At 35.7% G+C, this 57,671-nt stretch carries 49 protein-coding genes and 2 tRNA genes (1 of these 51 only partly in view); 25 read left to right on the forward strand and 26 right to left on the reverse strand.

The genetic code is table 11. The annotated features are described in order from the left end of the window. On the forward strand, positions 1–1,878 hold the 3' portion of the coding sequence (locus G9C87_RS09345; RefSeq protein WP_228456992.1) for an aminopeptidase. 942 nt of this gene lie to the left of the window's left edge; only the last 1,878 of its 2,820 coding nucleotides appear in the window; its start codon lies off the left edge, out of view; the stop codon is at positions 1,876–1,878. Between the two features lie 72 nt (positions 1,879–1,950). Here the strand turns inward: G9C87_RS09345 and G9C87_RS09350 are convergent, their stop codons facing one another. Then, positions 1,951–2,721, reverse strand: a complete 771-nt coding sequence (locus tag G9C87_RS09350; RefSeq protein ID WP_172280392.1) for a carbohydrate binding domain-containing protein — start codon at positions 2,719–2,721, stop codon at positions 1,951–1,953. Positions 2,722–2,895: 174 nt separating this feature from the next. Beyond that, entirely contained in the window at positions 2,896–3,735 is an 840-nt protein-coding gene (locus tag G9C87_RS09355) for a T9SS type A sorting domain-containing protein (RefSeq protein ID WP_172280393.1), read from the reverse strand. Positions 3,736–3,914: 179 nt separating this feature from the next. Here G9C87_RS09355 and G9C87_RS09360 point away from each other — a divergent pair, with 179 nt between their 5' ends. Both G9C87_RS09360 and dusB read left to right on the forward strand, forming a co-directional pair. Beyond that, the gene (locus tag G9C87_RS09360; RefSeq protein ID WP_172280395.1) at positions 3,915–7,112 is read left to right on the forward strand and encodes a hypothetical protein; all 3,198 of its coding nucleotides are present in this window, start codon (positions 3,915–3,917) and stop codon (positions 7,110–7,112) included. A gap of 140 nt (positions 7,113–7,252) precedes the next feature. Further along, positions 7,253–8,248, forward strand: coding sequence for a tRNA dihydrouridine synthase DusB (gene dusB, locus G9C87_RS09365; protein ID WP_172280397.1), 996 nt, complete (start codon positions 7,253–7,255; stop codon positions 8,246–8,248). A gap of 54 nt (positions 8,249–8,302) precedes the next feature. Here dusB and deoC read toward each other — a convergent pair whose 3' ends face one another. From deoC to G9C87_RS09390, 5 genes are all read right to left on the reverse strand, one after another. Beyond that, positions 8,303–9,046 carry a deoxyribose-phosphate aldolase gene (gene deoC / locus G9C87_RS09370; protein WP_172280399.1) on the reverse strand — a complete coding sequence of 248 codons (744 nt, stop codon included), beginning with the start codon at positions 9,044–9,046 and terminating at the stop codon, positions 8,303–8,305. Positions 9,047–9,052: 6 nt separating this feature from the next. Next, positions 9,053–9,523, reverse strand: coding sequence for an Lrp/AsnC ligand binding domain-containing protein (locus G9C87_RS09375; RefSeq protein ID WP_172280401.1), 471 nt, complete (start codon positions 9,521–9,523; stop codon positions 9,053–9,055). A 29-nt stretch (positions 9,524–9,552) separates the two neighbouring features. Continuing rightward, on the reverse strand, positions 9,553–10,491 hold the full coding sequence (locus G9C87_RS09380) for an endonuclease/exonuclease/phosphatase family protein (RefSeq protein WP_172280403.1): 939 nt from the start codon (positions 10,489–10,491) through the stop codon (positions 9,553–9,555). Positions 10,492–10,838: 347 nt separating this feature from the next. Further along, entirely contained in the window at positions 10,839–11,510 is a 672-nt protein-coding gene (trmD, locus tag G9C87_RS09385; RefSeq protein WP_172280404.1) for a tRNA (guanosine(37)-N1)-methyltransferase TrmD, read from the reverse strand. Then, positions 11,507–12,769, reverse strand: a complete 1,263-nt coding sequence (locus tag G9C87_RS09390; RefSeq protein ID WP_172280406.1) for an NAD(P)/FAD-dependent oxidoreductase — start codon at positions 12,767–12,769, stop codon at positions 11,507–11,509. The genes trmD and G9C87_RS09390 overlap by 4 nt, the downstream gene beginning before the upstream one ends. A gap of 65 nt (positions 12,770–12,834) precedes the next feature. Here G9C87_RS09390 and G9C87_RS09395 point away from each other — a divergent pair, with 65 nt between their 5' ends. Further along, on the forward strand, positions 12,835–13,698 hold the full coding sequence (locus tag G9C87_RS09395) for a glycoside hydrolase family 25 protein (RefSeq protein WP_172280408.1): 864 nt from the start codon (positions 12,835–12,837) through the stop codon (positions 13,696–13,698). Here G9C87_RS09395 and G9C87_RS09400 read toward each other — a convergent pair whose 3' ends face one another. Next, positions 13,699–15,339: an alpha/beta fold hydrolase gene (locus G9C87_RS09400; protein WP_172280410.1), complete on the reverse strand. Its 1,641-nt coding sequence runs from the start codon at positions 15,337–15,339 to the stop codon at positions 13,699–13,701. Positions 15,340–15,488: 149 nt separating this feature from the next. Here G9C87_RS09400 and G9C87_RS09405 point away from each other — a divergent pair, with 149 nt between their 5' ends. From G9C87_RS09405 to G9C87_RS09415, 3 genes are all read left to right on the forward strand, one after another. Continuing rightward, positions 15,489–16,355, forward strand: coding sequence for a helix-turn-helix domain-containing protein (locus tag G9C87_RS09405; protein ID WP_172280411.1), 867 nt, complete (start codon positions 15,489–15,491; stop codon positions 16,353–16,355). Between the two features lie 89 nt (positions 16,356–16,444). Further along, positions 16,445–17,167: an SIP domain-containing protein gene (locus G9C87_RS09410; RefSeq protein WP_172280413.1), complete on the forward strand. Its 723-nt coding sequence runs from the start codon at positions 16,445–16,447 to the stop codon at positions 17,165–17,167. 113 nt (positions 17,168–17,280) lie between these two features. Further along, complete coding sequence (locus tag G9C87_RS09415; protein WP_172280415.1) at positions 17,281–19,173, forward strand: ABC-F family ATP-binding cassette domain-containing protein; 1,893 nt, start codon at positions 17,281–17,283, stop codon at positions 19,171–19,173. 105 nt (positions 19,174–19,278) lie between these two features. On the opposite strand, the gene G9C87_RS09420 is transcribed toward G9C87_RS09415, so the two are convergent. Further along, positions 19,279–20,334, reverse strand: coding sequence for a Gfo/Idh/MocA family oxidoreductase (locus G9C87_RS09420; RefSeq protein WP_172280417.1), 1,056 nt, complete (start codon positions 20,332–20,334; stop codon positions 19,279–19,281). Positions 20,335–20,515: 181 nt separating this feature from the next. Here G9C87_RS09420 and G9C87_RS09425 point away from each other — a divergent pair, with 181 nt between their 5' ends. From G9C87_RS09425 to G9C87_RS09435, 3 genes are all read left to right on the forward strand, one after another. Further along, positions 20,516–22,708 carry a TonB-dependent siderophore receptor gene (locus G9C87_RS09425; protein WP_172280419.1) on the forward strand — a complete coding sequence of 731 codons (2,193 nt, stop codon included), beginning with the start codon at positions 20,516–20,518 and terminating at the stop codon, positions 22,706–22,708. A 97-nt stretch (positions 22,709–22,805) separates the two neighbouring features. After that, positions 22,806–23,321, forward strand: a complete 516-nt coding sequence (locus G9C87_RS09430) for a hypothetical protein (protein ID WP_172280420.1) — start codon at positions 22,806–22,808, stop codon at positions 23,319–23,321. A 161-nt stretch (positions 23,322–23,482) separates the two neighbouring features. Beyond that, positions 23,483–24,076 carry a hypothetical protein gene (locus G9C87_RS09435; RefSeq protein WP_172280422.1) on the forward strand — a complete coding sequence of 198 codons (594 nt, stop codon included), beginning with the start codon at positions 23,483–23,485 and terminating at the stop codon, positions 24,074–24,076. 102 nt (positions 24,077–24,178) lie between these two features. On the opposite strand, the gene G9C87_RS09440 is transcribed toward G9C87_RS09435, so the two are convergent. Then, entirely contained in the window at positions 24,179–24,814 is a 636-nt protein-coding gene (locus G9C87_RS09440) for a peroxiredoxin (RefSeq protein WP_172280423.1), read from the reverse strand. 97 nt (positions 24,815–24,911) lie between these two features. On the opposite strand from G9C87_RS09440, the gene G9C87_RS09445 reads away from it, so the two are divergent. Then, a complete protein-coding gene (locus G9C87_RS09445; protein ID WP_172280425.1) occupies positions 24,912–25,805 on the forward strand; it encodes a mechanosensitive ion channel family protein in 894 nt (297 codons plus the stop codon). Positions 25,806–25,860: 55 nt separating this feature from the next. On the opposite strand, the gene sucC is transcribed toward G9C87_RS09445, so the two are convergent. The 4 genes from sucC to G9C87_RS09465 all read right to left on the reverse strand — a co-directional run bounded on the left by sucC (position 25,861) and on the right by G9C87_RS09465 (position 30,376). Further along, the gene (gene sucC, locus G9C87_RS09450) at positions 25,861–27,051 is read right to left on the reverse strand and encodes an ADP-forming succinate--CoA ligase subunit beta (protein ID WP_076390839.1); all 1,191 of its coding nucleotides are present in this window, start codon (positions 27,049–27,051) and stop codon (positions 25,861–25,863) included. Positions 27,052–27,181: 130 nt separating this feature from the next. Further along, positions 27,182–28,459, reverse strand: a complete 1,278-nt coding sequence (locus tag G9C87_RS09455; RefSeq protein ID WP_172280427.1) for a chloride channel protein — start codon at positions 28,457–28,459, stop codon at positions 27,182–27,184. Between the two features lie 5 nt (positions 28,460–28,464). Then, entirely contained in the window at positions 28,465–28,851 is a 387-nt protein-coding gene (locus G9C87_RS09460; RefSeq protein WP_172280429.1) for a DUF423 domain-containing protein, read from the reverse strand. 196 nt (positions 28,852–29,047) lie between these two features. Next, a complete protein-coding gene (locus G9C87_RS09465; RefSeq protein ID WP_172280431.1) occupies positions 29,048–30,376 on the reverse strand; it encodes a hydroxymethylglutaryl-CoA reductase, degradative in 1,329 nt (442 codons plus the stop codon). 146 nt (positions 30,377–30,522) lie between these two features. Here G9C87_RS09465 and G9C87_RS09470 point away from each other — a divergent pair, with 146 nt between their 5' ends. The 8 genes from G9C87_RS09470 (at position 30,523) to recA (ending at position 39,275) form a co-directional block, all read left to right on the forward strand. Next, positions 30,523–31,782 carry a putative DNA modification/repair radical SAM protein gene (locus tag G9C87_RS09470; protein ID WP_172280433.1) on the forward strand — a complete coding sequence of 420 codons (1,260 nt, stop codon included), beginning with the start codon at positions 30,523–30,525 and terminating at the stop codon, positions 31,780–31,782. 103 nt (positions 31,783–31,885) lie between these two features. Further along, the gene (locus G9C87_RS09475) at positions 31,886–32,644 is read left to right on the forward strand and encodes a TIGR03915 family putative DNA repair protein (RefSeq protein ID WP_172280435.1); all 759 of its coding nucleotides are present in this window, start codon (positions 31,886–31,888) and stop codon (positions 32,642–32,644) included. A gap of 22 nt (positions 32,645–32,666) precedes the next feature. Beyond that, positions 32,667–33,530, forward strand: a complete 864-nt coding sequence (locus tag G9C87_RS09480) for a DUF4846 domain-containing protein (protein WP_172280437.1) — start codon at positions 32,667–32,669, stop codon at positions 33,528–33,530. Positions 33,531–33,613: 83 nt separating this feature from the next. Further along, a complete protein-coding gene (pfkA, locus tag G9C87_RS09485; protein ID WP_172280439.1) occupies positions 33,614–34,600 on the forward strand; it encodes a 6-phosphofructokinase in 987 nt (328 codons plus the stop codon). A 28-nt stretch (positions 34,601–34,628) separates the two neighbouring features. Then, positions 34,629–35,633 carry a type I glyceraldehyde-3-phosphate dehydrogenase gene (gene gap / locus G9C87_RS09490; RefSeq protein ID WP_172280441.1) on the forward strand — a complete coding sequence of 335 codons (1,005 nt, stop codon included), beginning with the start codon at positions 34,629–34,631 and terminating at the stop codon, positions 35,631–35,633. Between the two features lie 395 nt (positions 35,634–36,028). Then, the gene (locus tag G9C87_RS09495; protein ID WP_172280443.1) at positions 36,029–36,808 is read left to right on the forward strand and encodes a response regulator transcription factor; all 780 of its coding nucleotides are present in this window, start codon (positions 36,029–36,031) and stop codon (positions 36,806–36,808) included. A gap of 96 nt (positions 36,809–36,904) precedes the next feature. Next, positions 36,905–38,101: an oxygenase MpaB family protein gene (locus tag G9C87_RS09500; RefSeq protein WP_172280445.1), complete on the forward strand. Its 1,197-nt coding sequence runs from the start codon at positions 36,905–36,907 to the stop codon at positions 38,099–38,101. Between the two features lie 166 nt (positions 38,102–38,267). Next, positions 38,268–39,275 carry a recombinase RecA gene (recA, locus tag G9C87_RS09505; protein WP_172280446.1) on the forward strand — a complete coding sequence of 336 codons (1,008 nt, stop codon included), beginning with the start codon at positions 38,268–38,270 and terminating at the stop codon, positions 39,273–39,275. A gap of 192 nt (positions 39,276–39,467) precedes the next feature. Here the strand turns inward: recA and G9C87_RS09510 are convergent, their stop codons facing one another. Then, positions 39,468–42,365: an alpha/beta hydrolase family protein gene (locus tag G9C87_RS09510; protein WP_172280448.1), complete on the reverse strand. Its 2,898-nt coding sequence runs from the start codon at positions 42,363–42,365 to the stop codon at positions 39,468–39,470. A 156-nt stretch (positions 42,366–42,521) separates the two neighbouring features. Between G9C87_RS09510 and htpG the strand changes: the two genes are divergently transcribed. Further along, on the forward strand, positions 42,522–44,414 hold the full coding sequence (htpG, locus tag G9C87_RS09515) for a molecular chaperone HtpG (RefSeq protein ID WP_172280450.1): 1,893 nt from the start codon (positions 42,522–42,524) through the stop codon (positions 44,412–44,414). A 459-nt stretch (positions 44,415–44,873) separates the two neighbouring features. Here htpG and G9C87_RS09520 read toward each other — a convergent pair whose 3' ends face one another. Further along, complete coding sequence (locus G9C87_RS09520) at positions 44,874–45,569, reverse strand: hypothetical protein (protein ID WP_172280452.1); 696 nt, start codon at positions 45,567–45,569, stop codon at positions 44,874–44,876. 149 nt (positions 45,570–45,718) lie between these two features. Here G9C87_RS09520 and G9C87_RS09525 point away from each other — a divergent pair, with 149 nt between their 5' ends. After that, positions 45,719–46,099, forward strand: coding sequence for a helix-turn-helix transcriptional regulator (locus tag G9C87_RS09525; RefSeq protein WP_172280454.1), 381 nt, complete (start codon positions 45,719–45,721; stop codon positions 46,097–46,099). A gap of 3 nt (positions 46,100–46,102) precedes the next feature. On the opposite strand, the gene G9C87_RS09530 is transcribed toward G9C87_RS09525, so the two are convergent. After that, a complete protein-coding gene (locus tag G9C87_RS09530) occupies positions 46,103–46,399 on the reverse strand; it encodes an MGMT family protein (protein ID WP_172280456.1) in 297 nt (98 codons plus the stop codon). Positions 46,400–46,486: 87 nt separating this feature from the next. On the opposite strand from G9C87_RS09530, the gene G9C87_RS09535 reads away from it, so the two are divergent. Next, the gene (locus G9C87_RS09535; protein WP_172280458.1) at positions 46,487–46,633 is read left to right on the forward strand and encodes a hypothetical protein; all 147 of its coding nucleotides are present in this window, start codon (positions 46,487–46,489) and stop codon (positions 46,631–46,633) included. A 196-nt stretch (positions 46,634–46,829) separates the two neighbouring features. Here the strand turns inward: G9C87_RS09535 and G9C87_RS09540 are convergent, their stop codons facing one another. The 4 genes from G9C87_RS09540 to G9C87_RS09555 are packed head-to-tail and all read right to left on the reverse strand — an operon-like array spanning position 46,830 to position 49,958. Then, a complete protein-coding gene (locus G9C87_RS09540) occupies positions 46,830–47,804 on the reverse strand; it encodes a deoxyhypusine synthase family protein (RefSeq protein WP_172280460.1) in 975 nt (324 codons plus the stop codon). Between the two features lie 27 nt (positions 47,805–47,831). Beyond that, positions 47,832–48,479 carry a hypothetical protein gene (locus G9C87_RS09545; protein WP_172280462.1) on the reverse strand — a complete coding sequence of 216 codons (648 nt, stop codon included), beginning with the start codon at positions 48,477–48,479 and terminating at the stop codon, positions 47,832–47,834. A gap of 47 nt (positions 48,480–48,526) precedes the next feature. Continuing rightward, entirely contained in the window at positions 48,527–48,919 is a 393-nt protein-coding gene (arfB, locus tag G9C87_RS09550) for an alternative ribosome rescue aminoacyl-tRNA hydrolase ArfB (protein WP_172280464.1), read from the reverse strand. Between the two features lie 31 nt (positions 48,920–48,950). Further along, the gene (locus G9C87_RS09555; protein ID WP_172280466.1) at positions 48,951–49,958 is read right to left on the reverse strand and encodes an AMP-binding protein; all 1,008 of its coding nucleotides are present in this window, start codon (positions 49,956–49,958) and stop codon (positions 48,951–48,953) included. Between the two features lie 100 nt (positions 49,959–50,058). Between G9C87_RS09555 and G9C87_RS09560 the strand changes: the two genes are divergently transcribed. Together G9C87_RS09560 and G9C87_RS09565 are read left to right on the forward strand one after the other, a co-directional pair. Beyond that, positions 50,059–50,129, forward strand: a tRNA-Gln gene (locus G9C87_RS09560). 171 nt (positions 50,130–50,300) lie between these two features. Beyond that, a tRNA-Gln gene (locus G9C87_RS09565) sits at positions 50,301–50,371 on the forward strand. Positions 50,372–50,574: 203 nt separating this feature from the next. Here G9C87_RS09565 and G9C87_RS09570 read toward each other — a convergent pair. From G9C87_RS09570 to G9C87_RS09590, 5 genes are all read right to left on the reverse strand, one after another. Beyond that, on the reverse strand, positions 50,575–51,630 hold the full coding sequence (locus G9C87_RS09570; protein WP_228456993.1) for an agmatine/peptidylarginine deiminase: 1,056 nt from the start codon (positions 51,628–51,630) through the stop codon (positions 50,575–50,577). A gap of 55 nt (positions 51,631–51,685) precedes the next feature. Next, positions 51,686–52,300, reverse strand: coding sequence for a hypothetical protein (locus G9C87_RS09575; protein WP_172280470.1), 615 nt, complete (start codon positions 52,298–52,300; stop codon positions 51,686–51,688). 103 nt (positions 52,301–52,403) lie between these two features. Further along, on the reverse strand, positions 52,404–53,207 hold the full coding sequence (locus tag G9C87_RS09580) for a GyrI-like domain-containing protein (protein ID WP_172280472.1): 804 nt from the start codon (positions 53,205–53,207) through the stop codon (positions 52,404–52,406). A 151-nt stretch (positions 53,208–53,358) separates the two neighbouring features. Beyond that, entirely contained in the window at positions 53,359–54,786 is a 1,428-nt protein-coding gene (locus G9C87_RS09585; RefSeq protein ID WP_172280474.1) for an amino acid permease, read from the reverse strand. A gap of 114 nt (positions 54,787–54,900) precedes the next feature. Then, the gene (locus tag G9C87_RS09590; RefSeq protein ID WP_172280476.1) at positions 54,901–55,194 is read right to left on the reverse strand and encodes a helix-turn-helix domain-containing protein; all 294 of its coding nucleotides are present in this window, start codon (positions 55,192–55,194) and stop codon (positions 54,901–54,903) included. Positions 55,195–55,386: 192 nt separating this feature from the next. Here G9C87_RS09590 and ccoN point away from each other — a divergent pair, with 192 nt between their 5' ends. Continuing rightward, positions 55,387–57,666, forward strand: a complete 2,280-nt coding sequence (gene ccoN / locus G9C87_RS09595; RefSeq protein WP_172280477.1) for a cytochrome-c oxidase, cbb3-type subunit I — start codon at positions 55,387–55,389, stop codon at positions 57,664–57,666. The last annotated feature ends 5 nt before the right edge of the window (positions 57,667–57,671 follow it).

Below are 57,671 nucleotides of genomic sequence, written 5' to 3' on the forward strand. Positions count from 1 at the left end.
GAAAAGGCAGATCTCGATTATCTGGGAATTATCGCCAAAAAAGTCCTTGACGAAAGTATTATTACAGATAAACAGGATAATCACTGGTTTAAGAATGGATTGAAATCCTATATAGAAATTCAATACATCAAAAAATTCTATGGCGAAACAAAGCTGCTGGGAAAACTACCTGAATCGAAAATATTTGGAATCAGACCATTAAAATTATTTCATGCTTCTAATTTGAAATTAATTGATCGCTACGGTCTTACCTACCAATATATTATGTCTCAGAATCTGGATCAGAAAATTGGAGAAAAGTTTACTGTACTGAGCAATTTCAATGTAATGGCTATAAGTAGCTTTGAAACAGGAAGCTTATTCAACTATTCTGCTGATAAAATGGGATATGAAAACTTTAATACCCTGTTGCAGAACTACATAGCTAAAAATACAGACAAGCAAATTGATCCTAAAGATTTCCTCAGAGAACTTGCAGAAAAAGATAACAGGACCGCTTATTTAACCGATTTTTTAAAACAAAAAAACAGGGTTAACTTTAAGCTTCAGAAATTGAAGAAACAAGACGATTCACTGCATATTAAAATCAATAAAAATACCTCTGCTCCTATTCCTGTTAAATTAGAAACAAAAACGAGAGAGAATGAAAAAAAAGAATACTGGGTAGAGACCGACGGTGAGGAAATGACAAAAACGGTTTCCATTCCCGCATTAGATATATACAAGATCACTTTAAATAATGATTATATCTTTCCGGAGTCGAATTACAGAGACAACTTCCTTTACTCCAAAGGCTTATTCTCAAATGCAAAAAAAATAAAACTTAAACTTATAAAGGATATTCCCAATCCTGAGTTTAATGAAATCTACATCAGTCCAAGAATCCGTTTCAATAATACTTATGATAAATTTCTTTTAGGATTTAATTTCAAAAACCAATCTTTTTTTGATCAGAAATTCCTTTATTCTATTACGCCTACGTACAGTACAGGAACCGGAAAATTAACGGGTTCAGGTGCCGTTTCATATTCTTTTCTTCCTGCAGAAAGTATTATCCGCAGTTTAACCTTCGGAGTATCCGGGGCATATTACCATTATGATTATAATCTTGCTTACAGGAAAGGCTCTGTTTTTTCCAATATCAGTTTTAGAAAGAATCCGAGAAGTACGGTAAGCAGAGGAATAAGCATGTCATATAATTATTTCGAGAGAGACCTGAGCCCTCTTATGATAGCTAATAATGACTATGACAAGTATAATCTGTGGAGTATCGGATATGGATATACGGATAACCAGATGATCCATGAAAAAAGTCTGAGCATCAGCACCCAGGGAATGGAAGACTTTAATAAAATAACTGCCGAAGGCTTTTACAGATGGGAATTTGCACCTAAACAAAAGCTCAGCCTAAGATTATTTGCAGGATATTTCGTAAGAAATGATACGAGAAATAATACTTTTAATTATGGGATTTCCAGGGTTTCCAATTACTCTTTTTCATATAATCTTTTAGGGGAAAGTGCCAACAGTGGTTTTCTTTCACAGCAGTTTATTCTTGCTGATGGAGGATTTAAATCTTTTATTCCCGGAAGTGTAAATCAATGGATTACTTCTTTAAATGTTGATACCAGCGTATGGAAGATATTCCATTTGTATGCTGATGCAGGAATTTATAAGAACAGGTACAACCCTACCCAATTTATCTGGGATAGCGGAATTAAATTAAAAATAGTTCCTGATTTTCTAGAAATTTATTTCCCAATCCAATCCTCTCTGGGATTTGAACCCGCATTTAAAGATTACGGAAGGCGAATCAGATATACTTTAGTTCTCAATCTCGGATCCATTATCAATGCCGCAAGAAGAGGATGGTATTAAAAAAAATCTAAAATTTTATAAAAACAACACGGCCGCTTTAAAAGCGGCCGTGTTTATATCTGAAAAGTAGAATTAATCTTTTAAAATTTTCTGAGAAACAGGCTCATTGTTCACAATTCCCGTTACGATATAATTTCCTTTTTGTAATTCTGAAACATGTAAAACCTCATTTTCTTTTACAGAAGCTGTTTTTACAACCTGTCCGTACATATTATAAATTTTCACATCACGAGACTGAGCTCCAAACGTTATACCATCATTCTGAATGAAAGTATTTTTAACAAGCCTGTGTTTAGATACAGAAACCTCGCCGGTTGCCAATGTTCCGGTTGTCAATGAAAAGTCATCAAAGCTAACGGTTGAATTGCTGTATGCACGAAGATGTAGCTGTAATCTATTAACATTGGCCGGTGCCGTAAATGTGATTACTTTTTGTTGCCAGGCTGTACTTTTAGGTAAATATTGATTGTTATTTCTCAATGGATCATTAGCAGCGTCCGTTACGAGATTAACCGGATTATCACCAGCATCTAAAAAATTACTCCAGATTCTTCCTCCATTACCTGAGCCGCTTATTTTATACCAAAAGCTAAGTGTATATTGCGTTCCGGCTGTAATATTAACATTTTGAAAAAAACCAGTCGTAGCTGTTGGTACATAATTAGCTCCAAAAGAGCCGGTGTGTGCATCTGCTGTAATATTAGGTGCTGTATATGCCGTATTCCAGCCAGCAGCCCAAGGTGCTAAAGTTCCTGTTTCAAAACCAGGATTTTGTACGAGATTTTGCGCATTCGCAAAAATCAATGATGTAGCAATGCTTAAAATTGTAAAGATTTTTCTCATAATTTTTCTTTTTTATGTTTGTTTTTTTTAATCTCTACAACAAAATTACACCTAAATTAAAGCGACTAAATTAAGGATGGATTAAGTTTCTATTAAGAATATTAAATCAATATGCTATTATTATAAAAAAACCACCGCTTTTTAAGCGGTGGTTTTTCCATTCAAAAATCAAAATTAATCTTTCAGAATTTTCTGTGATACCGGTTGATTATTGACGATACCTGTAACAATATAATTTCCTTTTTGTAGCTCAGAAATATCCAAAGTCTGATTTTTACTGACCTTAGCTGTTTTTATAACCTGTCCATACATATTAAATATCTTGATATCCTTCACTTTTGTTCCGAAAACAATACCTTCATTTTTGATGAATGTATTTTTTATAAAACTAAATTTCTCACTACCGGCATCAAGAACAGATAAAGTAGTGGATGCTGTTCCGGATATGGTTACATTATCCACCCTGGCGGCTCCACTTGTACTATAATTTGATGAGGCACCCACCGCAGTATAAGTACTGCTGTTCGCAGGATCAAACACGGATACAATCCTTACCGCAAATTGTGTTTTATTATTAGCTCCAGCCGGAATAGAATTATTCATGCTGACCCAATTAGAGGATGATGTAGGTCCGATTTCAATTACATTCCCTACATCAAACCATTCTGTACCATTGGTTGTGTATTGCATTTGAAAATATTTTGAGCTCGTATTGGAGCCCGCAATATTAAGAGATACGGAGATTGCCGAATATCCTGAAGTATCTACTTCAAATTTAAAACCCGCGGTACCCGATGCAGACCCTTGTCCAGGAAACCCATTCACACTCCATGCTCTGCCCGGAGACCCTGAGGCAAATGTTGGATTATTACTTACTCCGAAAACACTTGCTGTTCCCGAACCTGTGGTGGCAGCATTTGTATTTCCATCAAAATTCCATTGAGTAATAACAGATTGTGCGGACATAACTGTTGTGGTTGCCAAAGCAACAAATAGAGAATAAATCTTTTTCATCTTTGTATTTTTTATAATTTTCTATTTTAAAAATAAGAGTATTCTCTGACGAAAAACAATAAATATGGCGATTTTTTGTTAATAAAGCTAAACTGGCTACCTTTAACATTTTTTAAGTATTTTTACCAATTATTTTGGAAAATTTGCGGAATTTTATTCTTGTATTCTTGTTTCTTTTCATGGGCACATTGGTAACAAATGCTCAGATTTTCTCATGGAAGAACCCCAATATTCCCGAAGACACCATAAAAAAGGATAGTATTTTAGCAGCAAGGCTTGAACAGGATATTTTTTCAAAGGACACACTGGATTTCGTAAGGACAAGAAACAGAATAATTGTAGATGAGGCCGTACTTGCCAAAAATGACAAAAAAAGGTTCTTAGGCGAGCTCAACTCAAAAGGTTCCATCATCCGGGGAATTACCTTCGGAAACAATCAGGGACAATCTGTACAAAGTTCAATGGACCTTCAGATATCGGGAAGACTTTCTAAAGACGTTACCATCCTTGCGAGTATTTCTGATCACAACCTTCCCATCCAGGCCGATGGCTATACTCAAACACTCGAAGAGTTCGATAAAATTTACATGCAGCTGAACATTAAGGATAAGTCCATCCTTAGAGCGGGACATCTGGATTTGGTGGAAGCTAAGAATTATTTTGCAAAATACCAGCGACGTAGCATGGGACTTGAGTTCCAGACGGAATTTGGGAATGAAAACAAAACATTTGTAGATGTTTCAATGGGTGTGGCCCGAAGTGAGTTTCACAGGGTACGTTTTCAAGGGGTTGAAGGTAACCAGGGCCCTTATCGTTTAACGGGAAAAAATGGAGAGCAGTTCATTACTCTGATTTCAGGATCTGAACAGGTATTTATTGACGGAATATTAATGAAGCGTGGTGAAAACCAGGACTACATCATAAATTACAACACCGGTGAAGTTACTTTCACCAGTTTCCGACCAATTTTCCAACAGAACTTTATTACTATTTCTTACAATTACACCAACAGAAACTATTCCAGATATCTTTTCACAGGAAAAGTGGAACACCGTAGAGAGAAAATGAAGGTAGGCTTAAGCTGGTTCATGGAAAACGATAATAAAAATGCACCGCTTGCGCTGAATTTATCTAAAGAGGATGAGCAAATTCTGGCCAATGCCGGAAATGATCCTAATCTGATGTATGCCCCGTCAGGAGTCATTACAGAATATGATGTTAATAAGATCCTGTATCGATTGGTTCAGAATTCAGGAGTCAGCCATTATGAATTTTCCACTAATTCTGCCGAAACACTTTACCAGGTATCATTTACTTATTTTGGCCCTAATCTGGGAGATTATAAATTATCCCAGACCACAAATAACGGTCGTGTTTTTGAATATACAGGACCAAATTCAGGAGATTACAGAGCAGTAAGAAAACTTCCTTCACCCCAGAAATCACAGGTGTTTTCTGTTAATTCAGAGTTTTTACTTAAAGAGGGTAAAATTGGCGCTGATATATCTTTGAGCAACTACGATGTCAATTTATTTTCTTCGAAGGATTCAGATCAGAATATAGGCTATGCAGGCCGGATTTACGGGAATAAAACTTTCACTAAAAATAACTGGAAAGGAACACCAAGTTTTGAGTATCAATATATAGATAAGCAATTTCACATTCTTGATAGAATTAATGATGTAGAATTCTCCAGAGATTTCAACTTAGCTCAGGAATTCAGCCAGAAAACGCAGAACCGATTCATATTCAGCTTCCTTAACAAGTGGAATAACAAATCAACTTTAAATTATCGCCTTAACTATCTGGATGAACAAAACTCATACAAAGGTTTTAAAAATGATCTTGATTTTGGCTGGATTAAAGGAAAGTTTTTCACAAAGGGAAATCTGTCTTACTTAAGTACCAATGCTATTCTCCAGGACACGAAGTTCATACGAGGGGGAGCTTCTACAGAATATACCGGAAAAAAAGGAAGCTGGGCCTTTGGTGGAAGTATGGAACATAACGAAAAAAAATACAATGATTCTCAGCTGATGGATGTCACCAGTTTCAGCTGGAAAGAGCTTTTTCTTCAAAAGAAGATTGGTGACAGTACAAGAACAAAATTGCTTGCGAAAGTATATATGAGGGATAATGATTCAGTTCGTGACAACAGGCTGCAGAATATGAATAATATCCTGGGAATCATGGCGGAAAGTCAACTGATCAAAAATGAAAAAACAACCTTGAATGTGCTAGTACATTACAGGAAGTTTTTCTATCAGATTCAGGATATGCAAACAAGTCGAAACAATGATTTTGTTGTTGGGAACATTCTTTATAATCAGCAGCTTTTCAGAAATGGTATGCGTTTACAGGCATTCTATGAACTCGGAAACGGACAGGAAGCACAAAGAGAGTTCCAATATATCAAAGTAACCGATGGACAAGGAGTTTACAAATGGACGGATTACAATGGGGATGGCATCCAGCAGCTCGATGAATTTGAGATTGCCGAATATTCCGATCTAGCCAAGTACATCCGGGTATACACCAATTCTGTCCGGTATATCCCATCCAACAAGAATAAATTACAGCTGGCGTTGTTTGTTAACCCGGCCATTGTCCTTAATTCTGAAAATGCATTTTTAAAACGGTGGAATTTTAATATTTCCTTGAATTCTCAAAACTCTTTTTATAAAAAAGATAAGGTCCTGGTCATCAACCCGTTCGAGAAAAATAGCGACCAGATTCTAAAAAATCAAAATATCCTGGCTTCCGTACAGTTTAACCCTACGGAAAAATCGGGTTGGAATGGAAATTACCGGTTCATCTCGAATGATAATCTCATCAATGCCAATTTCAGTAATGAAGAACGGGAGCAGACCTCCCACTTCCTGAATTTAGGATATTGGTTCAATAAAGAATTCAGGGTCGATTGGGAAAATTCCGTTCATGATATTAAAAATTCTTCACAATTATTTGCGACCAGGGATTACAGACTGAATAACTTTGAAACCAAGCCAAAAGCTACCTATAAATTTACAGATGCCATACAGGCAGAGCTTTCCTCCGCCTTCCGCCAGAAACAGAGAATAGACGGAGAGGAGTTACTAAAAGCTTTTGACGTTACAGGAACCATACAATGGGAGCGAAAAAAAACCTCTATCAGAGGAAATTTCTCATTCATCAACAACAACTTTACCGGAAACAACTTCAGTATTGTAGGAAATCAGATGCTGGACGGCCTTAAGCCTGGAAAAAATCAGGTTTGGAGTGTCTTTATTCAGCAGGCAATCAACTCATTCTTACAGCTGAACCTGAATTATGAAGGACGTAATTCCGGAGACCGTACCATACATATTGGTAGCATGCAGGTAAAAGCAAGCTTTTAAAAATTTAAGTCTCAGGCTTAATTCTTTTTGTTCCTATCTTAAGACGCTTATTGTATCCAATTGGGGTTCTCAAACTCATCATTCACACCAATAGATAATATCAGTCTTTATGAAAGTTTAGAATTTCGTAAATTTGCACCATGATAAAAATAGGCAACATAGAACTGCCGGAATTTCCGCTTTTACTGGCTCCTATGGAGGACGTGAGTGATCCACCATTCAGACGTTTGTGCAAAATGCATGGAGCTGATATGATGTACTCGGAATTTATTTCTTCCGAGGGCTTAATTCGTGATGCAATAAAGAGCCGTAAAAAACTGGATATTTTCGATTATGAGAGACCAGTCGGAATACAGATTTTTGGAGGAGATGAGGAGGCTATGGCCATGTCAGCAAGAATTGTGGAAACAGTAAATCCTGATTTGGTAGATATCAATTTCGGATGCCCTGTTAAAAAAGTAGTTTGCAAAGGAGCAGGAGCTGGAGTACTAAAAGATATAGACCTGATGGTTCGTCTTACAAAAGCTGTTGTAAGCTCTACGCACCTGCCTGTAACTGTAAAGACCCGTTTAGGATGGGACAGTACTTCTATTAATATTGATGAAGTAGCAGAACGTTTACAGGAAACAGGTATTAAAGCTTTAACTATACACGCAAGAACCAGAGCTCAGATGTATAAAGGGGAAGCTGATTGGGAACATATTTCAAGAATAAAACAAAATCCTAATATTGAAATTCCTATTTTCGGAAACGGTGATATTGACTCTCCGGAAAAAGCATTGGAATACAAACAAAAATACGCTTGTGACGGTGTAATGATTGGCCGTGCCGCTATAGGATATCCATGGATTTTTAATGAAATCAAACATTTCTTTAAAACCGGAGAACATCTTCCTGAACCCACTATTTCAGATAGGCTACTGGCGGTTCGTCAGCATGCGGAATGGAGTGCGGAATGGAAAGGTGAAAGATTAGGCCTGATAGAAATGAGACAGCATTACAGCAACTATTTCCGTGGTGTTCCTCATTTCAAAGAATTCAGAAAAAAATTCCTTGAAGTATTCACTCTTGCTGAGATGGATTCTCTGATCAAAGAAACCCAACATTTTTACGAAGAATATCAGGAAAAAGTATAAAATAAAAAACCATCAGATGCTGATGGTTTTTTTATTGTTACAATTGAATTATTTTTAGTAAGCTTCAGACGCTGATTGATTTTTGATTAAAGATAAAGCTGAAGAAGTTCCTATTCTCTTTACTCCCATCCCGATCATTTTCTCCGCATCTTCAGGAGTTCTTACTCCACCAGCTGCTTTTACCGGAAGTCTGCCGGCATTATCAAGCATTATTCTGATACCTTCGAAGGTTGCGCCATTTGGCTTTCCATCTGTAGTTTCATAAAAACCTGTAGAAGACTTTACAAAAATGGAAGATAAATCCTGTTCAGAAAAGTTTTCTGCTGCCCATTCTGAGATATGTTTAGTAAGGTCTGCAATTTGTTCATTGGTTAAAGCGGCAATTTCAATAATCCATTTGGCTACTTTATGATGTTGTACACACAATGCAGTACATTGTATAAATTCTTTTTTTACTAAATCTACATCTCCATTGAGATAAGCATTATAATTAATCACAAAATCCAGTTCGTCCGCTCCGTCATTAATTGCCTTTGTTGCTTCTGCCATCTTTTCTTCCACAGAATACGTTCCTTCGTGGAAACCAATCACAGTACCTACAACAACATTTGAATTCTTTTCCAGAATATATTTTTTGATCGCGGATACATAATCCGGACGGATCATCACTGCAAAAATACCATTATCAATAGCTTCCTGCGTAAGATCTATATCTTTCTGTAAAGTTTCATTTTCTGATATCCCCGACTGTGCAGGAGTTTTCAGGTATGTTGAATCCAAATATTGGGCAATATTCATAACTTATTATACTTTCAGTTGTCTGCTTATTCCCTGTTCCAGAGATATAAATGTTTCGGTTCTTGTTACACCTTTTAACTTTTGAAGTTTACTAAGGATCTGCATCAAGTGGTCGTTGTCTTTACAAAGAACTTTAAGGAAAATGGTATAATTTCCTGTAGTGTAGTGAGCCTCTACTACTTCATTAACTTCTTTTAAAGACTTTACTACATCCGGATAATGGCTCGGCTGATCCAAAAAGATTCCGATATAAGAAATAACTTTATATCCTATTTTTTTAGGATTTAAAAATGAAATAGAATTCTCAATAACCCCCGCGTGCTCAAGCTTTTTGATTCTTTGATGCACTGCAGTTGTCGAAATCCCTACATGTTTTGAGATATGAGCTAAAGAAGTTTTAGCATTATCCATCAGCATGTAGATAATTTCTTTGTCGATTGAGTCTAAATGATAGCTAGCATTTGTTGAATTTTTCATCTTGTAATTTTTTTTTATTTATGTTTTTTTTATTCTTTAAATTTTACAAAAACCGGAAAATGATCACTATATCCACCTAAATATCGCGTACCTGCATATGTTCTGAAAGGTCGTCCGGAAAACTGTTTATTCCGGCTGCTTATCTTTTCAGATTTAAATATTTGGGCACCTTGAAATGATAATCCTATATTGTCCTGATCATAAAAAAATGACTTCGACAATATAATCTGATCAAACAATAAGCCAGATTTATAATGAAAAGTAGAAAAATTTCCTGTAGAAAACAATTCATTAAACGGATTTTCTAATATTTTATTATGATTATCATCATAAAGGATATTAGTTAAATTTTCATCATCCGGATTTTCATTAAAATCGCCGCACAAAACAACATGCTCATTGCTGCTATTCACAATATTTAAAATTCTGTTACGAATTTCTTCCAATATAAAGTCTCTCTTAGGCTTATTAACATCTTTTTCTCTCTTTGAGGGAAGGTGAGCAATAAAGACATTAATAATCTCTCCTTTATATTTCAATTTTGAATAGAGTACATCTCTAGTTGTATCGTAATATTCTGTGTTTTTATTTTTAATTTCAAAAAAGAATGTAATAGCCTCCGAGTCTATCACTTCTATTTTGCTTTTATCATATAGCATGGCTACATCTACCTTCCTTTCATCCATGGAGTTATAATGCACAATTCCAAATTCTGAATGAAAAGGATCCATCTTTACAAGATCTTCCAATACTTTCCTTCCGGAAACCTCGGACAGACCGATAATGAATGGTAAGACTCCATTTTCTTCTTTGATCAATTGAAATACATTCGCAATCTTGAAAAGCTTATTATTATATTTCCGTTCATCCCAATTCCTCAAACCCGATTTCGTCGGATCTAATTTATGAATTGGTTTTATGTCCGGTAAAAATAAATTTTCTACATTATAAAAAGTAAAAAGCTCCATCAACACATATTTCTATTCAATCAATAGTTTTAATTTTGAAATTACGAATTTATCCCGGGTTAAATTACGAAATATTCGTTTTGATTTTGTCTTAAAAAGAAATTTTTTTCAAACAGTTTAATCAAATCAATATAATATATTAAAACTTTTAACAAATTCGTTTTAAAATCGCACAAAACAAAATCAAAACAGCAAATAATACTTAATATTAATTAAAAACAACTATAAAAAACATAATAGTTGTTATTTTATTATTCTGCTTTCTATAGCAATTATTATTCCATTTTTATATGAAATTGCAAAAAAAGAAAAAAAACAGGACGAAATTTAAAAATATGATCAATAAATTATAGCAAGTCAGGACGTTTCTGTTTTGTTATTCTAACGGCCTCTTCATGTCTCCATTCTTCTATTTGCTTAAAATTCCCGCTTAACAAAACCTTGGGAACCTCCAATCCTTTATAATTTTCCGGTCTTGTATAAATCGGAGGTGAAAGAAGATCATCCTGAAAGCTATCCGTTAAAGCACTCTGCTCATCGTTAAGCACTCCCGGAATCAGCCTGATGATAGAGTCTGCCAAGACACACGCTGCAAGTTCTCCGCCGGTTAGAACATAATCTCCGATTGAAATCTCTTTGGTAACATGCAGATCTCTTACCCTTTGATCGATTCCTTTATAATGTCCGCAAATAAAAATCAGGTTATTTTTTATAGAAAGGGAGTTTGCAATTTTCTGATTAAGGGTAACCCCATCAGGGGTAAGATAGATCACCTCATCATAACTTCTCTCTGACTTAAGTTGGGAGATACATTTATCCAATGGCTCAACCATCATTACCATACCGGCTCCTCCTCCATAAGGCTCATCATCGATTTGCCTGTGTTTGTTTATTGCCCATTCTCTCAGATGGTGAAAATGTACTTCTACTAACCCTTTTTCCATTGCTCTTCTCAAAATAGAAGTCTGAAATGGACTTTCCATCAACTCAGGAAGTACGCTTATAATATCAATTCTCATTGTAATGTTCCATTTTTCTTAGTAGGTGAGATAATGAGCCTCAGGGACGAATCTTTATTAAAATAGCTCCACATCCAATTGAAAAATACCGCCAGCTTATTTCTTACACTTAAAATAAGCATTAAGTGTAAAAACATCCAGAAATACCATGCCAGGAACCCCTGAAATTTAATAAATGGCAAATCTACTACTGCCCGATGTTTTCCAATGGTTGCCAAAGAACCCTTATCTTTATACTCGTATTCTTTCCACTCACTTTCATTGCTTTTCAAAAGATTCCTGCCCAGATTTTTTGCCTGATTTATCGCTACATTCGCAACCTGAGGGTGACCATGCGGATATTTAGGCGTTTCCATATAAGCAATATCTCCGATCGCAAAAATGTTATCGTATCCTTTAACTCTGTTATATCGATCTACTATATATCTGTTTCTGATTAATTTTTCTTCAGGAAATCCTTCTACTACATTTCCTGTAACACCTGCAGCCCAGATCACATTGTTCGAAGGGATTTCTTTTCCACTTTTCATCATTACCTTATCTCCGTTATATTCGGTAACAACTTCTCCACTTAGAAAAGTTACCCCCAGGTCCTTAAGGTATTTTTCAGATTTATTCTGAGCTTCGTCACTCATTACGGCAAGTGGTTTTTCCGTCGAACTGACCAGAATAATTTTAAGCTGGTCAAAATTCATGTAAGGATAATCCCTCGGCAGGATTTCTTTTTTCATTTCGGCAAAGGCTCCAGCCAGTTCTACACCAGTGGGACCACTACCTACAATAACGATGTTCCAGTTTCCATCGTCACTTCTGCTTTTCTCAAGAATTAGTTTCTCAAAAGTCATTAAGACATGATTTCTAATACTAATCGCTTCCTGAGTATTTTTCATTCCAAAAGCTTTACCCTCCAGATCTTTATTCCCAAAGAAATTAGTCTTACAGCCTGTTGCGATAATTAATTTATCATAACGAAACTCTGCTTCATCGGTAATCACTTTATTCTGAGAAGGATCAATCTCTTTAACATCAGTCAAACGAAACTGAATATTTCTGGATCTCTGGAAAATTTTCCTGAACGGAAAGGAAATATTGGAAGGTTCAATCCTTCCACACGCTACCTGATAAAAAAGCGGCTGAAACATATGATGGTTTACCCTGTCGAGAACAATTACTTTTTTATTTTTATTGTTCAGTGTTTTCGCAAGTTGTAGCCCCGCAAAACCTCCTCCGATGATGATGATCTTTTCGCGTGTTTCCATAGTATACAAATTTACAGATTTTATTTAGCATTTTACTTGTTAAAAAGTTAGTTTTGCAAAACTTTATGACGAAAAAAAAGTACACCAAAAAAGCGGCCAAAAACATTCATAATAAAAGACGGAAAAACTATTTATTTCGTCGAAAGATTTTATTGGCTATTCTTATCGTAGCACTTATTGGCACAGGTTTTTACCTTAAACAATCCATCAGTTACTATTATGCTTTGTACTTTAATAAGTTTACCCATAAAAAGCTTCATAATAATGAAAAGGAAACTCTGAGAATTCAAAAAATCCTCACTGATAATCTCGATAAAACATACGGATTCGATATTTCCCATTATCAAAATAAAGAAGATATCAAATGGGATAGTTTAAGCATTGGAAACAAAACCATTCCGTTGGAATTTGTGGTTATGAGGGCTACCATGGGAAATAAAAATGCTGATAAACATTTTGATGAATTCTGGTCCCAGGCCAAAAAGCATGAGCTTATAAGAGGCGCATATCACTTTTACAGAGCAGATGAAGACCCTATTATTCAGGCTAATAACTTTCTTGCCAATGTAAAGCTGGAAACCGGAGACCTCCCTCCTATTCTGGACATTGAAAAAATTCCAAAACGAAAAACCAATAAAAAACTGGTTGAAGACCTTAAGGTATGGTGCAAAATCATAGAAGAGACATATGGTACAAAACCCATTATCTATACTTACTACCATTATTATAAAGATTTTCTGAAAGGTGAATTCGACGGATATCCTCTGTGGCTGGCAAATTATAATGATGTACCCACTCCGTCTCCTGATGACGCATGGGATTTCTGGCAATTTACTGAAAACGGAATCGTCCACGGAATCAATACTAAAGTTGACCTGGATATGTACAATGGTAGTTCCTGGTCTTTGAAAAGAATGACATTGGATTAATTATTTTCCCAGAAACTTCATCATATCTTCATTCAGCTGTTGAGCTTCTTCAAACGGCACAAAATGGGTTGCATTTTTGTACATCCTCAGTTTTGCATTCGGAATTTCTCTGGCGATCAATTCGGTATGGTCTTTTTTTATCACATCATTTTCACCCGCTATAACCAACACGGGATTATGAATTTTATGTAAAGATCCTGTACTGATGTTAGGTTCCTTGAGCATAATCTTTAAAATCCTGGTCTGATTAAACTTTTGAGGGTTATTTTCAATTTCTAAAACCTGAAGTTCTGTTTTCATATGGTCTACAAGACGCTTATCTACACCGTCAGGCTGAATGTTAGCTCCGATAATCACTAATTTGTTCACCCGTTCAGGGTATTTCAGAACAAACTCCAGGGCTGTATTCCCGCCATCACTCCAGCCTGCTATATGTATCTTTTCAAGTCCTAAATAATCAATCACCGCTTTAAGGTCATCGGCAAATCCCGAATAAGTCAAATCTTTTTTCGATGAATCTGTACTTTTTCCCTGACCTCTTGTATCTAAAGCAATAACCTTGTAATGTTTGGAAAGAACAGGAATCTGCTGATAAAAATCTTTAATACTTCCTGAATTTCCATGCAGCAGTACCAGTGGTTCTCCTTCACCATATACCTCATAGTATAAATCTGCATTTTTCACTTTAACTATTTTACCTATGTCCTGATTTTTACCATAACCTGATTGATCTGCCTCACCAAAATATTTGCTAAGGTCGGGAATCAGATCAGCAAGACTCTCATCCTCCAATTGTTCTTCCATGTTTTTTCCTGTTTTATCTACTTTTACATCGATATTTATCGCAGGAGCAGCTAAGGTTACTTTTTGCCATTCCCCGTAAAACTTCCTCAGGAAGCCTGTTCTGAAGAGAGCTGCACTGATATTCACTTTACCGTTAAACTCCTGTAAAAACTGAATTCCTATAAAAAATTTACCCTGTACCCAAATATTACGATCATCAACACTCAATGTATATGTTCCGGATTGTATCATATCTTCTGTAAGCTTTACTGTAATCTCTTCATTGAGGATGTTCTTGTCCGGAAAACCATTCTTTTCACTATAAATACTATAACGCATTAACACAGGCCTGTCGGAAACATAGCTTGCAATATTCAGGTTGATATTCTTTATTTTTGATCTTTTGTTTGCATTAAATTCCAATGCTGTTTCACCCAAAAAGTCTTCCTTTTTAAATTGTGGATTTACAGAGTACATGACACTTTTCGTCTTTGTATTGACACCCCAGTTTTTATCTACTAACTTTTTAGGGGACAATTTCACTTCCCGGATATGCTGTACTTTTTCCTTTAAAAAAATCTTTTGTGTACTGTTTTTTATAAAATCCTGAAAACCTACTGTATAAGTATCATGTCCCGGAACTTCTATCCTTATCTTTCCTGAAGTATTCGCCTTGGAAAGGTCAATAGAAAAATTACCTTTCTCATCGGAAATCACACCTATATTTTCTTTTTCAACTCCTATTTTAACATATGGAATAGGCTGGTTTTCGTCTCTCGAAAGGACAGTTCCTGAAATTATCTGGGCATTAGCAAACACCACACAGAATAGGAACAATAAGGAATTAAGTTTTTTCATGGTAAAGGTTTGACACAAAAATCTTTATTTACAGGATTAAAAGCTCATAACATATTATTAAATTTTATCTTTGTTTAGTTAAATTTTTCAAAAGCAATACGATAAGCTATCGCAGTAAGACCTTATTAGCTTTGATTTTATAATTCAACATGAGACAGACAATTCCCACCTACGATCTCAGTACGATCTCCGATCATGGTTTTATTGTGGAAAGAATCACGGACCGAATCAACAGTTCGGAGGATAATCTTTTAGATAAAGGAATCCACAGGGATAGTCATTATATCTTTACATTTCTCCAAACCGGACATGTAAAAATGATGGTGGATTTTAAAATCATTGAGGCTAAAAACGGACATATTTACTGTGTTTTACCTGGTCAGGTCCATCAGGGCCTTCTTATGAATAATGCTTGTGGATGGTTCATTGCTTTAAACGTTGACCTGGTTCCTGACTTTGTCCGCTCAGCTTTTGAAGAATATCTCGTGGATATTATGCCTTTACCTGTAAGCAATTCCGAGTCTGAAAAATTCAACAAATTGGCTCAGGTTCTTTTTGAATCATGCACAGAAGAGATGATGGCCACAAAAGAAAATTTCTTTATCATAAAATCTTTGCTTAATGCTTATACCGGAATGTTTGCTTCTCACTTTCTGAATGAAAGCTCTCATAAAAAACAAAAAGAAAACAGAACATTAGAGTTGGCCAGACAATTCAGGATCCTGGTAAGAAAAAATTTTATTACACAGAAAAGCGCATCTGGGTATGCAGAAATCATGAACATTTCACCAGGATATTTAACTGAGGTAATCAGCAAGGCAACAGGAAAATCTCCATCATACTGGATTCAACAGGAAGTTTTGATAGAAGCTAAAAGATTATTGTTTTTCACCAATTGCACGGTTAAAGAAATAGCCTATCAGCTGGGATATAATGATCATACTTACTTTTCACGTCTCTTTTCCAGATCGGAAGGAGTCTCTCCATTATCTTTCCGTAATAAAAGCAAAAAGTAATTCGTAAACCACGAATAGTCCAACCAATTCCATAAAATGGCCATTGATATTTTTGTCATTTGCAGCTTCCTTTGCAATAAAATATCATTATGTCTAGTTTACCAAAATGGATCAACGACGCTGTTGAAAATCTATTACCATCAAAATTTAAAGACTGTACCGTTACAAAAGCTACCTATATTTCAGATGATCTTAAACAGATAACTTTTGAAACCGACCTTTCAGATGTTTACTTTGAGCCTGCATATGCGGTAGGCTTCCGTATCAATGACCGGGATTTCAGAAACTATTCCCCTTTTCATTTTGATAAAGAAAAAGGAAATTTTGATATCCTTTTCCATGTACATGACACCCAAGCTGCAGGATGTCACTTCATCAACCAACTGACAGCCGGGGATTCTATTAAAATGATTATACCGCGTGGAAAAAGATTCTTTGATCATGAGGCTAAAATTCATTTTTCAATCGGAGATGAGACTTCCCTGGGAAGTTCAATTGCCATCCGGGAGGCCGCAGAAAAAACTTCTAAATCCTTTGTTTGCCTGCATGAGCTTGAAGATCCTTTAAGCCTCGAAAAACTTGATTTATACGGCTACTATACTTCTAAAAACAACTGGATGGCAATATTAAATCAAATCAATGAATTTCTCCACGAAGAGCGAAAAGCCATTGAAAACCAAGAAGTCACGTTTTATTTGACAGGAAACGGAAAAACGATGTCTTTTTTACGCAGATATCTGAAAGAAAAAGGTGTTCATTCCACCAATGTAAGATCACAGGCTTATTGGATCGAAGGTAAAAAAGGATTATAAATTAGCAAACAAAATCTGTCAGCCCTTTACCTCATTCAAAAAACCAAAGAAAATATTTTATCCGGTAAAACCTTCAATATTTCGTATTTTCGCGCTACGAAATCTTTATAGAAATGAATTACGTTGCTGCTGAAAACCTTACCAAATCTTACGGACTAAAAGTTTTATTCAAAAATATTTCTTTCAATATTAATGAAGGAGACAAAATAGCCATTGTTGCTAAAAACGGAAGTGGAAAATCTACCCTGCTCAAGATCCTTATGGGAAAAGAAATTGCAGATAGTGGAAATGTAATTATCAATAAAGATATACAGGTTGTTTTATTTGACCAGGAAATTGATTATGATCCGAAACTTACCATTGAGGAATTCATGATGACCCTTGATTCAGCTCCTATCACAGCGCTTAAAAATTATCATCAGTCACTCCACTCAACGGACCTTGATTTTATCGAAAAGGCTCTTGCGGATATGGAGGCCCATAAAGCCTGGGATCTGGAAAATGAGATGAAACAAATCCTTTCCCAACTTAAGATCACAAATCTCGAAGCCAGGATGGGAACACTTTCCGGAGGACAGATCAAGCGCGTTGCACTTGCCAAGCTTTTAACGGAAACCAGGGCAGAACATCGTCATACATTACTGATAATGGACGAGCCAACCAACCATTTGGATGTGGAAATGGTAGAGTGGCTTGAAAACTATCTTAATAAAGCCAAGATTACTTTACTGCTCGTAACCCACGACCGTTATTTCCTTGATAGTGTCTGCGGTATTATCTGGGAGATGGAAGACGGAAACCTTTATTTCCATAATGGTTCTTATGCTACCTATCTGGAAAATAAGATGATCAGAGAGGATAATCTTAATGCTACCATTGACAAGGCTAATAATCTTTACAGAAAAGAGCTGGAGTGGATGCGAAGACAGCCTAAAGCAAGAACCACGAAATCTAAAAGCAGAATTGATGCCTTTTACGAAACTGAAAAAGTAGCAAAAACAGACACTTCAAAACAAGGTCTGGAATTGGATTTTGAAATGAAACGCCTTGGGAATAAAATTCTAGAATTAAAGAATATAGATAAAAGTTTTGGTGAGAAGGTTTTACTAAAAGATTTTAGTTATTCTTTCCAACGTGGGGAGAAAGTTGGAATCGTAGGTAAAAACGGAGCGGGAAAATCTACTCTTTTAAATATTATCCAGGGGCTTGAAAAAGCAGATAAAGGAGAAATAGAAACAGGGGAAACCATTTCTTTTGGTTATTTTTCTCAAAAAGGGCTCACTTACAAAGAAGATGAGAGAGTCATTGACTTTATTAAAGAAATTGCCGAGTTCTATCCTTTAGCCAACGGAAAAAGTCTTTCGGCATCCCAGTTTTTAAGGTTGTTTTTATTTGATGATCAAACGCAATATTCTCCTATTTCAAAATTATCCGGTGGGGAAAAAAGAAGATTGCACCTGATGTATATCCTGTATCAGAATCCTAATTTTTTGATTTTTGATGAGCCTACGAATGATCTTGATCTTCCAACATTAACAGTCCTTGAAAACTTCCTTCAACAGTTCCAGGGATCTTTGATTATAGTTTCCCACGACAGATATTTCATGGACAGAATTGTAGATCATGTTTTGGCTTTTGAAGGCAATGGAAAAATCAGAGATTTTGTAGGGACCTTCTCAGAATACAGAGAAGCCAGAAGTCGCGAGGAAGCATTAGAAAAAAATACAGCTGTAAAGACTGAGCCGGTTAAGGAAACTGTTCCTGTAGTGGAAAATACACCACCTTCCAGTACGAAACGAAAATTAAGTTTCAAAGAGCAGAGGGAACTTGACACGATTGAAAAAGAAATGCCTGAACTTGAAGAACAGCGCTCCAAAATTCTGGACAAACTTAACAATGAAGTAGATTATGAGAAAATAGCTAAACTTTCTTCAGAGTTGGAAACGGTTTCAGAAAAACTGGAAAACCATGAAATGAGATGGCTGGAACTTCAGGAGCTCCTTTAAAATAAAAACGATGAGTTATGAATGAGTTCAAAGAGTTAGAGAGTAGGATAATTTTAGTGTTAAAGAATATCAACCATAAACTCTGAACTCATTCACAATTGATCTTTATAGTTTAATTACTTTTTCTTCTTTTGCACTTTCTAAAGAAGCATCAATGATTTTCATATTCTGAATGACTTCTTTTCCAGGAGATGGCAATGCATATCCAAACACGATATGTTCGTAAATCTGCTGATAGTAATTCATATAATCTCCAGCTTCACTTGAGGTAAGCACTCTTTCTGTTTCTGAACGATCATTCAAAAAGTTTAAAATTCCATCCGCTTCTTTCAAAGGCTGTGTCCAGTCTTTTCCGTATGTGGGGGTAGCGCCTGCTACCAATTCATTTTCCTGATTATCGGTTCTCTCCTGCAGGAAAGTTCCCCGGTCTCCATGAATGGTATAGGCATAATGGCCTTCTTTACTGAAAACAGAAGATTTAAGCCTTACTCTCAAAGCGTCTTTATAAAATAACAGAATCTCAAAATAATCGTTGGCAAACGTCGCTCCTTTCATAGAAAATACATCTGCAAAAAGTTTTTCAGGATATCCAAAATATTGTACAGCCTGATCTACCAAATGAGCTCCTAAATCATGAAGTGACCCGGCTCCCAATTGATCGGGACTTTCTTTATGTTGTTTTCCGCTGGGTGTAGTGCGGAACCGGTCAAAACGAATCTCAACCTCTTTAATGTTTCCTAATTTTCCTTCATCCAGAATTTTTTGAACCTGTAAAAAATCCCGGTCGAATCTTCGGTTTTGATATACACTAAGAAACAGTCCTTTTTCCTCAGCCAGTTGTACCAGTTCTTCCGCTTCAGAAACATTTACGGTAAAAGGTTTTTCCACAATAATGTTCTTACCCGCTTCCAATGCTTTTTTGGCATATTCATAATGTGTCTGAACAGGTGTATTGATAATGACCAGCTCTACATCTGCATGCTGAAGCATTTCTTCCACAGAACGGTAAATGGTTGCTTCCGGATATTGATCCTTAGACTCTTCTTTACTTCTTTCAACCACAGCAGCAATAAAAAATCCCGGATGCTCCTTCAAAAAGGGTGCATGGAAAATTTTTCCACTCATTCCAAAGGCACAAAGCCCTGCTTTTACCAATTGCATATTATAATTTTTAACAAATATATTCATAAAAACTTCTCTATCCCCCGATCTAAAGGAACTATAGAAATAATCCATCTCACCAAGTCGGAAAATATGATTAAAATCATAAAACTATTTTTATCTATTCTAAACAAATACTTACATTTGCGGCTTATTTAAAACTGTTCTATATAAAAATAAAATGAAAAGACAATTACTTTCTTTAGGTCTTCTATTTACTGCTGTTTCAGTGAGTTCACAGATGAAAAATGCTGAAGCAGATACCATCAGAATTCAAACCATTGAGGACATCAATCTTCATAAAACAGGAAATCCTAACCAGGCAAGAACATTATCTACAAAATCAAACCTCACAGTAATGGAAAATCCTCAGCCCATAGCTATTGTAACTCATGAAATTATTGAGCAGCAACAGGCAAAGCAGCTAAGTGATGTTATTAAAAATGTGAATGGTATTTATTTGACATCTGCAAGAGGAGGATCTCAGGATAGCTTTGGAGGAAGAGGTTTTATATTTGGAAATGATAATATCTTCAAAAATGGAGCAAGAGTAAACAGTGGAGTTTTTCCTGAAGTAAGTGGACTTGAAAGAGTTGAAGTTTTAAAAGGTGCAAATGCTATGTTATATGGTAATGTAGGGCCAGGTGGAATTGTAAACCTTATAACTAAAAAACCAAGATTTGAATTTGGTGGATCTGTCGGATTAAACGGTGGAAGCTGGAATTCTTATAAACCTGTATTTGACATTTATGGACCTATAAGCCAAAAGGTAGCCTTCAGAGTCAATGGAACTTATGAATATGCCGAAAGTTTCAGAGATATGGTAGAATCTAAAAAGCATTATTTCAACCCGTCTTTTGTTTTTAATTTGAGTGAAAACACACAACTAATTGTAGAGGGTGATTATTTATATCATAATTTCACTCCTGATTTTGGAATTGGAAGTGTTACTGATAAAACCACTGGAATATCCAGGTTAGCTACTGAAGTTGACCGCAGGAGTTTTTTAGGTGCCAACTGGCAATATCAAACCAACCAACAAGCCACTACAGATGTTGTTTTAAACCATCAATTGAACAGTAAATGGAGTCTAAATGCAGTTGCTTCCTACCAGAATTATACAAAAGATTATTTTTCAACAGAAAGAATTCAATGGCAGTATGAATCCGCAAAAGGAAATTTTGACCCATCCTGGAACAGAACTTTGGGAAGAAATTATACTGAACAAAATTACACTTCATTACAAGTTAACCTAAATGGAGAATTTAAAACCGGAAATATTATCCATAAGGTTCTATTTGGAGCAGATGGAGACTATGGTTTAGCTGATACTTATGCTTACAACTTTACTAATCCTACCAGCATTAACTATGGAACATTATATTTAAATAATTCTTCCACATGGTCTAATGAAGGTGTTATGCCTGAAACTTATAGATCATCAAGAAACAGAATAGCAACGAAAAGATTTGGTCTTTATGCACAAGACTTGATCAGCCTTAGCAAAGAGTTTAAAGTATTGGCAGGAATAAGATGGTCTTATTTAAAAAATGAAGATACAGAAGTAAAAGATTTCTTAAAAGGAACAGAAACGCCTACATTAAACAGCGGTTTACAAGCTCATGCCTTATCGCCAAAAGTAGGATTAATCTATAATCCTAATGATAATTTATCTGTTTTTGCAACGTATACTAATTCATTCTCACCTAATTCAGGGTTTGATGTAAACAATCTATCTTTAAAAGCATCAACAATTGATCAATACGAAGTAGGGGTTAAGAAAAATTTATGGAACAATGCTATCGCTGTAAACTTAACAGCTTATCAAATAAATAACAGGGATGCTTACACATCTCCATATCTTGCAGATAATAAGGTGGCATTATATAAAGTATATGCCGGCAATATAAGAAGTAGAGGTGTTGAATTGGATATCACAGGAAACCCAACAAAATACCTGTCTTTAATAGGAGGTATTTCTTACAATAATACTGTGTATACAAAAACTCCAGATAACGGATTTGTTGAAGATCAAAGATTGGTAAGAACTCCTGCCCTTACAGCAAATGCGTCTATTTTTTATACCTTCACAGATTTTGCAAAAGGTCTGAAGCTAGGAGCTACAGCATTCTATACCGGAAAAAGACAAGCAGGCTGGAATGATGTAAAAGGGCAATTACAACAAACAAGACTGATTGATATTAACGGATTCACAACGGTTGATATAAGTGTCGGTTACAGTTGGAATAAGTTCTCTATCCAGGGTAAAGTGGGCAACCTGTTTGATGTCGTAAACTATAATGTTCATGAGAATTATTCAGTGAATCCGATCACACCTAGAAACTATTATTTTACGTTGACTTACAGACTCTAGAATTCTTAATATAAAAATTCTTTCAATAAAAGTGGGAACTGCATTTTTGCAGTTTCCACTTTTGAAATTAAAAAAAATAAAAGCAAAACAATAAAATATGGATAAAATAAAAGATACCAGAAGTTTCATGAGGATCACGCATCGTTACTTAGGATACTTCCTTGCGGGAATTATGGCTGTTTATGCGATAAGCGGTGTATTGCTGGTTTACAGGGATACAGACTTTTTAAAAAAGGAGAAAAATTACGACAAAATTGTAGCTAAAAACCTTTCTGAAAAGGAATTGGGAAAAGAATTAAAAATTAAAAACTTAGAAATCGAAAATAGAATCGGAAACATCGCATATTTCAAACAGGGAGCCTATAACCTGACAACCGGGGAGGCAAAGTACGTAAAAAAAGAGCTGCCATTTGTCCTGGATAAAATGACAAAACTTCATAAATCCCAGTCAAAAGAGACACTATCACCTCTTAACACTTTTTTTGGAATTGCCCTATTCTTCTTTGTGATCTCAAGCTTCTGGATGTTTAATCCAAAAACAAAAGCATTCAAACGCGGAATGCTTTTTACTGCTCTAGGACTGGTTGTTTCCATTATATTACTTCTTGTCTAAAATTATATTTTATTCAATAAAACAAGGAAATTAATTTGATTTTCATTTTTCTTAATTTAACATTATTTTAGTAAAATTAGCTAAAAATGAGTACTATGGCACATTTATTGATTTTCACCACCCATAGAATAAATAAGCATTAATTATTAAAATTATAAATTATGAAAAAACTAATTTTAGCAGGAATAGTAGCGGTAGCAGGATTAACAACAACAGCCAATGCTCAGATTCAAAAAGGTAACTGGATGGTTGGTAGTAGTATTGTAGCTAGTAATTTTGGTCTTAATACGGGAGGAGGATATAACATCTCTTTACAACCGAAAGCGGCTTATTTCATTGAAGATAACGTAGCACTTGGAGGATATGTTGATTTAGGATTTAACAAAGTTGCAAAAGGATCACCTACAAACTTTGTGTACAAAGTAGGGGCTTTAGGTCGTTACTATGTATCACCAGGTGAAAAAGGTATAGATAATCTTTTACATCACGGACGTTGGTTCTTCGAAGGTAACGTTGGTATTGGAGGAACGTCTACCGAAGGAGGAAACTCTACCACTGGGTTAGATTTCGGTGCAGGTCCGGGATACTCTTACTTCATTACACCTAACATCGGTGTTGAAGGACTTGTTAAATACAATGGTGTTGCAGGTTTCGGTAAAAACGGTTTAACTTCTACCCTTACCTTCAACGTAGGATTTAGCATTTTCTTACCTACATCTAAAGGAAAACAAATCATAAACGACGTTAAAAACTAGTCGTTAAGAAAATTATTTTTCTTAAAAAAGATAAAAGCGCCTCGAATAATTTCGAGGCGCTTTTCGTACAAATTAAAACTAAACTATAAAAAATCAAATAAATCATGTATTCGGTTGAGGCGTATATCTTAAATACGGCTTTATTTCTGTAACGCCTTTAGGAAAAATTTCCCGAGCTTCTTCTGTTGATATAGACGGTGGAATAATGACATCTTCTCCATTTTTCCAGTTTACAGGGGTAGCCACTTTATGGGAATCCACCAATTGAAGAGAGTCAAGAACCCTTATAATTTCATTAAAATTCCTTCCCGTAGAAGCAGGATAAGTTATAATCAAACGTACTTTTTTATCCGGATCAATGATAAGCAAAGAGCGTACGGTTGCAGTTGCTGAAGCATTAGGATGGATGAAATCATACAATTCCGAAATTTTCCTGTCTTTATCTGCAATAATAGGAAATTGCACATCCGTATTTTGAGTTTCATTAATGTCCCGGATCCAGTTCTGATGGTCTTCTACTCCATCTACACTCAATGCAATTACTTTGGTTTTCCTTGCTTCAAATTCGGACTTTAGCTTTGATGTAAAGCCAAGCTCCGTAGTGCAAACCGGAGTATAATCTGCAGGGTGCGAGAATAAAATCCCCCAGGAATCTCCCAGATAATTATAAAAGTCAAGATCACCGGCAGTAGTTTCTGCCTGAAAATTGGGTGCGGTATCTCCTAGTTTGATTGACATAACATTATCGTTTATTAGTCTACAAATTTAGTAGACTTTTTGAAACTGGCAAAATTTTTGATGAAAAATTACATATTAAATTAAAAAAAATTAATACATGGAGAAAATTGGTTTAAGCTATGTTGAAGTGGTCTACAGAGTTCTACAAAGCTGGTATTTAAAATTTGCAGAACTGACCCCTAAATTGATTGTGGGCATACTGGTTTTTTCTTTCTTCTTATTTTCAAGTAAATATTTAAGTAAACTTGCCGTAAAGCTCTTTCATAAATTATTTCCTAAAAGTGAAAAAGAAAGTTCATTGGTAACTTTACTGGCCGTATTCCGGTTTATCATTATGCTAATGGGTAGTTTTATTGCATTAGAAATAATGGGTTTCAGCAGTTTTCTATGGAAATTCATCGGAAGTCTGGGAGTTGCGGGGGTTATCGCCGGGGTTGCTTTAAAGGATCTGGTGTCCAGTATATTTTCAGGAATGCTTATCGGAATCGATAAAGCCTTTAAAGTGGGTGATTATGTATCTATCGGGAATAACTCAGGAACAGTACAGGAAATTGGTTTTCTGACAACAAAGATTATAACCGATGACGGTAAAAAGGTTTATATTCCCAATCAGGTCATTTTTAATTCTCCTTTTTCAAATATCACTGCTTCTCCGCAGAGAAGAATAATCCTGAATTTTGAAATTCCGGCTGATGAAGATATCAACAAGGCGCAAATGGGAATTCTGGAAGTAATAAAAGGATTAGAATATGTAGACAAACTGGATACTGCCGAGGTTGTATTTACCGATCTTAAACAAGGGATATTCAATTTACAGGCTAAATTCTGGATGACCATTGGAGCCAACATTACCCGCGTAAAGAGTGATGCATATATGAAGATCAAGCAACGTCTTGATTCGGATAACATCCTGTTAGTAACCCCGACCAGCATCAATATTACAGGAGGAGGAGAAAGCAATAGCAGTCCTACATCAAATCAGGACAAATAGAAAATAAAAAAACCGCTTTTTCAAGCGGTTTTAATTTTTATAATAAGTAGCTAGCTTATGCTAATACTTCTTTTACTTTGTTAGCAGCTTCCTCTAAAGTAATTGCAGAGTGTACCGGAAGACCAGACTCGTCAATTAATTTCTTAGCTTCAACTGCATTGGTTCCCTGTAATCTCACGATCAATGGAACTGGTAAGCTTCCCATCGCTTTGTAAGCATCTACAACACCCTGAGCTACTCTATCACATCTTACGATACCTCCGAAGATATTGATTAAGATTGCTTTTACGTTCGGATCTCTTAAGATAATTCCGAAAGCAGTCTGTACTCTCTGAGCATCAGCAGTTCCTCCAACGTCAAGGAAGTTAGCAGGATTACCACCTGATAATTTAATGATATCCATAGTCGCCATCGCAAGACCCGCACCGTTTACCATACAAGCAACGTTACCATCTAATTTTACGAAGTTAAGACCAGCTTCACCAGCTTCAACATCCATTGGATCTTCTTCTCTGGTATCTCTTAGCTCAGCTAAATCTTTGTGACGGAACAATGAATTGTCATCCAAAGTTACTTTAGCATCTACTGCGATAATTTTATTATCAGAAGTTTTTAAAACAGGGTTGATTTCGAAAAGAGAAGCATCAATTCCTGTATATGCGTTGTAAAGAGAACCGATGAATTTTACAAATTCTTTGAAAGCATTTCCTTCAAGACCTAAGTTGAAAGCAATCTTTCTAGCCTGGAAACCTTGAAGACCTAAAGCAGGATCAATGATTTCTTTGTGAATCAAATGAGGTGTTACTTCAGCAACATGTTCGATATCCATACCACCTTCAGTAGAATATACGATTGTATTTTTACCTTCAGCTCTGTCTAATAAAATAGAAACATAGAATTCTTTAGTTTCTGTTTCACCCGGATAATATACATCCTCTGCAACCAAAACAGAATTTACTTTTTTACCCTCAGCAGAAGTTTGTGGAGTTACCAACTGCATTCCGATGATGTTCTGAGCGTTTTCTTTAAGCTTATCCATGTTTGGAGAGAACTTTACACCACCACCTTTACCACGACCCCCTGCGTGGATCTGAGCTTTTACTACCCACCCTTGAGCGCCAGTTTCAGCAGTTAGTTTTTCAGCAGCAGCTACAGCTTCATCTACGTTGTTTGCAACGAAACCACGTTGGATAGCTACTCCATACTTTGATAAAATCTCTTTTGATTGATACTCGTGAAGATTCATATTATTTTTATTATTTTATTTTAAATTATAAAGGTTGACAAATTTACTAAAAAGACATGGAAGTTCAAGATTCTAAGTCCAAAAATTAAATGGTAAGCACCTTGATTTTTAACAGGTCCTGATATTTTCTTTATTCTTCGGTTATTTTTTCTGATTGAGATCCTATAAAAGGGATTTTCGGAGCCAGGAAATATCCTGTTAAGCTCGCAAAAAGTATCGGAACAAAATAAGTAAATCCTGTTAAAGTCCCGAGAATAATAGTTGTACTCATAGGCGTCCTGGTTACACAAGCGTTAATTGCAGCCATACAGCTTACAATTGCCAGTGTGGTATCTACTGATGGAAAAAGATGATGTATGATCAGCCCCAAAGTAGTTCCCACAAAAAACAAAGGGATAATAAACCCTCCTCTCCAGCCCGAGGTCACTGTGATTGCTATCGCTAATATTTTAAAGACCAGAATTAAAAGTAAAAAATTCAGAGAAAAACCCCCTCCGATCAGCTCATTAACTTCATGGTGCCCGAAGTATCTGGTGATGGGGAAGTAAAACGCAATAATACCCAAAACAATTCCACCTACTAATGTTTTTACATAGATGGGAAAGTTTCTGTACTCGAAGACTTTTTTGAAAAACTTAACTACAAAAATAAACAACCATCCTACAAATGTTGCAATAACAGCAAACATACAGGCATACATAAAATCGTAAACTCCGGAATAGTGATACGCTTTCAGGTTCCATGTAGCACCTATCCCGAGATGAATAATCAATGCGAACATTACATAGCTGAAACAGCTTGCGACCAATGCAGGAATTATTGCTTTATAATATTCAACGGCATGCTTATGATGTAAAATTTCAAGTGAAAAAAGACTTCCACCGAGTGGTGCACCAAATAATGCAGTGAAACCGGATGCCATCCCTGCAATACTTAAAGATCTCAACTCCTCGCCCTTCAATCTGAAAATCTTCCCTAACCAGGTTCCTGTAGATCCCGTTACCTGAACCAAGGGAGCTTCAGGCCCTAAACTACCTCCTGAAGCGACACAAAAAAGCGACGACAAGATCATGGAGGGGTTATTTTTAGGATCGAGCTTTCCTTTATTAAATCTGATATTATTAACAATCAGATGAATTTCACCCGGATCACCGATGAAGTGAATAACCAGACCGGCTAATAATCCGCAAACGGCCATTGTTGGAATTACCATCCAACCTTGATATTGAGCTAAAAAGTCAGTAAAATATTCCAATACAATCCAATACAGTCCGGCAATGACTCCACCTACCAATCCGGTAAAAGCCCACATAAAAAATGTCCGGCTGAATACAAATGGATTAAATCTGATGGGCTGATCTAAGAGATTAAACGTTCTGATTAACCTTCGCCTTCTGTTAATTTTCATTGCGCTTAGATCCTATTTTTAGCAAAATAAAGAATAAGCATTCCCCAGCTAAGGATCATTAAAAGGCCTCCAAGTGGAGTAATCGGTCCCAGGAATTTCAGGTTAGCTCCCAAATAGTCCTGCAAACTCAGGAAGTATATACTGAATGAAAACAACATTGTTCCTGCAATCATCAAAATAGAAACCCACTTTTCTGAAGAGGTTTCAAATTTCAAAATAAATCCAATGATCAACAGAAAGAAAGCAGCATACATTTGATATCTTACTCCTGTTTCAAAACTTTCCAGCCTTTCAACTGACAATATTTTCTTTAAAGCGTGCGCACCGAACGCACCTAAAATAACCGATAACATGCCATAAACGGCACCAAATACTAAAGTAATTGTTTTCATTATATCAATTTATGAGATCAGATCTTCAATTAATCTGTCTTATTTATAGTTTAAAATTTTAAACACCAAAGACAAAGCTCCGATAGCTATTAACATCCAGGCCATATTTTTACTTCTTGCAAAACCGGGGTTCCGGGTTATTTTCAGAAAAATTCCGAAAACTAAAACAAATGCTGATAATATGATTCCAAACATATTATTGGGCTCTCATTCTGTTAAACTCTGTGATAACCTCGTGATGGGTAACTGTTTTGTCTTTGAAATAGGTAACAAAATGCTGCTTCTCCTCTTCCGTTGCTCCCATCTGATTCAGAATATTCAATAAATGCATCTTCATATGCCCTTTCTGAATTCCCGTGGTCACTAACGAACGCAGTGCCCCGAAATTCTGTGCTAATCCTGAAACAGCAAGTATACTCATTAACTCCTGAGCAGATGGCTTACCAAGAAGAGCTAATGAAAACTTGACTAACGGATGGAGGTTAGTCAGTCCGCCAACAACACCTACAGATATAGGAAGATCGATCCAAAATCTGAAAATTCCGTTATCAGTGGTGCAATGAGTCAAAGACCTGTACTGACCGTCTTTTGCAGCGTAAGCGTGTGCACAGGCTTCTGTTGCTCTGAAGTCATTTCCCGTAGCAATCACCACCGCATCCACTCCATTCATAATTCCTTTATTATGAGTGGTTGCACGGAACGGCTCAATTTCAGCAATCGTTACAGCCTGTTTAAATTTTCTGGCAAATTCTTCGTTGGAAATCCCGCTATCATCTTTAAGATCATCAATTTTACAAGAAACTTCAGCACGAACCACACAGTCGGGAGTAAAGTTGGAGAGAATATTCATTACGATCTGTAAAGAATCTTTTTCCTCTTTGGTAAAGTCTTCTTCTTTAGCAACTTCTTCTTTCAATGTTTTCCCAAATTGCTCCAGACAAGAATTTATAAAATTGGCTCCCATTGAATCCACTGTATCAAAACTTGCCTTCAATTGGAAGTAATGAGCCATATCAGCAGTCTTATCCACCAGCTTAATATCCAAAATTCCACCACCACGATTTCTCATGTTAGCGGTTATTGCTTCCGTAGCCTCAAATAGTTTTTTCTTTAATTTAAAATTAAAAAAATGCAATAGTTTATGAGATTCTCCATTAAAAATGAAGTGAGTATGCCCCAATTTTTCTGTATTAATAATGGTCGTTTTAAAACCTCCTTTATCGATCCAGAATTTGGCAGCCTTAGATGCAGCAGCCACCACAGAACTTTCTTCAACAGCCATCGGCAAAGCCACCAATTTCCCATCTATTAAAAAATTAGGTGCTATTCCGTAAGGCATATAAAAATTAGAGATCGTATTTTCCGAAAATTCATCATGAAGCTTCTGAAGTTCTGTATTATCATTCCAGTATTGCTTTAATATTTTTTGATATTCCTGATCGCCGTCAAGATATTCATTGACTAGCCAGTCTATTTTCCCCTGTTTGGTCAATTTGGAAAAACCTTCAATCGGTTGATGATTCATAGTATAACTTTAAAGAACCGTAAATATACTGATTTTGATACTTTATTCTGTTGATAACTTTATGTTAAAAAGGGTGACATTTCTCAATTTTGGAATTACTTTTGAATTAAAATTCACAGAGTTAAATCGTCCTTATATCATAACATATGAACTTTGACCGCCTAAAAGAAAAACTCGAAATCCTTGCTGACGCAGCGAAATATGATGTTTCCTGCTCTTCCAGCGGAGGAACACGAAAAAATAAAAAAGGTGCTTTGGGAGACAGTTCCATAAGCGGGATTTGTCATACCTATACAGAAGACGGACGATGTGTCTCCCTGCTTAAAGTTCTTTTGACCAATCATTGTATTTATGATTGTGCATACTGTGTTTCAAGAAGCTCCAATGATATCAAAAGGGCAGCTTTTACGGTGGAAGAAGTAGTGGATCTTACCATTAACTTTTATCGTAGAAATTATATAGAAGGGCTTTTTTTAAGTTCAGGCATTTTTAAAAATGCTGACACGACCATGGAACGTCTGGTGAGAGTTGCAAAAAAATTACGACTTGAAGAAAATTTCAATGGATATATTCACTTAAAATCCATTCCTGGAGCAAGCGATGAATTAATGCAGGAAGCAGCACTCTATGCGGACCGTCTGTCTGTCAATCTTGAAATTCCAACCGAAAGCGGACTCAAGCTACTCGCTCCTGAAAAAAACAGGGCCGATATGATCAGTCCTATGCGTTATATTCAGAAAGGAATCTCCCAATATAATGATGAAAAAAAGATTTTCCGGAAAGTTCCGAAATTCGCACCAGCCGGTCAGTCGACCCAAATGATCGTAGGAGCTACCAATGAAAATGATCTTCAGATTATAAAAGTCGCGGATCATTTTTATAAAAATTATAACCTTAAAAGAGTCTATTATTCAGGGTATGTACCGGTATTGGAAGACAAAAGATTACCCTCATTAACTACTGAAGTTCCAATGCTTAGAGAAAACAGATTGTATCAATCTGACTGGCTCATGAGATTTTACGGCTTTAAAGCAGAAGAAATTTTAGATCCCAATCTTCCTTTTCTCGATCTTGAAATTGACCCCAAATTAAGCTGGGTATTAAGACATCTTGATCAATTCCCTGTCAATCTCCAGACAGCTGACTATCAAATGATTCTTCGAATTCCGGGAATTGGTGTAAAAACAGCTAAAAAAATAGTACAAGCAAGACGTTTTCAGATTTTAAACATGGATCATCTTAAGAAATTAGGAGCAGCTGTAAACAGAGCAAAATACTTTATTGACTTCAATGCAGGAAATGGTTTTTTGAAATATTTAACGAATCAAAATTTAAAGAAATTATTGATTGGAGGAAGCTCGTCGAAATTTCATAATCAGTTTTCACAGCAACTTACCTTGTTTTAAAGAACAATGATTTTCTCCCTGTTCAAAGGCAAACTGTGATAAAAATCTTTAAAAAGTTTATAAATTTTACATCTCTATATTATTAAACTGCCATATAAAATAAATGACTACCCTACTCTACGACGGAAGCTTTGACGGACTTTTAACTGCAGTGTTTGAAGTATTCGAATACCGCTATAAAGACGTTGAAATTTTCGGCAAAAATCAATATCATCAGGAAAACATTTTTGCAGAAACCCACGAAGTAGTCACTCAGACAGAAAAGGCAGAAAGAGTTTTCAAGAAGCTGGAAGAGAACATAGGGAGATCCGGAATCCATCAATTGCTGAAAGTTTTTCTATCAGAAGATCCGGAATCAGAAAGAATTATCCTTTCAGCCATACAATTATCTGTACAACATCCTCATGAAAATATTCTTCAGAATTATGCGGATAGTGATATTTTAAAAATATCGAAAATATGTAAATCCGTAGACAGAGAAAGGCATCGGATGACAGCATTTGTAAGGTTTGAGAAAATGCAGGATGGCGTTTTCTTTGCAAAAATAGATCCTGATTTCAACGTTATTCCCCTGATCAGAAAACATTTTAAAGATCGATATCAGGATCAAAAGTGGATGATTTATGACCTCAGAAGAAATTATGGAATTTTGTATGATCTTGAAAATTGTGACTTCTTTTATCCTGATGAAAAACTGGATCTTGATCAATATGAGCAGAAATTCCATGATGAAGAGAGCCAATATCAAAAATTATGGCAACGTTACTTTATAAAAATCAATATTACAGAAAGAAAAAATCTAAAGCTCCATATTCAGCATGTCCCAAAAAGGTACTGGAAGTACCTGACAGAAAAGAGGTAATGTAAAATAAAAACACCATAAGATGGCAGGAAAAACTTTATTTACAATTGCGTTAATCAGTATTATCAGCTGTATTCCTGATAAGAAAAGAAATGCAATATCTGAAATAGATAACGGGACAGGATCAGAAATTTTGGTTCATACCGATAAAAATACTATCAAAGAAAGGTTTTCTGCACCTCAGGGATATGAATGGATTGATGAAAAACAGGAATCTTTCGGGTATTTTCTCGAAAATTTCACTTTAAAACCCTATAAAAGCAAGATACTTAGATATGACGGAAATCCAATATCTACCCAGCATCTACATGAAGCAATTTTTGATATCGATACCGGAGATCAGGATCTTCAACAATGTGCAGATGCGGTGATTCGGCTAAGGGCAGAATATTTAGTTAAAAATAAAAGACAAGATGAAATTCAATTTCATTTTACAAATGGTGATCTGCTGAGCTGGAAAGATTATAAAAACGGAACACGGGCCTTTGTCAATGGTAATTCTGTTAATTTCAAAAAGACAGCCCCTTTCGATGACTCGCCTCAAAATTTCAGAAGTTATCTAAATCTAATCTTTAATTATGCAGGAACTATTTCATTAAATAAAGAAACAAAACCGGTTTTAAAAAGTGAGGATTTAAAAAGCGGAGACATTCTTATTACACCAGGAAGTCCTGGACATGTTGTATTGATAAGTGGCGCTTGCAGAAATAAAGAAGGGAAAAAGTTATTTTTACTAAGTGAAGGTTTCACTCCTGCCCAATCTATCCATGTTCTTTCCAATCCTTTTGATAAAAACAGATCTCCGTGGTACAACTTAGACGTAAAAGCTAATGAAACAAAAACTGCGAGATATATTTTTAAACCAACAAACTTTAGAAGTTTTTAACAATTTATATTCAAAAGTATTATCAACTTACTACTATAATCTGAACTTGTTTTTGTAAATTTGTGTTCGAAATTTTTTACTAGATGAAAGAAAGTGCTGTAAAAAAAATTGCAGTTCTTACTTCCGGAGGAGACTCCCCGGGTATGAATGCTGCATTAAGGGCGGTGGTAAGAACGGCAAATTATTATAATATCGAATGTTACGGAATAAGAGAAGGCTACAATGGCCTAATCAACGATGATTTCCTAAAAATGGGTCCTCGTTCCGTAAAAAATATAATCAACCAGGGCGGAACTATCTTAAAGTCCGCAAGATCCCAGGAATTCAGAACTAAAGAAGGACGTCAGAAAGCCTACAATAATTGCGTTAAACATGGTGTTGATGCAATTGTGTGTATTGGTGGAGATGGAACTTTCACAGGTGCGAAGATCTTCAATGAAGAATTTGGTATCAGAGTAATTGGTGTTCCGGGGACTATCGACAATGATATTTTCGGTACCGACAATACTATTGGATATGATACGGCTTTGAATACTGCCATGGAAGCTATTGATAAAATCCGTGATACAGCCACTTCTCACAACAGAGTATTCTTTGTTGAGGTTATGGGTCGGGATGCTGGATTTATTGCATTAAATAGTGGCTTGGCAACAGGAGCTTTGGATATTCTTATTCCTGAGAAAAAGGACAGTGTAGATGAGCTTTTTGCGACTTTCAGAAATGCTGAAAAAACCGGAAAAGCTTCCAGTATCGTAGTTGTTGCCGAGGGAGAGAAACTGGCGAATATTTATGAACTGGCAGAGCAGACAAAACAGGAGTTTCCTGACTATGACATTCGTGTAGCTATTCTGGGACATATCCAGAGAGGAGGATCTCCGAGCTGTGCAGACAGGGTTCTTGCGAGCAGACTGGGATACGGAGCCGTGGTAGGATTAATGGAAGGTAAAACAAATGTAATGGCAGGAATGCGTTCCAACGATATGGTATACACTCCTATTGAAGAAGCCATTAAAAAACATAATGAAATCAATAAAGACCTTTTACTGATTTCAGAAATATTAGCAATCTAATTTTTATAATTGTAAAAATCAAAATATTATGTCAACAATTAAAGTAGGTATCAACGGGTTTGGTAGAATTGGACGTCTTGTTTTCAGAGCAATGACTGAAAGAGATAACATTGAGGTAGTAGGAATCAATGACCTTATCAATGCAGAATACATGGCTTACATGTTAAAATATGATTCTGTACACGGAATCTTTCCAGGAGAAGTATCTGTAGAAGGTAATGATCTTGTAGTAAATGGAAAGAAAATCAGAGTAACTGCTGAGAAAGATCCAAATAACCTGAAGTGGAATGAAATCGGAGCTGATTATATTGTAGAATCTACAGGTCTTTTCTTATCTAAAGATGCTGCTCAGGCTCACATCAATGCAGGTGCAAAAAAAGTAATCCTTTCTGCTCCTTCTAAAGATGATACTCCAATGTTCGTAATGGGTGTAAACCACAAAGAACTTACAGATGATATCAAAATCTTATCTAACGCTTCATGTACAACAAACTGTTTAGCGCCTTTAGCTAAAGTTATCCACGATAATTTTGGAATCGTTGAAGGTTTAATGACAACTGTTCACGCAACAACCGCTACTCAGAAAACTGTAGATGGTCCTTCAATGAAAGACTGGAGAGGAGGTAGAGCTGCATTGAATAATATTATTCCTTCTTCTACCGGTGCTGCTAAAGCTGTAGGAAAAGTAATTCCTTCATTGAACGGAAAACTTACAGGTATGTCTTTCAGAGTACCTACAGTAGACGTTTCTGTAGTTGACCTTACAGTAAGAATTGAAAAGGCTACTTCTTACGAAGAAATCTGCGCTACTATTAAGGCAGCTTCTGAAGGGGAACTAAAAGGAATCTTAGGATACACTGAAGATGCAGTTGTTTCTCAGGATTTCGTAGGTGATAAGAGAACTTCAATCTTCGACAAAGACGCAGGTATTATGCTTTCACCTAATTTCGTAAAGCTTGTTTCTTGGTATGACAACGAAATGGGTTATTCTAATAAATTAGTTGACATGCTTGTTCACGCTGCTTCTTTATAAGAATCAAACATTTAAAATAACACAAACCCCGCTCATGATGTGAGTGGGGTTTTTAGTTTACCATTTCCAAACAACTAATAAAGAAAGTATAAACCATTATTTTCCTGAAAACATTTCCTTTCCGTATTCAAACTTAAAATACAATTATTAAAAACCAAATAAAAACAAAATAATATATTATTTTATGCTTATTTTAGTTAAATAAATTAATGCATTTTACAAATAAAATTAATTACCATAACAGATAATCAAAATAAAATTTCTCAAACAGTTTTGAAAATCAAGTTTTCAGGGTTATTAGTTTATAACAAATTTTGCATTTTTTTCAACACAAAAAAATCCCCCTTTAGGGGTATTTTTAAGAAAATATTAACTATCTAAAAAAGACTATTTTCATGAAAGACGCTGAAAAAAAACATCCCTTGATTGAAGTTTGGGAAAGATATCCCGCTACAAGAAAGGAAAAAAAAGAAATACTGAAGACGCCCCCTATCGAACGTATCATTGGTGAGATGTTTGCAATCGGAGAATTTTATTATTATGTATTAAATCTTACAAACAGTACCCTCTCTCATCATCATGAAAATATTTTAAAATTACATGGTTTAAAAAAAAATCCTGAAAACCTTAAAGAAGTCATAGATCTCACCCACCCTGAAGATATTCCTTTTGTAATAAAAGCGGAACAGGCTGTTGTTTCTAAAATGATTGAAATTGGCCCGGAACATCATCTCTACTTAAAATCGAGTTACTGCTTCAGGATGAAGACTGCAAAAGGAAATTATGAATTGTTCCATCACCAGGCTATTCCTACCCTAGAGGATGAAAATGGGAACCTCGTACAATCCATTAATATACATACCAACATCAATCATATAACAAAGCAAAATCCTTATACCGTCCTGATTTCAGGGATTGGCCCCAGAGCCGATTTTCACCAGATGACAATAGACAACCCCTCCTCATCAACCCATCAGACACTCGAAAATCTCACCAAAAGGGAAGTAGAGATCCTTTCTCTGATTGCAAAAGGATATTCGGGAACAGAAATATCCGAAATGCTTATTTTATCTCAGCATACTGTTCGTTCTCATCGAAAAAACATCCTTACAAAAACCAATTCAAGAAATGGTAAAGAGCTTTTGAAAAAGGCTTTTGAATGGGGCATTATATAACTATTATAAAAAGATATATTTGAAGTAAACATATACTCTCCATGCTGATAAATCTCACAGAGGTATTTCGGCGTAAAACTTGTACTTTTATAATTGATGGAAAGATCAATCGTACATCCCCGTTTTAAAAATTCACCTCATTTCAAAGATTTCTGGCAAAAGGGTAACGGAAAACTGCTTATTGAATTTTCCGGTGCAGAAGTGAGTTTCAGCGAATTTGAGCAATTTTCCCCCTATTATTATCACGTTGACGAAACCGGTGACCAGGTGGTAAAAGATGTCTATTTTACTAAAAAATTTCACGAAGCTACCAGGGAAATCGAGAAATACATCAGAAATGGAGTTTCTGAAAACGATCAGGTTCCGGACAGTGTTAAAAGACTTTTCAAAGAAGTTCAGAAAAAACCTGAATGGCTAAATGAAGAATTGCTGAAAAGTGGCGCTGAGCTTTGTATGCGAAGCGGACTAGATGCCCTCATCTCTCTTAGGGATTATTGCTTGATCGGAGGTTATGATTACGCCTACCTGAATAAACCCCTTATTGTAACAGAAGCATTGAAAAAAGGAGCCGTAAAACGTCTTTCTGAAACATTGGATTTCTGGGTAAATGTAACCCGCTATCATGCACTGGATGTTCATGCCAAAGGCTATGAATTTGCTATAAAAACACGTCTTATTCATTCATATGCAAGACTTTCGATCAAAAAGCATTATGCTGATTGGGATACGAAAAACTGGGGAGAACCTATCAACTCCTGGGATATGATGGCCACCTATATAGGTTTTAGTTTGGTTTTTCTTCACAGCTTAAAAAAACTGTGCAATAGCTTTTCAAATGAAGAGGAGCTTGGTATTTTTCACCTATGGAAATATGTCGGTTATTTGCTGGGCATTCCCGAACACCTCCTTCCTGATCATAAAAAACAGGCTACGGAATATTTTTATCTATGGTCATCCATCCAGCCTCCTTCGGATAAAGACTCTGTACTTCTTGCCCATTCATTACTCGATGAATCCCTGGAGAATCCTATATTAAAGTTCAGCTTTCAAAGAAGAAATCTACGGTATCTTCATATTTGCTGTACCTGGTTTTTACTGGACGATGAGGTTTGTAAGCGATTGAATATTCCTGAGGTTTCGAATAAAAAAATTTTCCCTCAGGTAAAAAAAGCAACTAATATTATATATAATACTTTAGTAGGACGAAAAGCAAGAATTGAAGCGGGTAATAAAAAACACCTTAAAGTTCTGGAAGACTATTTAAGAATAACATCGGGCTCCAACTTCCATTAAATTGATCTGCTTTTTTAGTTTTGCTATTATTTCATTCATAATGAGATAGCCACTATTTCACCAATCAGAATTATTGTTTTTTTAACTTTAAAAAGACGCTTTGAAATTGAAAAATATTAGCTTTTGATTCCAAAATTATGTACTTTTGAGAAATTATTTTTTAGAAATGAGTAACATTGACGATAAGAAAAAAGCACTGGCTCTAGTGCTTGATAAATTAGATAAAACATACGGAAAAGGAACTGTAATGACTTTGGGAGATAATTCTGTTGATAATACAATAGAAGTTATTCCTTCCGGATCCTTAGGATTAGACATTGCATTGGGAGTAGGAGGATATCCAAGAGGAAGAATCATTGAGATTTATGGACCTGAATCTTCCGGTAAAACAACTTTAACACTTCACGCTATTGCAGAAGCTCAAAAAGCAGGTGGAATTGCAGCATTTATTGATGCAGAGCACGCTTTCGACAGAACTTATGCTGCAAAATTAGGAATAGATTTAGAAAACCTTATTATATCTCAACCGGATAATGGTGAACAAGCCCTGGAAATTGCGGACAACCTTATCCGTTCAGGAGCGATTGATATTGTAGTAATCGACTCAGTTGCCGCTCTTACTCCTAAAGCAGAAATTGAAGGAGAAATGGGTGATTCTAAAATGGGTCTGCATGCAAGATTAATGTCTCAGGCATTAAGAAAACTGACTGCAACAATTTCAAAAACAAAATGTACCGTAATTTTCATCAACCAGCTGAGAGAGAAAATTGGTGTAATGTTTGGAAATCCTGAAACGACAACCGGTGGTAATGCCTTGAAATTTTACGCTTCAGTAAGAGTAGATATCAGAAAGGCAAGTGCACCGATCAAAAATGGTGACGAAGCAATCGGAAGTCGTGTAAAAGTAAAGATTGTTAAAAATAAAGTAGCCCCTCCATTCAAACAAGCTGAATTTGACATCATGTATGGAGAAGGAGTTTCTAAAACAGGAGAAATTCTTGATCAGGCTGTAGAGCTAGGAGTGGTAAAGAAAAGCGGTTCATGGTTCAGCTATGATGAAACAAAATTAGGACAAGGCCGTGATGCGGTAAAAGACGTTCTTAAAGACAATCCTGAACTTTCTGAAGAACTGGAGAATAAAATTAAAGAAGAATTGAAAAATAAATCAAAATAATTTTTCAAATCAAAATCAATAACAAAGACAGCCTTCAAGCTGTCTTTTGTTTTTACTCTATTTCCCACCCTCACAAGTGAGAAAATACACTTTGGTCCGCTGGTATTTTTGTAAGATATATTGATGAGATTTACTAAAAAATCTTTTAATAAAAAAATCGGCGGAACATTTCGTCCGCCGATTTTTTCATCGTTAAGGTTTATCATCCGTCAATTCAAAGCCCCAATCTTTTCCTTTTTGGGTTGCAGAAACTCCTTTTGTCATCCATACCGGTGCTTTAGCCCCTTTAAGATAATAATCAAAAAACTGCTGCTCGCGGATTTGTATATCTTTCCTGTTCTGTCGTTTTACAAGATTATGGTCGTCACCATTATAGTTAAGAAGCCAAACGGGTTTTCCCAGACGTCGTAATGCCGTAAACATTTCAATTCCCTGATACCATGGAACTGCTCCATCTTTATCATTACTCATAATGACTACCGGAGTTTTCACCTTATCAATCGTGAAAAGCGGTGAATTTTTAATGTAAAGATCTGGTGCCTCCCAAAGATTTTTCCCTAATCTGCTCTGTGATTTTTCATACTGAAACTGCCTGTTCATTCCTGAGGTCCATCTGATCCCTCCATATGCAGAGGTCATATTGACAACAGGAGCACCACTCCACGCAGCAGCATACATATCTGTGTGAGCAATAAGGTAAGCAACCTGATAACCGCCCCAGCTTTGTCCTTGGATTCCGATTTTAGTACCGTCTACCCATGAATTCTGCTTTAATTTTTCAACTCCGGAATTAATATATTCCATTGCGGATTCCCCCGGAAAACCATCGGTATATGAAATATCCGGTGTAAAAACCAAATATCCGTTGCTCACAAAGTAAGAAATATTTAATCTTGATGGTGTCGGAGCAGGAGCAATATAACGGTTCAGATTGTCCGAAAGCTTCTCATAGAAGTAAACAATCATAGGATATTTCTTGTTGGGATTGAAATCTTCAGGCTTGTACAAAACTCCTGTAGATGAATTGCCTTTTGGTGTTGTCCAGTTGACCAATTCATTCGTCCCCCAATTATAAAGAGCTTGCTGTGGGTTTGTATTGCTTAATTTTTGTTGTTCCAAGAAATCTGATGTTGCGAAAATATCAGGCGATTCTGTATAGGATTCTTTTACCAAAATATATTCTTCCGCATTTTTAGCTTTTTGAATGCTTCGATACCCCCAGACATTTTCCATTTGGATTTTTACAGGATCAGCGTCTGACTGAATGGTTGTTCTGAAAATTCCGTTTGCTTTGGATGTATTATCAAAAGCTGATAAATAAATGGAAGATTTCCGGTTCAGGCTTTTTACATCTTTATCTAAATCGTATGTGTCGAATGTTATTTTATGTTTGCGCCCGAAGCCATTCGTGATATTCCTTGGCTTTTTTGAGCCGTTCAGGAAGAATTCCCAAAGGTCGTAGCGATCTCTTATAATTACAGATTCATCTTTATCGGTCCATGATGCGATACCATAAGAATTTGGAAAATCCGGCATATCAAATTCTTCATCAACAAAAGAAACCGGCAACCCGCTATTGAGAGGAAGAGTTTGTTTTGTTTTGACATTGTAACTCAGCCACATTCCTTTTTCTTTGTTGAAAATCACAAGAAACTTTCCAAGCGGAGATATGGCAACTGCCCCGTCAAGATTTTTTATAATTTCTGTTCTTTCGCCTGTCTTATTATCAATCAGAAAATAGGTTTTCTTTGTAGAGCCTTCCCATTGAGAGGAAATACGGTTATTGATACTGGTAATTCCTAATGCAAATTCAGCATTTCCTTCGTTCACCAATCTTAAAGTATCTAAATCTTCTCCATCAATATTTCTGAAGAAACCAGGCTTTTCTGTCTGCATTACTGCGGCATAGGATTTCTTAAGATCGTTTTTCAATTCTTTTAACTGTACCGTTTGAAGATAATCATCTTTATAATTCCAGATGTCCACAACAGCATGATCGTTGGCAATCATTGCAGTATCTTTTGCAACAGGTTTTGGCGCAACACCGAAATACAATTGTTTTCCGTTTTTGCTGAATAAAGGCAACCTGTTTTCAGAAACTACCCAATTCTTTTTCATCTGTGCATTTTCATTGCTTATAATCTCCCTCTTATTTCCTTTAAAATTAAAGTAATACAGCTGATATAATTTCACCAGGTCATTTTGTGCAGAAGCAGTTCCCACAAATGCCAGTTGGTCTCCTTCTTCATCGAAAGACAACTGTGAAAAATCGCCCTCCATTTCTGAAACCTTAGATACAGTCCCTTTTTGCAGATCAACTACCTGTACGGTTTGAAATGCATATTTCTTTGGCTTTGATTTGTCAGTTTCTTTTTTATCTGCAGATTTTTCACCCTCAGAATCCTTATCTTCTTTTTTCTCTTTTTTAGCCTTTTCTTCTGGCTTTTTAGTTACAAAAACCAGTTGTCTTCCGTTTTTACTGAATTCATAACGCACTACATTATCATATGTTGTACTTTTTCCATCCAATAAATTCCGTACCACCAATTGTAATGGTTTTACATTTTTATCTTCATCATTATTTTCATCTCCATCTTCTTTATCAGAAGCATCATCAGAGGATTTATCTTTTGTATTTTCCAAAAGGTAAGCAACAAAAGAACCTGCTTTTTCAGGAACTTTAAATGATTTCACATTAGGAATTTTCTCAGTTTTATCATTGAAAAAATCAACTATTGCAAGACTATCTTTTGTTAATTTATTTTTTTTCAGCTTTTTATCTTTTACCGCCTTTATATCTTTATACTGCGGACGGATTTGAAAAACAGCAAACCTGGAATCATTGGTAAAATCCAATTTTGTTGCTCTTGCAAACTTCTTTGAGGTTTTATTTTTAACTGAGTGCAGAAAAAGGTTAGAATTTCCTTCCTGAGCATCTACGGAATAGGCAATCCATTTTCCATCATTTGAGATTTTTTTTGTCCCGATATTTTGCCAGCTGTCGTAAACGGAATGATCTAGAGGTTTTTTCTGTCCATACATAAAACAGGTCATGATGAGCAGAATAAAAACTGTACATTTCAACTTCATTTTTTTAATAATTTTAGAGATTTAAAAGTAAGATATTTCTTTGACAAAATTACATGAAACTCCTGTTTCATTATAAGTTCAAGAGTGTCATTCTGTCACTTTCTTCCTCATGGTATTTTTTTTGAGAAGAATTATGCAAATCAAAACTAAATTATTATGACTAAAGGAAATATTAATGTTTCTGTGGAAAATATTTTTCCACTTATCAAGAAATTTCTTTACAGTGATCACGAAATATTTTTAAGAGAATTAATTTCCAATGCCACTGATGCTACTCTAAAATTAAAACACTTAACAAGCATTGGTGAAGCTAAGGTGGAATATGGAAATCCTAAACTTGAAGTAAAAATCAATAAGGAAGAAAAGACTCTTCATATTATTGATCAGGGGATAGGAATGACGGCCGAAGAAGTCGAAAAGTATATTAATCAGGTGGCTTTTTCAGGTGCCGAAGAATTCTTGGAAAAATATAAAGACAGTGCAAAAGATTCAGGAATTATCGGACATTTCGGTCTTGGATTCTACTCTGCTTTCATGGTTGCTGAGAAGGTAGAGATCCTTACAAAATCTTACCGTGATGAACCTGCTGTTCGTTGGATATGTGACGGAAGCCCTGAATTTACACTTGAAGAAACTACAGATAAAACTGAAAGAGGAACCGAAATTATCCTTCATATCGCAGAAGATTCAACCGAATTTCTGGAGGAATCAAAAATCCGCGAGTTACTATTAAAATATAATAAATTCATGCCTGTTCCGATTAAGTTTGGAACAAAGACCCACACTCTTCCATTACCGGAAGGTGCTCCGGAAGATGCTGTTGCTGAAACAGAGGAAGTGGACAATATCATCAACAACCCGAACCCGGCATGGACAATTGCTCCTACTGATCTCACGAAAGAGGATTATGTAAAGTTCTACCACGAATTGTATCCAATGCAATTTGAAGAACCTTTATTCAATATTCACCTGAATGTTGATTATCCTTTCAATCTGACAGGGATATTATTTTTCCCAAAGCTTGCTAACAACCTGAATATTGAAAAAGATAAAATCCAGCTGTATCAGAATCAGGTATTTGTTACCGATGAAGTAAAAGGAATTGTTCCGGACTTCTTAATGCTTCTTCGTGGTGTCATTGACTCTCCTGATATTCCATTGAATGTTTCACGTTCTTATCTCCAGGCTGATGGTGCTGTAAAAAAGATCTCTTCTTATATTACTAAAAAAGTAGCGGATAAAATGGCTTCCCTTATCAATGAAAGCCGTGAAGACTATGAGAAAAAATGGAATGATATCAAGATCGTAATTGAATACGGAATGATCTCTGAAGAGAAGTTCTATGAAAAATCCGATAAGTTTTCTTTATATCCTACAGTTGATGGAACTTACTTCCTATGGAATGAATTGACTGAAAAAATCAAACCTGCACAAACCGATAAAGATGGCAACCTGATCATTCTTTATGCTTCCAATGCTGATGAACAACATAGCTACATCCAGTCTGCAAAAGATAAAGGGTACGAAGTGCTTCTTTTAGATTCTCCTATTGTGCCTCACCTTATTCAAAAGCTGGAAAGTACTAAAGAAAAGGTTTCATTTGTAAGAGTAGATGCGGATCACGTTAACAATCTGATCAAAAAAGATGAACCTGTAATCTCCAAGCTTAATGATTCTGAAAAGGAATCATTGAAAAAGAATGTAGAGGAAACCATCAGTGATGCAAAATTCACGGTTCAGCTGGAAGACTTAGACAGTACGGATGCTCCTTTTACTATTACGCAGCCTGAGTTTATGCGAAGAATGAAAGATATGCAGGCAACAGGCGGAGGTGGAATGTTTGGAATGGGAGGCTTCCCTGAAATGTATAATCTGGTAGTAAACTCTAACAGTGAATTCGCTGGTCAAATCTTAAAAACAGAAAACCAGGAAGAGAAAGCAAGCCTGATTAAATACGCTTTAGATCTTGCAAAACTTTCTCAGAATTTATTGAAAGGAAAAGATCTTACAGATTTCATCCAAAGAAGCTACAAGCAGCTTGAAAAATAAAATAACAAAAGCGATACAGATAATCTGTATCGCTTTTTTCTTATAAGACTATTCTATGATAATTCGTCTAAATCCTAGTTAGTTCTTAGAAAACTAAGCTTCATCCTTGATCGCTTATTCTATACCATTTTTATTTTCTGATCGGTTCGATTTAAAGATTGCCAGAACAAGCATTATCATCAAAAGAATTACCTGAACAAAAAAGTACCTATCTTCCTTATCAAATAATTGAATAGTTGAAATAACTATTAAAAAAGTATAAGCAATAACAGCATTTTTATTACGTTCCCTCCAGGCTGAAATAATAAGGGTAAAGAAAATTATAAAAGAGATACATTCAAAAATGATACGCCATATACTATCCCTTGTAAACAGTGGAGTAAGTATTAGCATAACTACTACTATTATTATAATATACTTATTAAGTTTCATATTTTATTTCTATATTCTAAAAAAATCTTATCGTATCCCTCCACTTCTTACACAGCTTCTATAGTCAGTTTCAGCATCGGAATTACATACTATCATATGCGTGGTAGCCATACCTCCTGCGATAACTCCACCAACTCCACCAGTAAAAACACCAACTAAAACTGAGCCTCCAATTTCTATAGCATAATTTCTCATACATCGATTACCAGCAGTTACAAATGCCGATTGGCAATTCCTCCTACCATCAACAGCATCATTAGTTTCCTTATAATTCAATTGCAAATCTATTTCATTTGTCAGCATCCTTGTTCTTTCTTCTTCTGTATATTTTGAATAAAAATCAGCATTAGATTCTCTGAAGGCTAAACTATTATCATTCATTTTCTCATACATAGAAATCAGCTCCCTGCTTTTTCCAATTTTTGCAGAATTATAAAGACTTTCAAGTTCTTCTACGGTCTTAACCCTATCAATTCCCGACTGAATCAGTGAAAAATCTGCGTCTTTTTCATTATCCAACAGATTCTTGATTTCCGACTGAATGCTGAGCTGGGTCGATACATAATCTGATAAAGTTCCGGAATCTGATCTCGCAGTTCTTAAAACATTTTTTTGAGTTGTCTTTGTGCTGGAATTTTGTCCCGTTGATAAATCTTCGTTTGAAGAACATGCCTGAAAAATCAGCAGGAATAGCACTCCTGCCATAAGTAATTTTTTTCTCATTGTGTTGTTTTTTTTATTTGTTGTACTCCAAAACTATAAAAGTCAAAACATTCAAAATGCATAATCCTGTTGCAGATTTTTTGCATTTTTCATGTACAACACAGATACAAATTTGTGTGATTTTTTGCATATTTGTATAAAAATGCGAGATGCAAAAAGAAAAGCTACGATCAATCAGAAAGAAAAAGGGATATACTCAGCAACAAATTGCTGATATCATTGCTACGGATGTTTCCAATTACAGCAGAAAAGAAAGTGGAGATGTAAAAATCGTAAGGGCTGAATGGGAAAAGATTGCTAATTTCCTCGATGTTACTATGGAAGACATTTATGAAGAAGATGACGCCCAAATTGTTGTCAATAATGATCATCCAGTATTTAACGACAGTTCTGCATCGGGAGTGTATCAATATAACAATAATACGATTCCACTTTCCATTGTTGAAAACCTTCAGGAATATATTTCTTTATTAAAAGCCGAGAACCAGAAATTACAGGCAGAAATAAAAACCCTGAAAGCAAGAAAGTAAATTCTACAATTCACTTAAAGGATCCCAAAAAAGTTTCTTGAAATTTTTAATTCTAAAATTTTCAACCACAATACCCTCTGCTTCCAGCTTAGGCTGAAATTCTTTTACAGATAAAACTCCGGAACTGGAAATTACCCTATGGGCAGGAACATCTTTTGGGCATCCACCCATAGCCTTTCCAACATGACGTGAATGATTGGGATATCCTACTGCTTTGGCAATGGCTCCATAAGAAGATACTCGCCCTTTGGGAATAAGCTTTGTAATTTCATAAACCTGTTGTTTAAAAATTTCGTCCATACACGATCATTTATATTGGTTAAAATAATTGCATCATTTTTGAATGATAATAGTTTCAATGATGTTTCTCATTAAAATTATAAAGTTATGAAAAAATCATTTTTCCGCATTCTGAATGCGATCAATAAAAAGATCTTACCCAAATTAAGTGATAAGGATCCTTCTTCACTAACGAAGTTACAAAAAGGAATTCTTGCATACCGTTATTTTGTGCTTATAAATTCTATGGATTAAATTCTATAAAAAGGAAGCTTTACTATTTTGTTAAGCCCGATATGACCAATCAATTTCTGAAGCCTCGGAACTTTTGATGATTTTAGCTATTTTAGAATATCATGAGAATTTTTTCAACATCTAAAAAATAAAAAACGCTCCATAATATGAAGCGTTTTTCTTATTTTATGATCCAGGATATCCCGGAAATTTCATCTTAAGAATTCTCAAGAATATAGGAGAACATTAATGGTGCACAGATCGTTGCATCACTTTCAACGATGAACTTAGGTGTTGTAATATCCAGTTTACCCCACGTGATCTTTTCATTTGGAACTGCTCCGGAATATGAACCGTACGATGTTGTAGAATCGGAAATCTGGCAGAAATAAGACCAAAACGGTACATCATGCATCTCCATATCCTGATATAGCATCGGTACTACACAAATTGGGAAATCTCCTGCAATTCCTCCTCCAATCTGGAAGAACCCCACACCTTTCCCTCCTGAATTTTTAGTATACCAATCAGCAAGATACATCATATATTCAATTCCTGATTTCATTGTTGTAGCTTTAAGCTCTCCTTTTATACAATAGGATGCAAAAATATTTCCCATTGTGGAATCTTCCCATCCCGGAACAACAATCGGAAGATTTTTTTCTGCAGCAGCAATCATCCATGAGTTTTCTCTTGGAATCTCATAATACTGCTCCAAAACTCCAGAAAGGATCATTTTGTACATATATTCATGTGGGAAGTATCTTTCTCCTTTAGCGTCAGCGTCTTTCCAAATCTCCACAATATGCTTCTGCAATCTTCTGAATGCTTCTTCTTCAGGGATACATGTATCTGTAACTCTGTTTAATCCTCTTTCCAATAAGTCCCATTCTTCCTGTGGCGTAAGATCTCGGTAATGCGGAACTCTTTCATAATGAGAATGCGCAACCAGGTTCATTAAGTCTTCTTCCAGGTTTGCTCCGGTACAAGAAATAAAGTCTACTTTATCCTGACGGATCATCTCAGCAAGAATCTTTCCTAATTCAGCAGTAGACATTGCTCCCGCTAAAGTTATCATCATTTTTCCGCCATCTTTAAGATGCGCAACATAACCTTTTGATGCATCCACCAATGCAGCTGCATTGAAGTGCAGGTAATATTTCTCTATAAATTCAGAAATTGGCTTGTTCATTTATTTTGATTTTTGCAAAGATAAAACTTAAAATCGGAATGTAGCGGCAGCACTCAGAGAAAGTCTTGTTAATCCTTCCTTTTGATCATCCTCCAGCTTAAAAGATCTTCCGTTAATTGTCATTTTGCTTAATGTACCGGCTGTAAGACCGATTTTAGGACCAATAAAAAAGTTATTCAAAACAGCATATTGGTAAGCAAAATTAGCTTCCAATCCCAAATTTGAACCCGTTCCTTTAACGCTACCGGTTTTTGTTGTATAGGTTATAGCTCCCAGTGCAACATCATAATAGAATTTATGTTTAAACTCATCGTTAAAGTTAGAATACATAAATGCTGGTCCAAAGAAATTGATATTGTCTTTGGTGCTAACATATCCTGAAACAGTTTGCCCATTATTATCTCTTACGGTAATTCTTCCATCACTGGATGCGCTGTAATTGGAATATTTTAACCCTAAATGTATATTCCCCTTCACATTATAATAAGCAGAAACATCAAAATTCATCCCGCTTTTTAACCCTTTAATGTAGTTTCTTGTATCCCCTGAAATATTCGATGGAGTTTTCGCTACCCTCCATGCATATCCCACGGATGGAATGATTGAAAATTTTTGTTGTGCCATGGACATAGCAGTAATTGAAAACATCCCTAAAAGTGTAATTTTTTTTATCATTTGTTTTAAAATTTCGGCAAAAATAACATTTTTTCCGAAGTGCACAATCAGAATTTAAAACGTCTGTTTTCCTTTTTGTCTGAGAGTTTCTTTTTATTATCAAGCCTTTTCTGCTTTTGACCTTTGGAAGGTTTGGTTGCGAGTCTTTTCTTAGGAATTATTAAAGCTTTATTTACAATTTCTATGATTTTTTCAACTGCTTTATTTTTATTCATCAATTGAGTTCTACTCTCAGAAACCGTCAAAAACATTAAGCCTTCTGCATTGATTCTGTTTTTTAATTTATGTTGAATTAAAACTTTTTCATCTTCAGTAAAAAACTCAGATCCGTTTACATTCCAAAGGACGGTGACAGATGTTTCCACCTTGTTTACATTCTGACCTCCCGCTCCACTGCTCCTGGAAGTTCTATAGCTAAGTTCTTTTGAAAAATCTTTCATGGTTTTGAAACAAGGGTTACAGATAAAAATTTCACGACAGCATTTTTATTAATTCTAGCCGGTTCACCTTACCATTCGGAGTCCTCGGTACTTCGTCCACAAAAATAATTTCTTTAGGTTTATGAAAGTTTTTTTCAAATGGTATTTGTGAAATCCTTTCAATCAATTTTTCCGAACGTTGCCCTTCGATAACCAATACTAATCTCTGGCCTAAAATTTCATCTTTTAATCCTAAAAATACAACTTCATTTGCAATTTCTTTTTTGATCAATCCTTCCAATTCTTCAGGAAAAATTTTAGCCCCTCCGGAATTAATTACATTATCAATACGTCCTAAAAATCTGAACTGATTATAATTTTTAATTTCAACTAAGTCATTAGTTTGCAGGACCTCACTGTTGACATCCGGAGCAAATATCCGGAGACATCCCCGATCATCTTTAGAGATTTCAACATGTTCAAAAGCGGTAAAGTAATCTTCAGCCTTTGGCGACAGTTGCTTTAAGGCAATATGGGATAAAGTTTCTGACATTCCATAGGTTTCAAATATGTTTGTATTGAGGTGTGATATCCTTTTTTTCAGGCTCTCTGAAACGGATGCTCCACCAATGATCAGGTTCTTTATAAGGTGAAGTTTATCCAGAGAGTTTTCCACCTGTAGAGGAGTCATTGCACAAAAATCTATTTCTGCAGTAATTTCTTCAAGTGGCTGTAAAGATGGTTCTCCCACAAGTAGCTTCATCTTTCTCTCAAAGGAGCGAACTACCATCATCTTACCTGAGATATATTCTACAGGTAAACAGAGCAAAGCTGTATATCCTTCTTTTAACTGTAAAAAGTTACACGTCATCACTGCAGAATTCATCATTTTCCTTTTTTCAATTTCAAAAACTTTAGGCGCTCCTGTTGATCCTGAAGTTTGGACATCAACTGTTTCCGAACCGGAAGTCCATTTTTCCAAAAAAAGAATGACTTTTTTTTCGAATTCCGTATGTGGATATAAGTTATTAATTTTGAGATTATTGAAATCTATCACCATGTTTTCCGCAAATAAAATGTGATGTAAATGTAAAAAAAAGTTTAAAAAGTTCTTGTATGTAGAGAAAAAAGCTTTAAATTTGCACCACTAAAAACAACACAGACCCATGGTGTAGCGGTAACACTACTGATTTTGGTTCAGTCATCTGGGGTTCGAATCCCTGTGGGTCTACAACCACTCTTTCTTAAGAGTGGTTTTTTTATTATATATGTTTAAAATCCCATTAATAAAATACTAGTACACAACTACTTATTATTTCAGGATGTATTAAAATGATTTTTTTATGCCAGATTTTTGTGTATCAAGAAAAAATTTATAAATTTGCACCACAAAAAATAACACAGACCCATGGTGTAGCGGTAACACTACTGATTTTGGTTCAGTCATCTGGGGTTCGAATCCCTGTGGGTCTACAAGCCACTCATTTTAAGAGTGGCTTTTGTTTTTCTATTATTGATCAAAATTTTTGGATAACAAACGTAACATATCCATCAAACAGCCATACTCTTAGCTAAATTTTAATTTACCACCTCATATTGTCTGAAAAGCACAAAGAGACGTTAAATAAATACCCCTGATCTAATGGATCAGGGGTATTTATTTAATATTATTATCATTATTTAGCCAATTCTCCGGCAGGTTGTTGTTGGGTTACACAATGTACCATCCCACCATTTTCATATAGGTTTCTAACATCAATTCCAATCACTTTTCTAGTAGGATACTGATCCTGAATAATTTTGTTTGCTACTTTATCATTGGGGTCACCATAATTTGGAACGAGAACAATTTTATTGGCCACGTAATAGTTTACATACGAGCCCTTTTCATCCAGTTGTTTACCATAAGCTGTTTTCACCTTGTTTTTTGTAGCAGGCACATAAACTTTTTTATATTCTTTTCCCTTCACGTTTGTGGCAGTATACAATGTATTGATATCTTTATCCGACAGCCCCATTTCTGCAAGATCCTCGTCATCCATCGTAATCATGGTATCCTTGTCTATAAACTTCATAAATCCATCAATGTGCATATCGGTAACATCCAGTCCTGTAACGCCATCCAACCAAATCACCTTTGATACTCCATAATATGTTTTAAACATTTCCTCAGCCTCCTGCTGTGTTATCCCTTTTGTCCTTACCGAACCTTTTTTCTGGCTGATCACAGAACTTTTACATGCCATTAAAACCCCATTTCCATCAGTTTCTATTGCACCTCCCTCATTTACCATTTCTTCATTCAGATCTATAACCTTTGCTCCGATGTCTTTTCCGATACGTTGTGGAATTTCATCACAATTTTCAAAATCAAACTTTTCTCCCCAACCATTAAATCCCCAATCTTCGATCAGGAGGTGTCCTTTATTATCTTTCACGAAAATAGGCCCATTATCCCTGATCCATACATCATCTGTAGGATAGATCTTAAAATCAATATTTTTCATCGGTATGGCATTTCCCTCTAACATGTGTAAAATCCTTTTCTTCTCTACCTCATCATAAGCAATAATATGGACCTTCTCATTAACCTGTAAAGCTTTGGTCATATCAATCCATGTCTGCTCGACCCTTTCCCTGTAAACCTTACCATGCTGGTGATGATGTGGCCATTGTAGCCATGTTCCTTCGTGAAGGGATGACTCTTCCGGGAAATAATACGTTTGTGACATACAAAACACTGAGTTTAATGTTAAAAAAAATGCAAAAAATTTATTATTCATATTATTAAAATTTCTTTCCTATAAATATTCCAAAGTCAATTGTGGTTTCAAAATTATTTCCGGTCTGAGAAACGGTACTTCCGATTCCGAACTGCATCTTCTTTTGGGTTTCTATTCCCAATCTGATGACCTGATTACTCATCTGATGTTGCTTAAAGCTAAAATCAGAATCTATAATCAACATACTATACAGGTTAAACCGCTCATTAATCCTGGGTGTATATTCCATTAATGTATAAAGCCCGAATCCCATTTCTTTCCCATCGAAAGAATAAGTGAGCGCAGGATACAAATTAATTCCAAAATCTCCTTTCTCTTTAATAAAGGCAAATCCGAGCGAAGGCATTACATCTTCAGCAGATACGTGAACTCCCCCTGAAATTCCCCAGTTTCTTCCTATATAATAATTAAGATTCTGATATAACTCTGCATTCCATTTCTTTGACTCATATTCGTAGGAAACTGTTCCTGAAGCGAAATAATTCCATTTTGTCTTAAAATCCTTATCAAAAATCCCTAAAACTTCTGTTTCCTTGATCCCTGCATAGCCTTGTACTGAAATTTGAGCTGTCGCTCCATATGAAAACAGAAAAGCTACGGGAAATACTATTTTTTTCATCATTATTGTTTTCTAAAGTCTTTACTTATATAAATCATCTTTGTTATTGATGACTGCAAAATTATATCGTCAAAAAACAAAAAATTGTCCTAAAAGGACAACCTCATGAATACAACGGAAAATAAATGTGTGTAATAATTTCTCCTGTTGGGGACTGTGTATATTCTTCTATAACATCGGAATTATCCAGCATAAACAAAGACTCCGTCAGCCAAAATCTATAAAAAATCCTGTACGTTTCCAGAATACTATCAAAGCTTCCGTAATGGGTAAATTTGATATACTTGCCTCCAAAAATTTCTTTCTTTTGAAATCCCGATATCCCGGAAGAAACATGTTTTATACCTGCTCCGTATCTGCAGTGAGGCACGCTCGTAATAAGGGGCTGATCCCGAATAATCCCATAGGCAGAACCAGAAATTTCATTTTCATTCTCAATACTTTCCCACAGATCATTAATTTCCTGATTATTATAATCTTCAGCTTTAATAAACCTACAGTATATAGAAACCGGATCTTTATATTTTATTTCATGTGGCAGATTTCCTTGGGTATTATCAATAAACTGACTAAAAATTTCCTGTTTACTCTTCCTTGCTACTGCCGGTGAAATATGATATTGTTGTTTAAAAGCTTTAGAAAAGGATTGAATATTAAAATAACCAATTTGCCAGGCAATATCAGAAATTGTATCGGTTGTATATATTAGCTTTTTATAAGCATTCTCAAGGCGGAGCCGTTTTTGAAATCCGGAAATGGTTTCATTAAAAATCCTAAAAAAGATCCTTTGGAAATTCCTATAGGAATAATGAGACATGCTCTCTATTTCATAAGCCGTGATCTCTCTGTCAAAGTTTTCCTCAATGAGGTCCACAATCTTTTGTATTTCACCAAAATGAATCTGCATGAATGTACTTTATAATTCACATGGGTTTTTCAATTTATACAAAATGCCAGCCACATATGAATTAATAACCCTATGAATTTACTAAAAAACACCTTCACAAAAAAAGGACAGATAAATATCCATCCTTTTTTATATTATTTCTGTAAAAAAGCTAGCTGTTTTTGGGCTTGTACAATTTAAACAGTATGAATAGGAAAACCAACCACACCGGGATCAGGATAACCTGGATCTCCATTCCTGTAATGCTCATTAAAACTAAAATAGCCAACAGGAAAAAGATGCATATGTAATTCGATACAGGATAAAATATAGAAGGAAATTTGGTTTTTGTTCCTGATTTATTTTTCTCAGTTCTGAATTTTAAATGGGTATAACATATCATGAGCCAGTTGATGATAAGAGTGGAAACTACTAAGGCCATCAGATATTCAAATGCTTTTTCCGGAACCAGCTTGTTGATGATAATACAGATACCAGCAAAACATGAGGAAACAAGGATTGCATTGGTAGGCACGCTATTCTTATTTAATTTTGTAAGAAATTTGGGTGCATTTCCTTGTTGTGCTAATCCAAAAAGCATTCTGCTGTTACTGTAAACACTGCTGTTATAAACTGATAAAGCTGCGGTTAAAACAATCAGATTAAGAATATTTGCTATGAGAACATTAAAGTGTATTACTTTTCCAAAGATGGTAAATTCAAATCCATTCAGATTTTGGAAAACCATGACAAACGGACTTGTTCCTTCTGTAATTTCTCTCCATGGACTTAGTGAAAAGAGAATAACCAATGCCCCCACATAGAAAATTAAAATTCTGTAAATAACCTGATTGGTAGCTTTAGGAATCGTTTTTTCCGGACTTTTAGCTTCTGCAGCAGTAATTCCAATTAATTCCAACCCTCCAAAGGAAAACATGATCATGGCCATTGCCGCAAAAAGTCCGGAATATCCATTTTCTGTTTTATTAAAAAAACCTTTCGGAAAAAATCCTCCGTCATTCCACAGATTTGAAATACTTGCCTTATCCCCTCCGGTACCACTAATCAATAAGTAAATACCAAAAACAATCATTCCTATAATTGCAACTACCTTTATAATAGAAAACCAGAATTCAGTTTCTCCGTACACTTTTACAGAGGCAAGGTTTAACGCATTAATGACGATAAAAAAGAACAAACTGGAAACCCAGAGCGGAATTTCAGGCCACCAAAAATGGATATAATGTCCGATGGCTGTAAGTTCTGCCATACTCACCAGAATATAGAGAATCCAATAGTTCCAGCCTGAAGCAAACCCCGGAAAATTCCCCCAATATTTGTATGCAAAATGACTAAAGCTTCCGGACACAGGTTCCTGAACTACCATTTCACCAAGTTGGCGCATAATAAAAAATGCAATGATCCCTGCTAATGCATACCCTAAGATAACAGATGGGCCGGCTAAAACAGCTGCAGGGCCAATACCGAGAAAGAGACCGGTACCTATAGCTCCACCGAGAGCAATTAATTGAATATGTCTGTTGGTTAATCCCCTAACCAGATTCCCATCATTAGGTCCGGTTTTTTGTTCGTTGTTCATACAATGAATTAAGCCCTAAATATATAAAACTTTAAGAAATTTGCTTCTATAAAGCAGCATGAACATTCAAATCATTCAGTTTTAAAGAATTAAAAAGTAAAATACTCTGTTTTCTTACAGATATTCTTCCGGAACCGAAATATTATTCTTTTTCATATATTCCAAAAGAGACTGGTATTTGTCTTCATAATCATCCATTCCGCATTTATGTGAAATGCTGCAGATATCCGAAGGCTTAATTTCCAGAATCTGCGAGATTTTATTTAAGATATCCAGATTGATCTTCACTTTAGAATTCTCAATATCCGAATAAGCCTTTTGTGAAATCCCCATTTCAAAAGCCATATACTCCTGTGTCAAATCTTTAGTTCGTCTGATTTTCCTGATGTTCTGACCGCATACTTTCATTGTATTTGTTTTAGTAGTTTTTGGTATAGTTTAGAAGGATATCTACTAGCCTCTAACAAAGTTAATAAATACCTTTGGCAAAACATTATACACGTTACATGATATTTATTTCTTAATGGAATTTAGCTTCACAATTAAAAGCTGATCACTTATTAATGATAAATATTTTTCTCTACAACAACTATTGGAATTATGGAGACGCAAAAATTTAATTATGACAATACCATTGTCAGAGCATTTCTCTATGCTACTATCGCATTTGGTCTCGTCGGTTTTTTACTGGGACTTACGGCAGCACTAATGCTTTTCTACCCTGAACTACCTGAATTTTTATTCGGAACGGATGACACAACGATTCAGAGTTTACGAAGCGGCAATATCCAGGGGCTGATCAATACACAGGGAGCAATGGGATTCGGAAGAATACGGATGCTGCATACGAGTGCCGTAATTTTTGCCTTTGTATGTAATTCATTTTTCTGTGGTGCCTATTACAGTATGCAGCGTTTACTAAAAACCAGAATGTATAGCGATACACTTTCGTGGATCCATTTCTGGTCTTGGCAGATTATGATCATCAGTGTGGTTATTACATTCCTGATGGGAATCAATACTTCAAAAGAATATGCGGAACACGAATGGCCAATTGATATATTAATTGCTTTCTCATGGATCATTTTTGGGATCAATATGTTTGGAACCATTGCCAAAAGACGGGTAAGACACCTTTATGTAGCCATCTGGTTTTATATTGCTACATGGATTGCTGTTGCCATGCTTCATATTTTTAATAACTTAGAAGTTCCGTTATCTTTCACAAGCTGGAAATCTTATTCTGTATATTCAGGAGTAAAAGATGCCCTTGTCCAGTGGTGGTATGGTCACAATGCAGTAGCATTCGTATTAACAACTCCGGTTTTAGGACTGATGTATTATTTCATGCCTAAGGCTGCTAACCGTCCTGTATTCTCATATAAACTGTCTATTATCCATTTCTGGTCTCTGATATTTGTCTACCTGTGGGCAGGTCCTCACCACCTTCAGTATACGGCACTTCCTGCATGGGCACAGGCAGTAGGAACAGGGTTCTCTATCATGCTTATCGCTCCGTCATGGGGAGGAATGCTTAACGGTCTTCTTACTTTAAGAGGAGCATGGGATAAAGTAAGAGAAAATCCTATCCTTAAGTTCTTTGTAGTCGCTGTGACCTGTTACGGAATGGCAACATTTGAAGGACCGCTTTTAGCCACAAAATCTTTAAATAAAATCGGACATTACACGGACTGGGTAATCGGGCACGTACATTTAGGTGCATTGGGATGGAATGGTTTTATGGCATTTGGAGTTATTTATTATCTGATTCCAATTATGTGGAGAACGGAACTCTGGTCTAAAAAACTGGCTAACTGGCACTTCTGGCTGGGGACTTTAGGAATTATTTTCTATGCAGTACCAATGTATATTTCAGGATTTACTCAAGGTTTGATGTGGAAACAATTTAACCCGGACGGAACCCTATTGTGGAAGAACTGGCTGGATACGGTAACTGCAATCATTCCTTATTTCAAAATGAGATTTATTGGAGGTATCCTTTACCTTTCCGGCGCCATATTAATGGTTGTGAATGTTATTAAGACCATTAAGGCCGGATCATTCCAAAGAGAAGTTCCTGCAGAAGCTCCTGCTTTAGCAAATATCGGAAGCCAGAGAAAGGAAGGCGAAGGCGCTCACCTTTGGCTTGAAAGAACACCAAAATTACTTTCTATATTGGCTTTCATTGTAATTTCAGTTGGCGGATTGGTAGAAATAGTCCCTACTCTTACCATTAAGAGCAACTTACCACAGATTACGGCAGTAAAACCTTATTCTCCATTGGAGCTGGAAGGTAGGGATCTCTATATCCGTGAGGGATGTAATTCATGTCATTCCCAAATGATCAGGCCTTTCCGTGATGAGGTAATGAGATTTGACGGTAAAAACGGGCAATACTCTAAAGCAGGTGAGTTCGTGTATGACAGACCGTTTTTATGGGGGTCAAAAAGAACAGGACCTGATCTTCACCGGGAGGGAAGCCGAAATCCTGACTCATGGCATTTCAAACATATGTACAATCCAAGAATTACATCTGCAGGATCCATTATGCCTCGTTTTCCATGGCTGATCACCAACAAACTTGACCGCTCTGAAATGATCAGCAAGATGGAACTGATGAAAAATACTTTTGACATCCCTTACACAAAAGCGGAAATAGATTCGGCAAACCAGTGGGCAGATCATCAGTCCCAGGCTATTGTAAAAAGAATTTATTCGGAGGCAACAGACGTAAGAGACCAGGTTCAGAAAGATAAAGCAGCAAAAGGCTCTGCCTTTATCCCACTTGAACAGAGAGAAATTATAGCAATGATAGCCTATCTCCAGAGATTAGGTACTGATATTAAAACCACGGACATTAAAACAGCAAGTGCGGATTAATTATT

Source organism: Chryseobacterium sp. LAM-KRS1 (genome assembly GCF_013184525.1).
GTDB classification, from domain to species: Bacteria; Bacteroidota; Bacteroidia; order Flavobacteriales; family Weeksellaceae; genus Chryseobacterium; species Chryseobacterium proteolyticum.

Bases quoted from the DNA above. Each gene is read 5' to 3' on its own strand.
- G9C87_RS09350 (WP_172280392.1), bottom strand. From the start codon at position 2,721: ATGAGAAAAATCTTTACAATTTTAAGCATTGCTACATCATTGATTTTT.
- G9C87_RS09355 (WP_172280393.1), bottom strand. From the start codon at position 3,735: ATGAAAAAGATTTATTCTCTATTTGTTGCTTTGGCAACCACAACAGTT.
- G9C87_RS09360 (WP_172280395.1), top strand. From the start codon at position 3,915: ATGGGCACATTGGTAACAAATGCTCAGATTTTCTCATGGAAGAACCCC.
- dusB (WP_172280397.1), top strand. From the start codon at position 7,253: ATGATAAAAATAGGCAACATAGAACTGCCGGAATTTCCGCTTTTACTG.
- deoC (WP_172280399.1), bottom strand. From the start codon at position 9,046: ATGAATATTGCCCAATATTTGGATTCAACATACCTGAAAACTCCTGCA.
- G9C87_RS09375 (WP_172280401.1), bottom strand. From the start codon at position 9,523: ATGAAAAATTCAACAAATGCTAGCTATCATTTAGACTCAATCGACAAA.
- G9C87_RS09380 (WP_172280403.1), bottom strand. From the start codon at position 10,491: ATGGAGCTTTTTACTTTTTATAATGTAGAAAATTTATTTTTACCGGAC.
- trmD (WP_172280404.1), bottom strand. From the start codon at position 11,510: ATGAGAATTGATATTATAAGCGTACTTCCTGAGTTGATGGAAAGTCCA.
- G9C87_RS09390 (WP_172280406.1), bottom strand. From the start codon at position 12,769: ATGGAAACACGCGAAAAGATCATCATCATCGGAGGAGGTTTTGCGGGG.
- G9C87_RS09395 (WP_172280408.1), top strand. From the start codon at position 12,835: ATGACGAAAAAAAAGTACACCAAAAAAGCGGCCAAAAACATTCATAAT.
- G9C87_RS09400 (WP_172280410.1), bottom strand. From the start codon at position 15,339: ATGAAAAAACTTAATTCCTTATTGTTCCTATTCTGTGTGGTGTTTGCT.
- G9C87_RS09405 (WP_172280411.1), top strand. From the start codon at position 15,489: ATGAGACAGACAATTCCCACCTACGATCTCAGTACGATCTCCGATCAT.
- G9C87_RS09410 (WP_172280413.1), top strand. From the start codon at position 16,445: ATGTCTAGTTTACCAAAATGGATCAACGACGCTGTTGAAAATCTATTA.
- G9C87_RS09415 (WP_172280415.1), top strand. From the start codon at position 17,281: ATGAATTACGTTGCTGCTGAAAACCTTACCAAATCTTACGGACTAAAA.
- G9C87_RS09420 (WP_172280417.1), bottom strand. From the start codon at position 20,334: ATGCAATTGGTAAAAGCAGGGCTTTGTGCCTTTGGAATGAGTGGAAAA.
- G9C87_RS09425 (WP_172280419.1), top strand. From the start codon at position 20,516: ATGAAAAGACAATTACTTTCTTTAGGTCTTCTATTTACTGCTGTTTCA.
- G9C87_RS09430 (WP_172280420.1), top strand. From the start codon at position 22,806: ATGGATAAAATAAAAGATACCAGAAGTTTCATGAGGATCACGCATCGT.
- G9C87_RS09435 (WP_172280422.1), top strand. From the start codon at position 23,483: ATGAAAAAACTAATTTTAGCAGGAATAGTAGCGGTAGCAGGATTAACA.
- G9C87_RS09440 (WP_172280423.1), bottom strand. From the start codon at position 24,814: ATGTCAATCAAACTAGGAGATACCGCACCCAATTTTCAGGCAGAAACT.
- G9C87_RS09445 (WP_172280425.1), top strand. From the start codon at position 24,912: ATGGAGAAAATTGGTTTAAGCTATGTTGAAGTGGTCTACAGAGTTCTA.
- sucC (WP_076390839.1), bottom strand. From the start codon at position 27,051: ATGAATCTTCACGAGTATCAATCAAAAGAGATTTTATCAAAGTATGGA.
- G9C87_RS09455 (WP_172280427.1), bottom strand. From the start codon at position 28,459: ATGAAAATTAACAGAAGGCGAAGGTTAATCAGAACGTTTAATCTCTTA.
- G9C87_RS09460 (WP_172280429.1), bottom strand. From the start codon at position 28,851: ATGAAAACAATTACTTTAGTATTTGGTGCCGTTTATGGCATGTTATCG.
- G9C87_RS09465 (WP_172280431.1), bottom strand. From the start codon at position 30,376: ATGAATCATCAACCGATTGAAGGTTTTTCCAAATTGACCAAACAGGGG.
- G9C87_RS09470 (WP_172280433.1), top strand. From the start codon at position 30,523: ATGAACTTTGACCGCCTAAAAGAAAAACTCGAAATCCTTGCTGACGCA.
- G9C87_RS09475 (WP_172280435.1), top strand. From the start codon at position 31,886: ATGACTACCCTACTCTACGACGGAAGCTTTGACGGACTTTTAACTGCA.
- G9C87_RS09480 (WP_172280437.1), top strand. From the start codon at position 32,667: ATGGCAGGAAAAACTTTATTTACAATTGCGTTAATCAGTATTATCAGC.
- pfkA (WP_172280439.1), top strand. From the start codon at position 33,614: ATGAAAGAAAGTGCTGTAAAAAAAATTGCAGTTCTTACTTCCGGAGGA.
- gap (WP_172280441.1), top strand. From the start codon at position 34,629: ATGTCAACAATTAAAGTAGGTATCAACGGGTTTGGTAGAATTGGACGT.
- G9C87_RS09495 (WP_172280443.1), top strand. From the start codon at position 36,029: ATGAAAGACGCTGAAAAAAAACATCCCTTGATTGAAGTTTGGGAAAGA.
- G9C87_RS09500 (WP_172280445.1), top strand. From the start codon at position 36,905: ATGGAAAGATCAATCGTACATCCCCGTTTTAAAAATTCACCTCATTTC.
- recA (WP_172280446.1), top strand. From the start codon at position 38,268: ATGAGTAACATTGACGATAAGAAAAAAGCACTGGCTCTAGTGCTTGAT.
- G9C87_RS09510 (WP_172280448.1), bottom strand. From the start codon at position 42,365: ATGAAGTTGAAATGTACAGTTTTTATTCTGCTCATCATGACCTGTTTT.
- htpG (WP_172280450.1), top strand. From the start codon at position 42,522: ATGACTAAAGGAAATATTAATGTTTCTGTGGAAAATATTTTTCCACTT.
- G9C87_RS09520 (WP_172280452.1), bottom strand. From the start codon at position 45,569: ATGAGAAAAAAATTACTTATGGCAGGAGTGCTATTCCTGCTGATTTTT.
- G9C87_RS09525 (WP_172280454.1), top strand. From the start codon at position 45,719: ATGCAAAAAGAAAAGCTACGATCAATCAGAAAGAAAAAGGGATATACT.
- G9C87_RS09530 (WP_172280456.1), bottom strand. From the start codon at position 46,399: ATGGACGAAATTTTTAAACAACAGGTTTATGAAATTACAAAGCTTATT.
- G9C87_RS09535 (WP_172280458.1), top strand. From the start codon at position 46,487: ATGAAAAAATCATTTTTCCGCATTCTGAATGCGATCAATAAAAAGATC.
- G9C87_RS09540 (WP_172280460.1), bottom strand. From the start codon at position 47,804: ATGAACAAGCCAATTTCTGAATTTATAGAGAAATATTACCTGCACTTC.
- G9C87_RS09545 (WP_172280462.1), bottom strand. From the start codon at position 48,479: ATGATAAAAAAAATTACACTTTTAGGGATGTTTTCAATTACTGCTATG.
- arfB (WP_172280464.1), bottom strand. From the start codon at position 48,919: ATGAAAGATTTTTCAAAAGAACTTAGCTATAGAACTTCCAGGAGCAGT.
- G9C87_RS09555 (WP_172280466.1), bottom strand. From the start codon at position 49,958: ATGGTGATAGATTTCAATAATCTCAAAATTAATAACTTATATCCACAT.
- G9C87_RS09570 (WP_228456993.1), bottom strand. From the start codon at position 51,630: ATGTCACAAACGTATTATTTCCCGGAAGAGTCATCCCTTCACGAAGGA.
- G9C87_RS09575 (WP_172280470.1), bottom strand. From the start codon at position 52,300: ATGAAAAAAATAGTATTTCCCGTAGCTTTTCTGTTTTCATATGGAGCG.
- G9C87_RS09580 (WP_172280472.1), bottom strand. From the start codon at position 53,207: ATGCAGATTCATTTTGGTGAAATACAAAAGATTGTGGACCTCATTGAG.
- G9C87_RS09585 (WP_172280474.1), bottom strand. From the start codon at position 54,786: ATGAACAACGAACAAAAAACCGGACCTAATGATGGGAATCTGGTTAGG.
- G9C87_RS09590 (WP_172280476.1), bottom strand. From the start codon at position 55,194: ATGAAAGTATGCGGTCAGAACATCAGGAAAATCAGACGAACTAAAGAT.
- ccoN (WP_172280477.1), top strand. From the start codon at position 55,387: ATGGAGACGCAAAAATTTAATTATGACAATACCATTGTCAGAGCATTT.